The following is a 45,781-nucleotide window of genomic DNA, read 5'->3' as shown; positions in this document are numbered from 1 at the left end:
TCCTCGTTGCGGCGGGGGGCGGTCGCGCCTGAATGTAGGGCCCCGGCGCCGCCCGGGGCGGTTCCTTCCCCCCCCCCGGGGCGGCCCCCCCGGCCCCCCCGGCGCCGGCCCCCCCTCCCGTGCCCCTCAACCCATCCGCGCCGCCGCCACCTCCCGCAACGCCCCACCACCCGCAGGCATGACAACGGCGCCTTTGGGGGCGTACGCACCCCAAAGGCGCCCTTGGGAAAGTCGGTGGAGCTGGTGGAGCTTCGAGCCGCTCAGCCGGAGCCTGGAGCCGGTCAGCTCTGCTTCCTGGACTTGTCGAGAGCCATCACCAGGCCCGCGATCACCAGGAAGAGGACCAGCGGCGCCGCGACAAAGAGGCCCAGCGTCTCGATCACGCTCAGACCCGGGCCCGGGTCTGAGCCGTCGTCACGGATAGCGGCGAGCGCGGGCGACGACATGAGCAGCATCATCAGCGTCGTACCGGCCGCGACGGCGCCGGCGCGCAAAGCGTTCTTCTTGTCCACGGTGCCAACGTAGCGAACGGCTATCCCGGCCGCGCGTCCGGGGGTGCCGTACGGGGCCCGAAGACCCCCATCAGCGCATGCAGGCGGGGCGAGGCGGCCAGCGCCTCCAGGGTGACCGGGCGGCCTTCGGCGTCCGCGACCGGCAGGCGCCAGTTGGGGTACTGGTCCCAGGTGCCCGGGAGGTTCTGCGGGCGGCGGTCGCCCACCGCGTCCGGCAGCCAGACGCCGACCATGCGGGCGGGCGTACCCAGCAGAAAGCGGTAGGCCGCGCGGATCTGGCCCTCCTCGTCGCCCCTGCCCTCGGGCAGCAGGCCGAGGCCGGTGAGCAGGCCGAGCCACTCGGCGACGTCCGCCGCGTCCTGCGTACGCTCCTGCTCAAGGGGGCGGGTGAGCAGGCCGAGGCGGTGCCGCAGCGCCACATGCTCGCCGGTCAGGCGGGCCGCGGTGGACGGGAGATCGTGCGTGGTCGCGGTGGCCACGCAGCCCTCACGCCAGCGCTCGGGCGGCAGCGGGCGGCCCGTGCCTGCCCAGTCGCGCTCGAACCAGAGCACGGAGGTGCCCAGCACCCCCCTGCGACTCAGGGCCTCGCGCACACCCGGTTCGACCGTGCCGAGGTCCTCCCCTATGACGACCGTGCCCGCACGGTGGGCCTCCAGGGCGAGGACGGCGAGCATCGCCTCCGCGTCGTACCGCACGTACGTGCCCTCGGTGGGCGGGCTGCCCTCCGGGACCCACCAGAGGCGGAACAAGCCCATGACATGGTCAATTCGCAGCGCGCCCGCGTGCCGGAGGAGGCCGCGGAGCAGTCCGCGGTACGGGGCGTAACCGGACGCGGCCAGCACGTCCGGCCGCCACGGGGGCAGGCCCCAGTCCTGGCCGCGAGCGTTGAAGGCGTCCGGGGGCGCGCCGACCGACATCCCGGCGGCGAACGTCTCCCGCTGCGCCCAGGCGTCCGCGCCGCCGGGGTGCACGCCGACGGCCAGGTCATGGACGATGCCCACGTCCATGCCCGCCTCGTGCGCCGCCTGTCCGGCGGCGGCCAGCTGCCGGTCGGTGAGCCAGGCGAGCCGCCCGTGGAAGTCGACCCGTTCCATCAGCTCGCGCCGGGCCCGCGCGGTCTCGGGCGAGCGCGGGTCCTGCAGTGCGGCGGGCCAGGAGTGCCACTCGGGGCCGTGCACCTCGGCGAGGGCGCACCAGGTGGCGTGGTCCTCCAGGGCCTGCCCCTGCTCAGCCAGGAAGTCGCAGTACACGGCGCGGCGGCCGGGCCCCAGCGGGATACGGTGCACGATCTCCAGAGCCGCGCGCTTCAGCGCCCACACGGCGTCCCGGTCGATCAACGCGCCCTTCTCCAGCACGGATTCACGCAGCCGCGCGGCCTCGTCACGGAGCTCGTCGAGCCGCTGCCGGTCGCGGGCGCCGACGTACGCGTACTCGGGGATGTCCTCGATCCGCAGATGGACGGGATCGGGGAACCGCCGCGAGGACGGCCGGTACGGCGAGGGATCGGTGGGCGCCGGCCCGGGCACAGCCGCGTGCAACGGGTTGACCTGCACAAACCCGGCCCCGAGCGCCCGCCCCGACCAGGTGGCGAGCTCAGCCAGATCACCGAGGTCGCCCATGCCCCAGGACCGGGCGGAGAGCAGGGAGTAGAGCTGCACGAGAAAGCCGAACGAACGCCGGTCTGGCTGCGGCACGCGGGCGGGCGCGACGATGAGGGTGGAGCGCTCGACGCGCTCGTCGGGGGCGTGAGCGTACAACTGATGCACACCGAGGGGCAGTTGCGACCAGACGCGGGGCTCGTCGGCGGCAGGTGTCGCGTCGGCCGTGGTGCTCGGCTCCGCCGCGCCCCGCAGGGCAGCGCCGGCGGGAGGTGTCGGGTCGGCCGGAGGCGCCGCGTCGGCGGGATGCCCCGCGTCGGGCGGAGGCCCCGCGCCGACCGTGCTGCTCGGCTCCGCCCAGCCCTGCGGGACAGCGTCGGCCGGAGGCGGGCTGGTCCACTCGACCGCCCCGCCCCCTTCCGTCTCGACCCGCACACTCGTGCCCACGGGGAGCGCCGTCAGAGCAGGTGGGAGCGGATCCCCGCCCTCACGCCACAGCACCACCGTCGGCGGCAGCAGGCGGGCCGACGCCGCGGACTCGGCGTGGTTCAAGGCGTCGCGTAACGCCGCGGGCGTCGACGCGTCGACGTCCAGTGCGGCGAGGACCGCGACGACCGTGGTGTCGGGGACCGGGACCGTGACGCCCTCCGAGGGCGCGTAGGCGGTGGCGACTCCGTGCAGCGCGGCGAGCCGGGCAAGGCCCATTCAGACTCCTCGGGACTCCGTGCCGCCGGCCGTGCCGGGCGCGGTCGGCTCACTGGTGAGGGGAGCGATGTCGGCGAGGGGCGGCTCGCTGGTCAGGGGGGCGGCGTCGGCGAGCGGGGGTTCACTGGTCAGCGGGCCGGGGCCCGGGACCTGTTTGGACAGGGCGGAGAGCAGCAGATGTGCGGATGCGGCCATGGGGGGTCACTCCAAGCTGACGGTAGTGGGACACAGACGCCCTACCCAGCGGGCGCGACGGCAGACGTACACGATCAGTCAACGTGTTCCGCGTCACATTCCGTTCCGCGCATTCCCTCCCTTACTCAGCAGTTGACTCACATCGAGTGAAACCACCCATCGCATCAGGCAAAAGGGGCGCAACGGCCATGCGCATTGACACCCTCAGTGTGGTGGTGGTGGGCTCGAAACCGACCGGAACGGCAGGGAAGAACGAGGGGAGACGGGCGTGCGGCTCGCGCGCAGGAGGCGCACCGCGACAGCCGTCGCGGTCGCTGTCCTCGGAGGCCTGCTCGGCGGCGCGCACGGGGCGGTCGCGGCACCCGAAGACCCCGCCTCCCCATCCAGCACCGCCAAGGACCCCGAGGGCGAGGCGGCACTGCCGTCGGTGTGGCCGCGCCCGCAGACGATGCGGGCGGCCGGCCCCGCCGTGCCGCTCGGCGACGAGGTCACCGTGGTCGCGGACCGGGCCGCCGATCCGTACTCCGTGGAGCGGCTGAAGAAGCTGCTGCACGAGTCCGGCGTACGGACCGTGCACACAGAACTGCCCGGTCGCGGCCCCGTCCTGCGCATCGGCGGCACCGGCGCGCAGAACGCGCTGCGCGCCCTGCGCGCGCCCGAACGCGCCGACCTGCCCTCCGGCGGCTACCGGATCGCGGTCGGCCAGGTCCAGGGCCGTGACACGGTCGCGCTCGACGGCGTCGGCGAGGACGGGCTGTTCCACGGCGTCCAGACGCTGCGTCAACTGATCACCGACCGGAAGGCCGTCGCCGGGACGGGCCAGAAGACCGTCGCCGGGACGGACACGAAGACCGTCGCGGGAGTTCTCGTACGCGACTGGCCGGGCACGGCCGTACGCGGCCTGACGGAAGGCTTCTACGGACAGCCGTGGAGCCATCAACAGCGTCTGGCGCAGCTGGACTTCATGGGCCGTACCAAGCAGAACCGCTATCTTTACGCGCCCGGCGACGACTCCTTCCGGCAGGCTCGCTGGCGCGACCCGTACCCCGCGGCGCAGCGCGCCGAGTTCCGCGAGCTGGCCGAGCGCGCCCGGCGGAACCACGTCACACTCGCCTGGGCCGTCGCGCCCGCGCAGGAGATGTGCCTGGCCAAGAACGGCGACGTCAAAGCGCTGACGCGCAAGATCGACGCGATGTGGGCACTGGGTGTGCGCGCCTTCCAGCTTCAGTTCCAGGACGTCAGCTACAGCGAGTGGCACTGCGACAAGGACGCGGACGCCTTCGGCTCCGGCCCGGAGGCGGCGGCCAGGGCGCAGGCGCGGGTCGCGGGCGCGGTGGCCCGGCATCTGGCGGACCGGTATCCGGGGGCGGAGCCACTGTCGCTGATGCCGACGGAGTTCTACCAGGACGGCACCACCGACTACCGGCGGGCGCTGGCGAGCGAGCTGGACAGCCGGGTCCAGGTGGCGTGGACGGGCGTGGGCGTGGTGCCGCGCACGATCACCGGGCGCGAACTGGCCGGCGCGCGGGACGTGTTCAGGCACCCGCTGGTCACCATGGACAACTACCCCGTCAACGACTACGCACAGGACAGGATGTTCCTCGGCCCCTACACGGGCCGCGAGCCTGCCGTGGCAACAGGTTCGGCCGCCCTGCTCGCCAACGCCATGGAGCAGGCGTCCGCCTCCCGCATCCCGCTGTTCACGGCGGCCGACTACGCATGGAACCCGAAGAACTACCGCCCCCAGGAGTCCTGGCAGGCCGCGATAAACGACCTCGCGGGCGGCGACGCGTCGACCCGTGAGGCGCTGCGCGCGCTGGCCGGCAACCATGCCTCCTCGATCCTCAGCCCCGCCGAGTCCGGCTATCTCCAGCCGCTGCTGAAGGACTTCTGGTGGTCGCGTACGACGGCCGACGTGGCGGCCAGGGACCGGGCCGCGGCCTCACTGCGCGCCGCGTTCAGCGTGATGCGCGAAGCCCCGCAGCGACTGAAGGCGACCGCCGACGGCCGTCTGGACGACGAAGTACGGCCGTGGCTGGGGCAGTTGGCGCGGTACGGCCGGGCCGGCGAGCTGTCCGTCGACATGCTGCAGGCGCAGGCCCGCGGCGACGGCGAGACGGCCTGGCGGGCCTCGCTGGACCTGGAGCCGCTGCGCAAGGAGCTCGGGGCGAGCCGGGCGACGGTCGGCAAGGGCGTGCTGAACCCGTTCCTGGACCGGGCGGCCAAGGAGTCGGCGGCCTGGACGGGCGCGGACCGCGTCAAGGACACGGCGGGCAACGACACGGTGCGGCTGGACCGGCCGAGGCCGGTGGCGGCAGTGACCGTGATGTCGGAGCCCCCGCGCGGGGCGGCGGTCTCCGGGGCCGCGAGCAGGACCCCGAGCGGGGCCGCGAGCGGGACCCCGGGCACAGGTGCGAGCGGGACCCCCGGCAGGGGCGCGACCCCGGGCGGTGGCTCGGGCTCCGGCGGCCGCCTTGAGGCGCACGTCCCGGGCGAGGGCTGGCGCTCGCTCGGCCCCCTCTCGGCGAGCGGCTGGACCCACACCGACGCCAAGGGCCTGCGGGTGGACGCGGTGCGGATCGCGTCGGACGGGGACGAGCCCGTCGCCGTACGGTCCGTGGTGCCCTGGTTCGCCGACGAGCCGGCGGCCGGCCTCGATCTCGTACAGGGCGAGACGGACGCCGAGATCGGCGGCGGTCCGCAGCGGGCGGGCATCCATCTGACCCCGCGCCGCCCCGCCGAGGTGCGTGGCGCGCTCACCGCGAAGGCCCCGGCGGGCATCAAGGTGTCGGTGCCGAAGGAGACGACGCTGCCGCGTGGGCTGCGTACGACTGTGCCGGTCGAGGTCACCGTCCCGGCGGGCACGCCGGCCGGGGAGTACCGGGTGCCGCTGTCCTTCGCGGGCCAGGAGCGCACGCTCACGGTGCGTGCCTATCCGCGCACCGCGGGCCCCGACCTCGCACGCACCGCGGGCTCCGTCGCCTCCTCGTCCGGCGACGAGACGGCCGACTTCCCGGCAGCCTCGGCGATCGACGACGACCCGAAGACCCGCTGGTCCTCGCCCGCCGAGGACGGCGCCTGGTGGCAGCTGGAGCTGAAGCGGCCGGCCCGGGTCGGCCAGGTGGTGCTGCACTGGCAGGACGCGTACGCGACGAAGTACCGCGTGCAGGTCTCCGCGGACGGCCGCGTCTGGCGCACGGCCGCCACGGTGAGCGGCAGGGGCGGGCGCGAGGCGGTCCGCATGGACAGCCGCGACACCCGCTTCATCCGCGTCCAGGGCGAGGCGCGCGCCACCCAGTACGGGTACTCGCTCTGGTCGGTGGAGGCATACGCCGTCGCGGAGTGAGCGCGAGTGAGCACGGGGCGGCGCGAGAGACGACGAAGGCCCGGATCCTAGGCGGAAATGCCGTCGATCCGGGCCATCGCGTCATCCGCGCCGTACGGCTGCAAGTAAGGCAGCCAGCGCGGGTCCCTATGCCCGGTCCCGATGATGCGCCACGCGAGCCCGCTCGGCGGGGCCGGCTGATGGCGCAGCCGCCACCCCAGCTCCCGCAGATGCCGGTCCGCCTTGACGTGATTGCAGCGGCGGCAGGCCGCCACCACGTTGTCCCAGACGTGCTGTCCGCCGCGACTGCGCGGAATGACATGGTCGACGCTGGTTGCGACGCCACCGCAGTACATACAGCGCCCGCCGTCGCGGGCGAAGAGTGCTTTGCGGGTGAGAGGAACAGGCCCCCGGTAGGGGACCCGCACGAACCGTTTCAGCCGTACGACGCTGGGGGCGGCGATGACACGGGTCGCGCTGTGCATGAAGGCGCCGGATTCCTCGAGGCAGAGAGCCTTGTTCTCCAGGACGAGGATGAGCGCGCGGCGGAGCGGTACGACGCCGAGGGGCTCGTACGACGCATTGAGGACCAGGACGTGCGGCACGGTGGATGCCTCCTTGTACGCCGGCGGCGCGTGGCTCGCGCCGGGACGATCTGCTCTCAGTCTCTCCTCATGCCAGGTCCGAGCGCCACCACGTGCGGGTAACGGGCTCGAGGTGTTTTCGACCACATGCCTTCGACGTGCCTCGACATGCCTTCGACGAGGTTCATCCCCAGGTGAGCCTCGTCTCTCCCTCGAACAGCGCCACGGAACACACCGGATGCCCCGTTAGGGTGGTTGGTCTGCTACCGCAATGCCTGGAGGTTCCCCTCGTGTCCTGGTCCGTCCTACTGGCCGCCGATCCGTCACCCGAGCCCGTCTCGCTCGGCGAGGCCGCCAAGCAGGCCGGCGACGCAGCGGGCTGGGTGGAGCAGAACTGGTCCACCTGGCTGAACACCGGTCTGCGCATCGCGCTGATCCTGGTGGTCGCGCTGGTGCTGCGCATGCTCCTCCGCCGCGCCCTGACCAAGCTGATAGAGCGGATGAACCGCTCCGCCCAGGCCGTGGAAGGCACGGCGCTCGGCGGTCTGCTGGTCAACGTCGAGAGACGGCGGCAGCGCTCCGAGGCCATCGGATCCGTACTCCGCTCGGTCTCTTCCTTTGTGATTCTCGGCACTGCGGGCCTGATGATCCTCGGCGCTTTCAAGATCGACCTGGCCCCGCTGCTCGCCTCGGCGGGTGTCGCGGGCGTCGCCATCGGTTTCGGCGCGCGGAATCTCGTGACGGACTTCCTCTCGGGCGTCTTCATGATCATGGAGGACCAGTACGGCGTCGGCGACAGCGTGGACGCGGGCGTCGCCTCCGGCGAGGTGATCGAGGTGGGCCTGCGTGTGACGAAGCTGCGCGGCGACAACGGCGAGATCTGGTACGTACGCAACGGCGAGATCAAGCGCATCGGCAACCTCAGCCAGGGGTGGGCGACGGCGACGGTCGACGTCATGGTCCGCTCCTCGGAGGACCTGGACCACGTCCGCTCGGTGATCGGCGAGGTCGCGGACGACCTGGCGAAGTCCGACCCGTGGAACGAGCAGCTGTGGGGCCCGGTCGAGGTGCTGGGCCTGAACGAGGTGCTGCTGGACTCGATGACGGTCCGGGTCGCGGCGAAGACGATGCCGGGCAAGGCGCTGGGTGTGGAGCGGGAACTGCGCTGGCGCATCAAGCAGGCCTTCGACGCGGCCGGCATCCGCATCGTGGGCGGCCTGCCGCCGGCGATCGAGGAGGCGTCGGCGCTCGACCCGACGGCGGGGATGGCGGCACCGTCGGCGTATGCGTCAGCGACGTCGCCACAGTCACTGGCGGCGACGCCGATCGCGCCGCCTGCGAACCTGGCGAAGTAGCGGTACGTGTACGAAATGGGCGGGGATCCTCCTACGGGAGGACCCCCGCCCATTTCCATGGCATCGCAGCGCCGTCGGCGCCCGAACGAAGCCCGGAAACAATCGGAACCGTCTACCCGCGCAAGGACAGCCGCTGGGAAGCCGCCGGGTACGCGCTGGCCCCCGGCAACACACGCAAGCGCGTCCACGTCTACGGCACCACCCGCAAGGAAGCCCTGGCCAAGCTGACCGAGAAGATCGCCAACAGCAATCGGGGCCTCCCCATCCCGTCCTCCGCGATGCCGGGCTTCGCCGTAGTACGTGTGCTGGGCGACCCCGTTTTACCTGTGTTTTCGCAGGTCAGCGCCGGTCTATGGGTCCACGGAAGTCCGCTGGCGTCCGCCGTTGGCGGGTCCGGTTGCCGTCAGCGTTGCCGTCAGGCAACTACTGCCGGGAGAGTCCAGCCGGGTCGATCTCAACAGGGAACGGGGTGTCCAGGTGGGTTGTCGCACCTGCGAGGGCCGTCGTCCGCTCCACGTACCGGCCGCCTTCCAGTTCATAGACGACAAGCATCGGGGCCGGGTCGAACTCGAGTCGCCAGAAGTGCGGGATGGCTGCCTCGGCGTAGAGCATCGGCTTGAACTTGCAGTCCACGGTGCGGTTGCCGGGGGAGACCAGTTCGACCACGAGCTGCACGCCCTCGGCGTTGACGCTGACGCCGTCCTCGGCGGTCGCGCCGGCGTCGGTCACCACCAGGTCGGGCACCACCAGGCCCGACGGCAGGATGACGTTGATGGCCTCCAGCACCTCGACCGGTGCCTTGGCGGCCTGGGCCGCCACGTGCAGGATCATCGCCAGCCGGAGCGAGGCCCGCTGGTGGCGGATGCCGGGTGCGGGGGACGTTACGAGGGACTCCCCCACCAGCTCGTAGCGGGTGGTGCGGTCTTCGGGCAGGGCCAGGACGTCGGCGACGGTCCAGGGGCCGGTGTGGTCGATGGCAACGCTCATTCCCTTTCACCTCCTCGTCCGACCGGCAGTCTCGGTGTGACCTCGACAGGCGGTACGTGGCCAGCATACGGGCGCTACCACCTGCTGACACCGGGTTTCGCCTCCATGAGCGAGTCATCGAACGAATGTGCCGTGCAGTCGTCCGCCAAGCGGCGTCGGCGTGTGCTCGCGCATGGTTGACCTGGGCTGCCGAGTGCTGGCGCGTCGGGGGATTCCTGCGGTCTCCGGGCCGTTTCGGGGTGCTGGTTTTGCCGGCCAGGGCCCGGGGTCGGGTAAGCGGGGCGGCGCCGTAGCGGCCGGGCCCGCGCACTGGCCGCGCGCGGGTCCGCGTCAGCGGGCCCGCCTTGACCAGCTCGGTGGCCTTGAAACCGCATAGAAATTATCGACGCAACGCTCACCACGGCAGACCTCTGACTAGCCAGAACGCAGCCCTTCGGCCGGTGGCCGTACTGGCGGTAGAGCTTGCCGGGACGGTCTTGCCGAGATCAGTCGCGGGTGCTCCTGGTCGCGCTGCGCTTCCTGGCCCTGCGCGGCGTGCCCAAGGCGGAGTTGAAGGCCGGTACCCGGCTGCTGCACCTGTGCGGGCTGCTCACCCTCGCCCTGAATACCGCCGAGCCACTGCTGGCCGGACGCTACGGACAACCTTGCCTGGACACCGTCGCCCCGCTCCTCCTGCTGGGCTGGGGCCACGTCGGCCCCGCCTTCCTCGCCCAGTTCCACACCCTCACCCGCCCCACCGCGCACCTGGAGGCCACCACCACTGTCCCTGCCGCCGAGTCGGTGCCCCTGGCCCCCGAATCGGTCCCAGACCGCGCGCCCACCCCTTTGCCTGCTCCGGTCATGGCCGCCTCCGTGATCGACGCAATCGAATCCACACCCGCCCCGGCCGCCCCGTCGGTCACCGCCAGCAAGGCGACCATGGCCTCCTCGCGCCCGGCTCTGCCGACCGCCCTGCACGATGCGGCCCGGCGCATCGCGGACACCCACCACGCCGAGCACGGAACACCGATCAGCGCCGCCCAGCTGGGAACCCGCATGGGCGTCGCCCTGCCGGTAGCCACCGCCGCACTCGCTCAGCTCTGAGCCCCGCGCCCCGCTGGCCGAATCACCCTCGCTGAAACCCACGCCCGCCAACGGGCCTGGTTCGTCATGCCCCGAGCAGCACCAACACGCCTTCCGGACTGGCTGGTTGCTGCTCGGGGCCACCACCCCGACAGAAGGGACACGCCCCGAATGGTCACCCCGGACCTGCGCCACGTGGCAAGCCCCGCCGTGCGAGACCTGCTCCACCTGGTCAACCACCCCGACTTCGACCGCGCACAACAGCAGATCGAACACCTCGGCGGCTGCACCGAACCCGTACGCCTGACCGGCCGCACCGCCACCGTCGACACCGCGACGGGTGAGGTGCTGCGCTCCTACACCTCCTCCGCCGAGCCCACGGGCAGCCTGCTCACCACGTGCGGCAACCGCCGCTCCTCCACCGGTTGTCCCAGCGCTGGCACCCCGGCCCGCAGCCAGTTCGCCGGTCCCCTGCGCCCCAGAAATCAGGCCTGCGCCAGGATTCAGTAGCTGCGGTGCCGCACCGATGTACAGCCGGAGCTTGCCCGGCGTGCCGTTCGGGTCGGCCGGGTCCATTTGGGCCGCGTCAAAGACAGCGGTCACGTCTGCGGGGATGTTGAACCCGGTTTCGTCCAGGACATCGTCCGCCGGGACTTCCACCCGCGCTGTCACGTTGCCCGTGCCGTCCACCGCCGCGCGTTACGGACCGTGGACGTCAGGTTCTCGTCGCTCTCCGCCGCGTTGTCATGGAACTCGACCCAGCTGTCCGGCTGTTCGGGAGTGCAGTTGGTGCCGCGCCCGGCTGAGATGTTGCGGTCTCCCATCTTGTCCAGATGCGCGGGCCCCGGCCAGCTGCTGCCCTCGGAGATGTTGTTGGTGCGCCACAGGTCCACTTCGTGCGCGGTGCAGGAGAACGACCAGGTCTCATGAGCGCGGAAGACCGCGTCAACCACGTACTTGCCGGACAGATTGGTCGGTGCGAACTCGAAGTACATGCGGTTCGTGTAGTCCGTACCGCAGAACCACGGGCCGAGACGGTTGCAGTTGCCAACGCCGTGGTCGCCGTCGAAGTCCCAGAACCGGTCGCCATCCGACGAGAGCACCGTGCGCTCTTGCAGTGCCAGCCCCATCGGCGGGTCGATGTAGACGGGGTAGACCGTCTGCTCGCCTCGCAGCAGACCCAGATCCGGCTCGACCGCGACTGAGGCGCCGTCCACCTGCACGGGCAGCTCCGCGGTGGAGTCACCTGCGCCCGGTCGGTTGGGGTCCTCCGGCTCGGGCTCCTCGGCCGCGCTACCCCAGGGACTCCCCAGACCCGTCACAAAGAAGCCGATCAAGTGAAGATCGGCCGGGGCAGCTTAAGCGCGGTTACATGCCCCTGACAGTCAAAATCCGCCACGGACTTACGACCAAGCAAGAGCCTGACCCCCCATAGACCGCCTCAGACCGGCAGCAATCCAGCCAGGACCCCCCCGCTGCAGCCGGGCGCCCCACGCCCTCCAGAGGTAACGCTTTGGTTGCCTCCCCGGCGGTGACCATTGACGCCCGCCCGACGTGCGCCTTACCTTTCTCCCATCACAATAGGAAACTTTCCTAACAGTCCAGCAGCGGACCAGCCGGGGAAGTAGGCAGCCGAAGGCAGGTGCATCCGTCGTGGCCGGATCCAGCGGAACCACACCCGGAACCCCACGCGTCCTGCGCGCCATGAACGACCGGGCCGCGCTCGACCTGCTGCTCGAACACGGCCCGCTCTCCCGGACGAAAATAGGGAAGCTCACCGGCCTCTCCAAGCCCACCGCATCCCAGTTGCTCGCCCGGCTCGAGGCCGCCGGCCTCGTCGTCGCGACCGGTACCACCGAGGGGCGGCCCGGGCCCAATGCCCAGCTGTACGCCGTCAACGCGCGGGCCGCCCTCGCCGCCGGGCTCGATATGACCCCGCAGCGCATCCGCGCCGCCGTCGCCGACATCACCGGCGCCACCGTCGGCGAGTTCGAGCTGCAGACCCCGGGGCGGCGCGCCGAGAGCGTCGTACGGCAGGTCACCGAGGCGCTCGACGGGGCGGTGAAGGCCGCCGGGGCCACCCGCTCCGACGTGCACCGTCTGGTCATCGGCACGCCCGGCGCCTTCGACCCCTCCACCGGGCGGCTGCGGTACGCGTCGCATCTCCCCGGCTGGCACTCCCCCACCCTCCTCGACGAGCTGGCCGCCGTACTGCCGATGCCCGTCGAGTACGAGAACGACGTCAACCTGGCCGCAGTCGCCGAGCAGCGCCTCGGCGCCGCGCGCGGGCATGAGAACTTCGTCCTGCTGTGGAACGAGGAAGGCCTCGGCGCCGCCCTCGTCATCGGTGGCCGGCTGCACCGGGGCCTCACCGGCGGCGCCGGCGAGGTCGGCTTTCTGCCGGTACCCGGCACCCCCCTGGTGCGCCAGGTGACCAAGGCGAACAGCGGCGGCTTCCAGGAACTGGCCGGTGCCCAGGCGCTGCCGCGCCTGGCGCGCGGGCTCGGGATCGAGGGCGTCGGGCACGGCCCGCACGCCAAGGTCGCCACCGCGCTGGTCTCCCGGGCGGCCGGCGCCGAGTCGGGTCCGTACCGTGAACTGCTCGACGCGTATGCGACGGGGCTTGCGACCGGTCTGGCCTCCATGGTCGCCGTGCTCGACCCCGAGCTCGTCGTCCTGTCCGGCGATGTGATCACCGCCGGCGGGGAGCCGCTGCGCGAACGCGTGCAGGCGGAGCTCACCGAACTCGCAGCGTCAAGGCCGCGCCTTGTGCTCGGTTCCATACGCGAACACCCGGTCCTGCGCGGGGCGTTGGAGAGCGCCCTGGTCACCACGCGGGACGAGATCTTCGACACCTCCCGCTGAGAGACCGCTGAGAGACCGCAGAGAGCCGCAGAGAGCCGCAGAGAGCCGCAGAGAGACCCGCGCATCCCCCGCCACCTCGACCCGTCACAGGGAGACCCCGCCATGCCCACACGCGGGCGCCAAGCACCCCTTCCACACCGGGCAGGTCACCATGCAGCTGGATGGTGGCGGCTCGGCATGGCCAAGGACGCGGGCGTGAAGTTCGAGATCGGCACCGCGCCGCTGCCCGTCGCCGACGACCAGGCCGCCGACTACGGCAAGGGCTACCTCTCCGGCACGATCATGGGCATCGCCGCCGTCGCGCTCTTCCAGTTCTTCTACGCCCGGAACGACTACTTCGGCCCGCAGATCTACGCATCGGAGAACCCGGCAGGGTGGACTCTGAGCTACGGCCTGGAGTCGTTCAGGGGCGCGCACCACACGGACTGGAATCTGACCATTGCCGCGACCGTCCTGGTCATGGCCCCCGTGATCCTCGTCTTCTTCTTCGCCCATAAGGCATTCGTCGAGGGCGTCACACTGACCGGAGTGAAGGGCTGATGCACATATGAAGCTCGCAGTCGTGGGCGGCGGATCCACCTACACCCCTGAGTTGATCGACGGCTTCGCGCGGCTGAGGGACACCCTCCCGATCAGTGAGCTGGTGCTCATCGACCCCGCGGCAGACCGCCTCGAGCTGGTCGGCGGCCTGGCGCGGCGGATCTTGGCCAAGCAGGGTCACGACGGGAAGATCGTCACCACCTCCGACGTGGACGCGGGCGTCGCGGACGCCGACGCGGTGCTGCTGCAGCTGCGCGTGGGCGGGCAGGCGGCCCGGAACCAGGACGAGACCTGGCCACTGGAGTGCGGCTGTGTCGGGCAGGAGACGACGGGCGCGGGCGGGCTCGCCAAGGCGCTGCGGACCGTCCCGGTCGTTCTCGACATCGCCGAGCGGGTGCGGCGTACCAACCCTGATGCCTGGATCATCGACTTCACCAACCCGGTGGGCATCGTGACTCGGGCGCTGTTGCAGGCCGGGCACAAGGCCGTCGGGCTGTGCAATGTCGCCATCGGCCTCCAGCGCAAGTTCGCGAAGCTCCTCGAAGTAGCCCCGCACGACGTCCACTTGAACCATGTCGGCCTCAACCACCTGACGTGGGAGACGGGTGTGCGGCTCGGCGGGCCCGACGGCGTGGATCTGCTGCCGAAGCTGCTGGCCGAGCACGGCGACACGATCGCCGACGATCTGCGGCTGCCGCGCCAGGTGCTGGACCGGCTCGGTGTCGTCCCCTCTTACTACCTGCGCTACTTCTACGCGCACGACGACGTCGTACGCGAGCTGAGGACCAAGCCGTCGCGGGCCGCCGAGGTCGCGGAAATGGAGAAGCAGCTGCTCGAGATGTACGGCGACCCGGCGCTCGACACCAAGCCCGAGCTGCTCGCCAAGCGCGGCGGCGCCTTCTACTCCGAGGCGGCCGTGGGCCTCGCTGCCTCGCTGCTGGGCGCGGGCGGCAGCTCGGTGCAGGTGGTGAACACGTACAACAAGGGCACGCTGTCCTTCCTGCCGGACGACGCCGTGATCGAGGTGCAGGCGCGCGTCGACGGCAGCGGCACCACGCCGCTCGCCGTGCCCGAACTCGACCCGCTGTACGCGGGGTTGATCGCCAATGTCACGGCGTACGAGGACCTGGCGCTGGAGGCCGCCCTGCGCGGCGGACGTGACCGCGTCTTCAAGGCGCTGCTGTCGCATCCGCTGATCGGCCAGTACGAGTACGCCGAGGCACTCACCGACAAGCTGATCGCGCACAACCGGGAGCACCTCGCGTGGGCATGACCGCACGTGGCGTCCTGGCCATCGACGCCGGCAACAGCAAGACCGACGTCGCGGTGGTCGCGGCCGACGGGACCGTCCTGGGCAAGGCCCGCGGCGGGGGGTTCCAGCCGCCGGCGGTCGGCATCGAGGCGGCTGTCGACGCCCTGGGCCGTACGGTCGCGGCCGCCGCGACCGCGGCCGGTGTCACCGAGCCGTTCGTCGCGCATGTCTCGGCCTGTCTGGCCAACGCCGATCTCCCGGTCGAGGAGCGGGAGTTGGAGGCCGCGGTGCAGGCGCGCGGCTGGGGGCTCACGACCGAGGTGCGCAACGACACGTTCGCCATCCTGCGGGCGGGCGTGGATGAGCCACGAGGTGTCGCGGTGGTGTGCGGCGCGGGCATCAACTGCGTCGGCATGCTGCCGGACGGCCGTACCGCGCGCTTCCCCGCGATCGGCCGGATCTCCGGCGACTGGGGCGGTGGCGCGCAGCTCGCGGAGGAGGCGCTGTGGTTCGCGGCGCGGGCGGAGGACGGCCGCGGCGAGCCGACGGCCCTGGTCCGTACCCTGCCCGCGCACTTCGGCCTGGACTCCATGTACGCCCTGATCGAGGCGCTGCACCTGGGGCGGATCCCCGCGGTGCGCAAGCACGAGCTGACGCCGGTCCTCTTCGCCACCAGCACGGAGGGCGATGGGGTCGCCCGCTCGGTGGTGCACCGGCTGGCCGAGGAGGTTGTCGCCCTGTCCACGGTGGCGCTGGCCCGACTGGATCTGCTCGACGAGGAGGCGCCGGTGCTGCTGGGCGGCAGCGTGCTCGCGGCCAGGCACCCGGAGCTGGACGAGCACATCGGCAAGCTGCTCGCGACCAAGGCGCCCAAGGCGGTGATCGAGGTGGTGACGGCACCGCCGGTGCTCGGCGCGGCCCTGCTGGGCATGGACCACATCGGGGCCCCGCCGGGGGCCCGCGCCAGGCTGCGCGCGCACTACGTGTAGCGCTTCGTCTCCAGTCGCCGGACGGGCTGACGTCACGGCCCGTCCGGCGACTGGCCGTGCCCAACATCCCTGCCAACCGGAACCGATCAAGGTGCTGAAGCGTATTCATGGTGGGGAGAATGGCGGGAGAGACGGGCCTGACGGATCCTGAACTGCCGTGACAGGGCAAGATCCAGTCAATCCTGCTGTGTATGTCAGTCACTGCGGCCATACTGCTGGTCGGGGGACGTCCCCCGACCCGCCGGGGAGCGGGCCGACGTCAGCGACCGAGGGGGAGGTCACGTGACATACCCGCCGACTGTGCGCACCGCGCCCCAATCGGCTCCGACGCATGCGCCCGCACAGCCGCCGGCCACGCCACCCGCCCACCGCGGCGCCTGGGCCGAGACCAAGGAGCGGCTGCGCACGGCGACGACGACCGAGCCAGGGCGGCTGCAGATCATCGGGGCCGTTCTGGCGGCGCTGGTGGTGGCGTTCGGCGCGGTGACGGCGTTCGAGATCTCCGACCGGGCATCCGCGGCCGACGACGTGGTGAGCCGGAGCCAGCCGCTGAGCGCGGACGCCGCGTCCATCTACCGCTCGCTGGCCGACGCGGACACGTCGGCCTCCAGTGGCTTCCTGGCCGGTGCCGAGGAGCCCCGCGCGGCCCGCGAGCGCTACCAGAACGACATCGCGCTCGCGTCCCGACTGCTGGTCAAGGCCGCGGCGAACACGGACAGTTCGAGCGAGTCGGGCCGCCAGATAGCCGCTCTCAACGAGCAGCTCCCCCGCTACACCGGCGTGATCGAGACGGCCCGTTCCTACAACAGGCAGGGCCTGCCCCTCGGCGGCGCGTATCTGCGGTTCGCGAACGAGCAGATGACCCGGGATCTGCTGCCCGCCGCCCAGAAGCTGTACGACGCGGAGACGGCCCGGCTCGACCGGGACGACAACAGCGCCCGCTTCTGGCCGGTCTTCTCGCTCGCCGTGGGCGTGGTCGCGCTGGCGGCCCTGGTGTGGGCGCAGCGCCGCAACTACCAGCGGACGAACAGGGTGTTCAACCACGGCCTGCTCGCCGCCACGGCGGCTGCCACCATCGCCCTGCTGTGGCTTGCCGTGGGACATACGGTGGCCCGCGCCGAGCTGAACGCCGCAGAGGTGCACGGCCAGATGTCACTCAAGGTGCTCAACGACGCGCGGATCAGCTCCCTGAAGGCGCGGGCGAATGAAAACCTGACGCTCGTCGCGCGGGGCGCGGTGCTCACCGACGACGGCAAGAGCGACAAGTACGAAACGGACTACACCACGGGCATGCAGAAGCTCGGCGACCGGCTGAGCGAGGCGCAAAAGCTCGCCGACGACAAGGAAGGCCTCGGCCCCGTCGAGGCCGCCGTCAAGAGCGTGTCCTTGTGGAAGGTCCGGCACACCAGCGCCAGCACCACCGACAAGGCCGGTGACTACGAAGGCGCGCTGGCCAAGGTCATCGGGCCCAAGGCATCCACCGGCCAGTCCTTCGACCAGGTGGACAAGGCGCTGGCGACGGCGCTCGCGCACGAGCAGCGCGAGTTCACCCGCGCCGCCGAGGACGGGCGCGGCGCGCTGACCGGGCTGCCGGTCGGCGCCGCGGCGCTGGCCGTGCTGGGTGCGGCGGGCGCCGTGCTCGGCATCAACCGCAGGCTTTCGGAGTACCGGTGAGAGGAGGAGCGATGACGGACCTCAAAGCCAGGTTCCGCGGCTGGGGCGGCGTCGCGGGAATGGCCACTGCCTGTGCGCTGACCGCCGCCGTCACGCTGCTGCCGCTGTCCCACGGAGGCGCGGACGCTCTCAGCTCCGGCTTGGACGGCCAGAGCGCCGCCTCGACCACGCCCGCCAAGGCCGACAGCTGTACCGAGCCGGAGCGCTCGCTGTCGCCGTCAGCGGCGAACGGACCGAACATCGGCGCGATCGTGGCGCGGGGCAAGCTGATCGTCGGCGTCGACCAGAACAGCTACCGCTGGGGCTACCGCAATCCGGCCACCGGCGGCCTCGAAGGCTTCGACATCGATCTCGCGCGGGCCATCGCCCAGGACATCCTCGGCAGTCCGGACGCCATCATCTTCCGTGCCATCCCGACCAACCAGCGCATACCCGCGCTCAACAACGGCACGGTGGACATCGTCGTCCGCACGATGACGATCAACTGCGCCCGGATCAAGCAGGTCGCCTTCTCCACCGCGTACTTCCAGGCGGGCCAGCAGGTCCTCGCCTCCAGGGGCTCGTCCATCACCGGATACGACAAGTCCCTCGCCGGGAAGAAGGTCTGCACGGCGGAGGGCTCGACAGCGCTCGACGCGCTGGAGAAGAACTCCTTCGGCGCCACATTCAAGGACGAGCACGACGGGCAGGCGGGAGACGAGGACGTGCTCACCGTGTCCAACCAGCTGGACTGCCTGGTGCGGCTCCAGCAGGGCCTCGTCGACGCGATCGTGACGGACAACGCCCTCGCGGCCGGCCAGGCGGCGCAGGACCCCGCGGTCGAGCTCAAGGGCGACAAGCCCTTCACCACCGAGTACTACGGCGTGGCCACCAAGCTCGGCAAGGACGACCTGGTGCGCCGGGTGAACAAGGTGCTCGACGAGTACCGAAGGAGCGCCTGGACGCAGGCGTACAACAAATGGCTGGTTTCCGATCTCCCCGGGATAGCCGGGCCGCCGGTCCCGAAGTACCGCACCGGCTGAGACAGCCGGCGCTGCACAAGCTGAACCGGCTGAACCGGCTGGACCGGCTGGACCGGCTGGACCGGCTGGACCGGCTGAACAACTAGTCCTGCAAGGAACACAGGAAGAGCAGAGAGGTGATCGATGGGCGAGGCGGGACCCTCCCCCAGCACCGCGGGGGGACCCCCAGGCCCGGTGATGGACCGGGACGAGGTGGACCGTGCGCTGGCGCGGCTCGGCGCGGAGCACGAGGCGATCGAGACCTCGCTCCTCGCCCTGCAGGACCATGCCGGCCGCAGACTCCTCGAAGGCGCCGAGCTGACGGGCGTCACCAAGGACCGCTGGGCCTCTGCCGAGCAGGCGATCACCCTGCTGTGGGGGTACTTCGACGCCTATACCGCCGCCCTGAACGACACCCGTGAGCTGCGCGCCAGGCGCCGCTGGTCGAGCCGCGAGGACCTGGTGCAGCTGACCGACCGGCTGCGCGGCCGCAGCGTCACGATCGCCAGCTCGGCCACCCACACCGCGCCCTCGATCACCGGACCCGCCAAGCTCTCCGAGCAGTTCACTCTCGCAGAGCTGGTCGCCCGGATGAACGAGCTGTACGCGAGCTCGCTGGACATGGTGGTGACGGCCGACTCGGTGTGGTCGGCGCTGCCCGCCCGGATAGATCTGCTCGCCGCCGAGCTGCAGCGCACCCGCTCGCTCGCGCACTCCGTTGGCGTACGGCCCGGGGAGCACCCGGCCGGCGACGAGCTGGAGTCGATCACCCATGAACTGTCCACTCTGCGCGCCCAGGTGATCTCCGACCCGCTCGCCTTCTGGCGGCCGGCGCTGGGCAGTTCGGCACCCGGCGGCGGCCGCCCCGACACCGAACGCTACGACCGTGCGGCGCGCGCCCTCGAAGACATACGCCGGGAGATCGAGGCGGTGCTCCGGGTTCGGCAGGACTCCGAGGAACGGCTGATCCGGCTGCGCGACGTGCTGTCGCGCGCCGACCGTACGCTGACCGAGGCGCGGTCTGCGCGGGGCGAGGTGCTGGCGAAGATCGCCGCCTCCGAGGTGCCCGCCGTCAGCGGCCCGCCGACCGCGCTGCAGGAGCGGCTCGCCACCGCCGCCGAGTACCGCAGGCACTCGCAGTGGCACCGGCTCTCGCCGCTGCTCGAATCCCTGGAGCGTGAGGCGGAGGACGAACTGCTGCGCGCCCGTGAGTCTTTGACGGCCGTCACCGCCCCGCTCGCGGTCCGCGCCGAGCTGCGCGGCCGTCTCGACGCGTACAAGGCGAAGGTGGCCCGGCACGGGATGGCGGAGGATCCGCTGCTGATCGAGCGGTACGACGCGGCCCGCCGGATGCTGTGGAGCGCGCCGTGCGATCTGCGCGTCGCCGGGCAGGCGGTGCTGCGTTATCAGCAGGCCGCCGCCGAAGTCCTTGTCCCGAGACGGCCGGGACCGTCCGGGCCCAGTGACCGCAGGGGGGATTCGTGAGCGAGAACAAGAACTGCCAGCGCCCCGGCTGTGAGGGCTCGTACGAGGACATGGGCGGCGGTGAGCTGTACTGCGGCACCTGCGGCCTCGCGCCCGTCGTCTCGTCCAACGGGATGGTGTCCTCGCAGCCCACCGGAATCACGGGCGGCGGCCGGGGCTCCGGCTCCGGGCGGAGCAGTTCGCGCTCGCGGCCCGGGAGCAGCACCTCGTCGCGCTCGTCGACGTCGCGCCGGTCCGTGTCCGGGCGGCTGTCGCGCTCACTGTCCGGGGGCAGCACCTCGTCCCGGTCGGTCTCGGTGCGCAGCTCCGGCAGCTCCACGGGCTCGTCAGGGCGCAACCGGCTGGGCGCGGGCCTGGTCTCCGTGCCGGACGTGCCGCGCCCCGAGCCGCGTACCGCGGTGATGGAGAACCCCGAGGTCCCCGAGCGCAAGCGGTTCTGCTCGCGCTCCGACTGCGGGGCGCCGGTGGGGCGTTCGCGCGGGGAGCGTCCCGGGCGTACGGAAGGGTTCTGCACCAAGTGCGGCCACCCGTACTCCTTCGTGCCCAAGCTCACCGGTGGCGACATCGTGCACGGGCAGTACGAAGTGGTGGGCTGCCTCGCCCACGGCGGCCTGGGCTGGGTCTATCTGGCGGTGGACCGCGCGGTCTCCGACCGGTGGGTGGTACTCAAGGGCCTGCTGGACACGGGCGACCAGGACGCGATGGCCGCGGCGATCTCGGAGCGCCGCTTCCTCGCGGAGATCGAGCACTCCAACATCGTGCGGATCTACAACTTCGTGGAGCATCTCGACCAGCGCACCGGCTCGCTCGACGGCTACATCGTCATGGAGTACGTCGGCGGCAAGTCGCTGAAGGAGATCGCCAACGAACGGCGCGACCCGGCGGGCAAGCGCGATCCGCTGCCGGTCGAGCAGGCGTGTGCGTACGGCATCGAGGCGCTGGAGGCGCTCGGGCACCTGCACAGCAGGAACCTGCTGTACTGCGACTTCAAGGTCGACAACGCCATCCAGCAGCAGGACCAGCTCAAGCTCATCGACATGGGCGCGGTCCGCAGGATGGACGACGACGAGTCCGCGATCTACGGCACGGTCGGTTACCAGGCCCCGGAGGTCGGCGAGGTAGGCCCTTCGGTCGCCTCCGACCTGTACACCGTCGCGCGCACGCTGGCCGTGCTGACCTTCGACTTCCAGGGCTACACCAATGTGTTCGTGGACTCCCTTCCGGACCCGGAGAACATCAAGGTCTTCCAGACGTACGAGTCCTTCTACCGGCTGCTGGTACGGGCGACGGACCCCGATCCGGCGCGGCGGTTCGCCTCGGCGCAGGAGATGGCGGAGCAGCTGACGGGGGTGCTCAGAGAGGTCGTCGCGATCCAGACGGGCCGCCCGCGGCCTGCGCTGTCGACGCTGTTCGGACCTGAACTGCGCGTCACGGACACGCAATTGTTCGCGGAGCTGACCGAGGACGTCTCACAGCTGGGCGCGCGGGCGGTTACGGCCCCGGGCCGCAGGCGCGGCAAGCCGGGGGCAGCAGTGACCGGCTCGGCCTCGGTGAGCGCCAAAGGCGCGGGAATCCCGGCCGGGGGCGGGGTCGTGGCGGCCGGCGTCCACACCTATGGCGCCGGAGGCGCCGGCTACGGGAGCGCCGGATACGGCAACGCGGGCGGCACGCCGGTACCGGGCGCCGGTCAATCGGGCGCCGGTTACCCGGGCGGGGCGCTGGTGCCGGGTGCGCGTGTGGGCGAGGGCGCGCACCAACTGGGTGCCGGCAACGCCGGATATGGGAACGCGGGATACGGGAACGCGGGCGGCGCGGCGGCCGGGATCGTGGGTGGCGCAGGCGCCCAGGGCCACGCGCTCGCACCCCACCTCGCGGCGCTCGACTCCCGGGCGACCTCGCTCGCCCTGCCCGTGCCGCGCGTCGACCCGGGCGACCCCAACGCCGGTTTCCTCGCCGGTCTGATGGCTTCCGCGCCCGCCGAGCTCATCGCCGCGCTGCACTCCGCGTCCGCGGCCTCCCCGGAGACCCGGCTGCGCGAGCTGCGCGCCCGCCTGGAGATGGGTGAACTGGACTCCGCCACCAGAGCTCTCGCCACCCTGGAGAGCCAGCACCCCGACGACTGGCGGGTCGTCTGGTACCGCGGTCTCACGTCGCTGGTGACCGGGGACAACGAGGTCTCGGCGCTCTCCTTCGACGCGATCTACGACGCGTTCCCCGGCGAGCCCGCGCCCAAGCTGGCGCTCGGCGTCTGCGCCGAGGTGCTCGGCCAGCTGGACAACGCCGCGGAGTACTACCGCCTGGTGTGGACGACCGACCCGAGCTATGTCAGCGCCGCGTTCGGCCTGGCCCGGGTGCAGCTCGCGGCGGCCGACCGGCCCGGCGCCGTACGGACGCTGGAGTCGGTGCCTGAGGCGTCGATCCACTACACGGCCGCACGGGTGGCTGCCGTACGGGCGAGGCTGCGGCGACGCGCCGGGCACGACCCGCTGTTCGACGACCTGTCGGCGGCCGCCGCGCAGGTGGAGGCACTGAAGGACTTCGGTCTGGACGCGGTGCGCCGCGCGCAGTTGTCCACAGAAGTACTCGGGACGGCCCTCGACTGGGTACTCTCCGGTAGTCCCGGAGCCCCGCCGTCCGGACAGAGGGTGCTGCTCGGCAGCGAACTGGACGAGCGCGGCCTGCGCTTCGGGCTGGAACGCTCCTACCGGGTGCTCGCCCGGCTCGCCCAGCGGGGCGAGGAGCGGATAGACCTGGTGGAGCGGGCGAACCGCTTCCGCCCCAGGACTTGGGTGTGATTGATGGCCTCGCAGATGCACCAGCCGGCCGCCGGGTCGACATGCCCAAGCTGCGCCGAGCCGCTGGAAACGGGTGACCTTTTCTGCGGTGCGTGCGGTTACGACCTTTCCGTCGTGCCCGCGCCACCGGACGACCACCCGACCATGGCTATCGGCACGTCCGTCGAGTGGCCGTCGGCCACCGGGACGGACAGCTCGGGCACGCCCGCGTCGGCGCATCTGCCCGAAGATCTGCCGGGCACGGACTCGGGCGGCGGCCTGCTGCCCGCCTCGGCCGTGCGCTACGACGACCCGCCCGCCTCACCCACGGCCCCGCCCAACGCCTCCTCCAGCGGCGACTTCGAGCTGCCCGCGCCCGAGGCGGGCGCCGTCGCCGCCGACCCACGCGCCGTGGACCCGATCACCACCCCCTCGTCCGGCACCAAACTCTGTGTGGCCTGCCGCGCCGGCCATGTCGACACCGACGGCTACTGCGAGAACTGCGGCCACGCCCAGCCCCGCGAGCGCGACCACATGGAGCAGGAGCTCGGCTCGGTCGCCGCCGTCAGCGACCGCGGACTGCGCCACCACCGCAACGAGGACTCGTTCGCGGTGTCGTCCACAGCCCTGCCCGACGGCTCGCCCGCCGTCGTCGCGATCGTCTGCGACGGGGTGTCGTCGGCGACCCGCCCCGACGAGGCCTCCGAGGCCGCCGCGAGCGCCGCCAATGAGCTGCTGCTCGAGACGCTGCCGCGCGGCACCCATCCCCAGCAGGCCATGCACGAGGCGATCGTCGCGGCCTCCGAGGCGGTGAACTCCCTTGCCAGGGAGCCCGGTCGGGGCGAGGCGATGGAGCACGACCCGCACCGCCACCAGAACGCGCCGGCCTGCACGATCGTCGGCGCCGTGGCAGCCGGCAGCCTGCTGGTCGTCGGCTGGGTCGGCGACAGCCGCGCCTACTGGGTGCCGGACGACCGCAGCGGCCCGCCCGCCCGGCTCACCGAGGACGACTCCTGGGCCGCCCAGATGGTGGCGGCCGGCCTGATGAGCGAGGCGGAGGCGTACGCCGACGAGCGCGCCCACGCCATCACGGGCTGGCTCGGGGCCGATGCATACGAACTGGAGCCGCACACCGCCTCGTTCAAGCCGGACCGTTCCGGCGTGGTCGTGGTCTGCACGGATGGCCTGTGGAACTACGCGGAGGCCGCAGAGGACATGGCCCAGGCAATCCCGGTCGATGCGGCGGGCCGCCCGCTGCACAGCGCGCAGGTTCTGGTCGGCCACGCACTCGACGGCGGGGGCCACGACAACGTAACAGTGGCCGTACTGCCGTTCGCCGTACCCCACCAAGGGGCAGGATCGGCCTACAACAGGGCTTGAGCCCCCTTATGTCCGCCGAGCTGCCGCTTGTCGTCGCTTGTCACCGCCTGTCGCTGCTTGCGGACCTTCTTGTCATTTCTCTGCCCAAGTGGAGCCTCAAGGAGCCGATCAGATGGCCAATTTCTCCAAGTCACAGGTGCCGCAATTCTCCGTCGAGGTGTATCAGAACGAATATCTGCCGGAGGGCGGCCGCGAGGTGAACGCGATCGTCACCGTCACCTCCACCGGAGGCGGCACCAGCGGCGGGGCTCCGCTCGCGGGCGCTTCGCGCTCCCCCGCGTACATACCGGGACAGGAGCCCAGCGCCGCCGTGGTGATCATGGTCGACTGTTCCGGCTCGATGGACTATCCGCCGACAAAGATGCGCAACGCCCGTGATGCCACGGCCGCCGCCATCGACACGCTGCGCGACGGCGTCGCCTTCGCAGTGGTCGCGGGCACGCATCTGGCGAGCGAGGTCTATCCGGGCGGCGGCCGGCTCGCGGTCGCCGATCCGCGGACCCGCGGCCAGGCCAAGGAGGCGCTGCGGCGGCTCACCGCGGGCGGCGGCACCGCGATCGGCACCTGGCTCCGTCTCGCCGACCGGCTGCTCGCAAGCACCGATGTCGGCATCCGGCACGGCATCCTGCTCACCGACGGCCGTAACGAGCACGAGTCGCCGGAAGATCTGCGGGCCGCCCTCGAAGCCGGTGCGGGCCGCTTCACCTGCGACGCCCGCGGCGTCGGCACCGATTGGGAGGTCAAGGAGGTCACCGGCATCGCCTCCGCGCTGCTCGGCACGGCGGACATCGTCGCGAATCCGGCCGAGCTGGCCGCGGACTTCACCAGCATGATGGAGAACGCGATGGGCAAGGAGGTCGCGGACGTGGCGCTGCGGCTGTGGACACCCGTCGGCGTCGAGATCAAGTTCGTCAAGCAAGTGGCTCCGACGGTTGAGGAGTTGACCGGACGGCGTACGGAAGCGGGCCCGCGGGCCGGCGACTATCCGACCGGCTCCTGGGGCGACGAGTCCCGCGACTACCACGTGTGCGTGCAGGTCCCGGAGGCCGGGATTGGCCAGGAGATGCTGGCGGCCCGGGTCTCGCTGATCATTCCGGCCGCGGACGGCGGGGCTTCGCAGGTGCTGTCGCAAGGTCTCGTACGGGCGGTGTGGACGGACGACATGGTGGCGTCCACCTCGATCAACCCGCAGGTCGCGCACTACACAGGCCAGGCTGAACTGGCACAAGTCATCCAACAGGGTCTCGATGCCCGCAAGTCGGGGGATTACGACGGCGCGACCGCCAAGCTCGGCCGTGCGGTGCAGCTCGCGGCGGACTCCGGGAACGAGGACACCGCGAAACTGCTTTCGAAGGTGGTGGACGTCGTCGATGCCGCGACAGGTACTGTGCGACTGAAGGCGAAGGTCGCGGAGGCCGACGAGATGACCCTCGAAACGCGCTCCACCAAGACGGTTCGTGTGAAGAAGTAGCCGGTACAAACGCCGACAGACACACCGAAGTTATACGGCCCTCGGGCCGGACGAGGAGAGGAGGAAGCGCCGACATGCCGACCTGCCCGAACGGACACCAGTCGGGTTCCGACGACTGGTGCGAGGTCTGTGGCCACCGCATGGCCGGTCCTGGCGCTCCCGCGGGTGCCTTTCCGCCGCCTCCCCCGCCGGCCTACGGCTACCCGGGCCCCGGCGACCCGAACGCGACCGCCCAGGCCGAGCTCTGCCCGCAGTGCCGCACCCCGCGCGAGGCCATGGCCCCGTTCTGCGAGGAGTGCCGGTACAACTTCCTCACGCACACGGCGACGTCGTACACCCCGGTGGCCCCGTCCCAGCAGCAGCCGTCCGGGCTGAACCTCCCGCCGGGCTTCCAGTCGCAGCCGGCGCCCCCGCCGCCGCCTCCTCCTGTCCCGCAGCAGCACCCTCCGTACGACTACCAGGGCTCGCGGCCCTCGCAGATGAACCGGTCGGCCGAGCCGCTGACGAACGACCCGTCGGCGCAGCAGCAGCCGCCGCAGGCGTTCCAGCAGCAGGGGCCGCCGCCCCCGCCGTCCTTCCAGCAGCCGCAGCCGGGCCCGCACGCGCCGCCCCCGCCGTCCTTCCAGCAGTCGGCGCCGCCCGCGCCGCGGCAGCCCCAGCAGACGGGCGGCGGGGACGACTGGATGCTGCCCCCGCCCTCGCCGGCGCCGCAGCAGCCGCATGCCTCCCAGCCGCCGCAGCCGCCGCAGGGGTTCCAGCAGCAGATGCCGCAGCAGTACGCCCAGCAGTCCGGACCGCAGCCTGGCCCGCAGCAGGGGCAGCCGGGTCAGGCCCAGGGTCGGCCGGGCCCCCAGCAGCCGCCCCAGTACCAGACCCAGGCCCCGGCGGGCTGGACGGCCGTCATAGGGCCCGACCGTGAGTATTTCCTCGCGATGATGCAGCGCAGCGGCCCCGACGCCAGCGGCCTCAACCTGCCCGCGTACTCCCCCGAGCAGCACCTCCCGCTCGCCGGCAACCAGGTCACGATCGGCCGCCGCCGGCACTCCACCGGCGAGTCCCCCGACATCGACCTGTCCGTCCCGCCGGAGGACCCGGGCGTCTCGCACCAGCACGCGGTGCTGGTTCAGCAGCCCGATGGCTCCTGGGCCGTTGTCGACCAGAACTCCACCAACGGCACCACGCTCAACGGCGCCGATGAGCCGATCCAGCCCTATGTCCCGATCCCGCTGAACGACGGCGACCGGGTCCACGTCGGCGCCTGGACGACCATCACCCTCCGCCGCGGCTAGCTCCGCCGGCCGAGCCCGTAGAACAGTCAGCGGGACGCACGCCCGAGGGGCCAGGCGTACGGCCCCTCGGGGTCGTCCAGCCAGGCCCACTGGTGCTGCCCGCTGACCGTGACCCCGAACCGGTCCCGCTGCGGGCGCCGCTCCCGCTCCCACAGCGAGAGCGCCTCGTGCGGATCGAGGCTGCCCGCGGTCAGCGTCAGCAGGAAGCGGAAGAGATCGTTCTCGACCGCGCGCCTCGGCAGCCCGCCGGCGTGCCCCTCCCGGGCGAGCCCGCCGCCGCGCAGCGGCACGAAGTACGCGGACGTCCGCAGGAAGTGCCCCTCCGCGGTCCGGCCGTGGCTGTCGTCGCGCACCCGCAGCGCGATGAGCCCGGTGGAGAGCGGGGCCAGGATCCGCGCACCCGGCCGGCACTGCGGCAGCCAGTCGAACGGCACGGACGCCAGCGTGCAGGTCGCGATGATGCGGTCGAAGGGCGCACGCTGCGGGAATCCGCGCGCCCCGTCGCCGGTCATCACAGCCGGGTGGTGGCCCGCGGCCGCCAGATGCGTACGCGCGGACTCGGTGATCTCCGGGTCCACGTCGACGGTCGTCACCAGCTCGTCGCCGAGCCGGTGCGCGAGCAGCGCCGCGTTGTAGCCGGTGCCCGCGCCGATCTCGAGGACGGTGTGCCCGTCCCGTACCTCCAGCTCCTCGAGCATCCTGGCCATCAGCGAGGGCTGGCTGCTGGAGGAGATCAGTTCGCCGTCGCGCACCCGGGTGGCGAGCGGCTCGTCCGTGTAGGCGCCTCCCAGCCACTGGTCCCGCCGCACGGGGTCGGGGTCCTCGCACCACAGACGCTCGTACGCGCCGCCCCGGCCCACGAAGTAGTACGGCACGAACAGATGCCGCGGCACCTCCTCGAACGCCGCCCGCCAGGCCGGATCGGTCAGCCCGCCCTCGGCCACGATCGCCCGCACCAGCGACCGCCGCGCCTCGGCGGCCGGCTCTGCATACTGCTCCAGGTCCACACCCACCATGCATCCACTGTCCTGCGGCGCCGCGCCTGAGGCGAGCACCCGATCGTGGGTAGTCCTAGGCCCTCGGTCCTCGGCCGGTGAGTCTGAGACGATGGTGGGGTGAATGAGATTCCGCGCGGCACGCTTCAGGAGCAGACCTTCTACGAACAGGTCGGCGGCGAGGAAACCTTCCGGCGCCTCGTCCACCGCTTCTACCAGGGGGTCGCTGCGGATCCGCTGCTGCGGCCGATGTACCCGGAGGAGGACCTGGGTCCGGCCGAGGAGCGGTTCACGCTGTTCCTGATCCAGTACTGGGGCGGGCCCCGCACCTACAGCGACAACCGCGGCCACCCGCGGCTGCGGATGCGGCACGCGCCGTTCACCGTCGACCGGGCCGCGCACGACGCCTGGCTGAAGCACATGCGTACCGCCGTCGACGAGCTGGGCCTGTCGGAGGAGCACGAGCGGACGCTCTGGAACTACCTCACCTATGCCGCGGCATCCATGGTGAACACTCCGGAGTGAACACCGCGGACTGACAGCATCGGGACCTACGCGATCTGCTCGGTCACCCACGCGTGGAACGCTCCGATGTGGTGCTCGCTGGGCACCAGCACCCCGCCCGCCCGGTAGGCGCGCGAGTCCATCGCCGGCTGAGTGCGTTCACAGGCGTCGAAGTCCTGCACATTGACCCGGTGGAACAGTTCCACGGAGCGCGAGATGTCCGCCCCGGATTCGACGACCTCGGGCGCGTACAGCCAGTCGCACTCGACGACCGTACGGTCGTGGCTCATCGGGAACATCCGGTGCACGATCACATGGTCGGGGACGAGGTTGATGAACACCTGCGGCTTGACGGTCACCGCGTAGTAGCGCCGGTCCTGGTCGTCGGCGATCCCGGGCAGCCGACCGAAGCCCGCGCCACCGTCCACGGTGAAGCCTTGCGCGCCCTCGGCGAAGACCGCGCCGTGGCCGACGTAGTACTGGGCCGCGTAGCCGCGCGCGAACTCCGGGAGTACGTACGTCAGTTCGGGATGGATCGTGGCGCAGTGGTAGCACTCCATGAAGTTCTCGACGATCAGCTTCCAGTTGGCTTTGACTTCGTAGCGCACGCGCTTGCCCAGGGCGAGCCCTTCGGTGCGGTAGCGCTCGATCGCTGCGGTGTCGCCGAGCCGCTCGACGGCCGCGCCCATGACCGTCGCCTCGAAGGACGGCGGTTCGTCGGCCAGGCACACCCAGGCATAACCGAGCCATTCGCGCAGGGCGACGGTGCGCAGACCGTACGCGGTGCGGTCGATGTCCGGCATCTTCGCCAGATTGGGCGCGGCGACGAGTGCGCCGTCCAGGTCGTAGCTCCAGGCGTGGTAGGGACAGCGCAGCGTACGCCGCACCTCGCCCGCCTCCTCGGTGCACAGCCGCGCCCCGCGGTGCCGGCAGACATTGAGGAAGGCCCGCAGCTCACCGGACCGGTTACGGGTGATCACGACGTTCTCCCGGCCGATCTGGACCGTGCGGTACGCGCCGGGCCCGGCCAGATCCCCGGAGCGCACCGCGCAGAACCAGAGAGACTCGAAGATCCTCTCCTGCTCCCGCGCGAAGATCCCCGGGTCGGTGTAGTGGTGCCCCGGCAGGGTGGCGATCAGGCTCGACGGGAGCGCCTCGGTCGGCGGGGGCGGCGTGGTCGTCGACGAAAGCGGCGTGGTCGTCATGGCGGCCTCCATCAGGCGGGCGCGGTCGCGATGCGACCGGGGTCGAAGAGCTCGATGGGGTGGTGCGTGGTGCCGTCGAGCGCGAGGTCGGCGAGGATTTCGCCGACCACGGGCACGAACTTGAAGCCGTGCCCGGAGAATCCGCAGGCGACGGTGACGGCGGCGGCGTGTGCCGGGTGCCGGGCGATGACGAAGTGTTCGTCTGGAGTGGTGGAGTACATGCAGGTGGCGGCCGTGATGAAGGCGCCGGGGAGGGTCGGGATGCGTGATCCCAACTGCTCGGCCATGGCGCGTACTTCATGGTCGTGCACGGTTCGGTCGATGGTCTCCGGGGTACAGACGGTCCCCTTGCGGAAGAAGGCGACCTTGGCGCCGCCGTCGGGTCCGTCGATGGCGGGGAAGCCGTAGATCTGGACGCCCGCCGCGTCCTCCCAGATGTAGATGGGGTGCCGCTCGGGTACGTACGGTCCGGTGCCGCCCTCGGGCTGGAACCAGTACATGATCTGCCGCTCGATGGTGAACGGCACATTGAGGTCGGTGAGCAGCTGCGGGGCCCACGCGCCGGGGCAGATGACGAGGTGGCCGGCCGTGTAGGTGTTCTCGGCGGTGTGGACGCGGACCCCGTCACGGTACGGCTCCCAGTGCGTCACCGGTTCCTCGAAGTGCAGGTCAGCGCCGTGCCGGGTGGCGAGCTGGAGGTGGGCGGCGACGGTGATCTCGGGCCGCAGCAGCCCGGCCCGCGCCTCGTAGAGCGCGACTTCGTCGTCGGCGGGGGTGAGGGTCGGGTAGCGGCGGCGCAGCTCCTTCGCGTCGAGCATCTCGTGCGGCAGACCCCACTGCTCGGCGGAGCGCAGCGAGCCGGAGACGGTACGGGACTCGGGCCGCCCGACCATCACCCCGCCGCACAGTGTGGCGACATCGCGCCCGGTCTCCCGCTCCAGCTGCTCGTACAGCTCGTAGGCGCGCAGCAGCAGCGGTACGTAGGCGGGGTCCTCGAAGTACGACTGGCGGGTGATGCGCGAACCGCCGTGGCTGGAGCCGCGGCTGTGCGCCGGGCCGAACTTCTCCAGGCCCAGCACACGCACGCCGCGGGCGGCGAGATGGGCTGCGGCAGCACTGCCCATGCCGCCGAGGCCGAGGACGATCACGTCGTATGCGGGTGCCATGGCTATCCCTTCCGCGTGGGGTGGCTACTTGCGGATGCGGGTCATCTTGGGGTCGAACAGGGGCTCTTCGGCGACGGTGGCGGCGACCTTCTCGCCGAAGTACTCGACATGGACGGCGGTCCCGGTCTCCAGCGTCGGCAGCCAGGCGTACGCGATGCAACGGCCGATCGTGTAGCCGTAGCCGGCGCTGGTGACATAGCCGGCCGGGACGCCGTCGACGTAAACCGGCTCCTTGCCGAGGAGGACGGCGGCAGGGTCGTCGAGGGTGAGACAGGTGAGGCGGCGCCGTGCCCGCTCGGGATCGAGTGCGTCGCGCCCGGTGAAATCCCCCTTGTCCAGCCGTACGGCGAAGCCGAGCCCGGCCTCGTACGGACTGTCCTCGGCGGTCATGTCCTGGCCCCAGGCCCGGTAGCCCTTCTCCAGGCGCAGGGAGTTGAAGGCGCTGCGGCCCGCCGCGATCCCCCCGAGCGGCTGTCCGGCCGCCCAGAGCGTGTCCCAGAGCCTGAGCCCCATGTCGGCGGAGGTGTACAGCTCCCAGCCCAGCTCGCCGACGTAGCTGAGGCGCAGCGCGGTGACGGGGACATGGCCGATGTAGGTCTGGCGGGCCTTGAAGTAGCCGAAGGCACGGTGCGAGAAGTCGTCGCGGGTCAGCGGCTGGACGAGCTCGCGGGCGAGCGGTCCCCAGACTCCGATGCAGCACGTGCCGGAGGTGATGTCGCGTATCTGCACGGCGGCGGGGGCGTGCCGCAGCAGCCAGTCCAGGTCGGCGGGCGAGTTGGCGCCCACCTGGAAGCGCTCGTCGCCGAGCCTGGCGACGCTCAGGTCGGACCGTATGCCGCCCGACTCGTCGAGGAGCAGGGTGTACGTCACCGAACCGACAGGCTTCGCCAACTGGTTGGTGGTCATCCGCTGCAGAAAGTCGAGGGCGCCGGGGCCGGTGACTTCGAGCCGCCTGAGCGGGGTCATGTCGTAGAGCGCGACCTTCTCGCGGGTGGCTTTGGCCTCGGCGGCGGCGATCGGCGACCAGTACCGCGCGGACCAGTCGTCCCGGGCCAAAGGCTCTTCTACGAGCGCGGAGTTGGCCTCGTACCAGTGGGGCCGCTCCCAGCCCCCGCCCTCCAGGAAGTACGCGCCGAGCTCCTGCTGGCGCCCGTGGAAGGGGCTGGTGCGCAGCGGGCGCGGCTGCTCAAGCGGCTGGAGGGGGTGGATGACGTCGTACACCTCGACGAAGCTCTGCGCGCTGCGCTCGGCGACGTACGCGGGCGAGCGCTGCGCCTCCTCGAAGCGGGCGATGTCGCACTCGTGGATGTCGGTGGCCGGCCGCCCGTCGGTCATCCACTCGGCGACGGCTTTGGCGACTCCGGCGGAGTGGGTGACCCAGACGGCCTCGGCGAGCCAGAAGCCGCGCAGCTCACGGGATTCGCCGAGGACCGGCATGCCGTCCGGGGTGAAGGAGAAGACGCCGTTGAAGCCCTCGGCGATCACGCTGCCGGCGAGTGCCGGGAGGAGTTCGGTCGCGTCGTCCCAGCTGGGCGCGAAGTCGGCGGGCGTGAAGGCGAGGGAGGACGGCATGACGGGCGCGTCCTCGTAGGCGGGGACGGTGAACGGGTCGACCGGCATGGGCCGGTGTGCGTACGACCCGATGCCGATGCGGTCGCCGTGCTGCCGGAAGTACAGATCGCAGTCCTGGTACCGCAGGATCGGCAGAGCGTCGGGCAGCTGCCGCACGGCCCCTGTTCTGGCGTACTGATGGGCGAGCGGCAGCAGCGGTACGTCGACCCCGGCCATGGCCCCGATCACCGGCCCCCAGAACCCCGCCGCCGATACGACGCGCTCGGCGGGGAAGCTCCCCCGGCCGGTGACGACGGCGGTGACCCGCCCGCCGTCGCGCTCGATTCCGGTGACGGTGTGCCGGTCCAGAAACCGGGCGCCGCGAGCCTCGGCGCGCTCCATCTGGACACCCGCGGCGTCCACGGCCCGGGCGAGCCCGTCGTCCGGCGTGTAGAGCCCGCCGAGGACCTTCCCCTCCTCGAGCAGCGGCCACAGCTCCTTGCACCGGCTCGGGTTGAGCACCTCGGCCCGCACACCCCAGGAGGCGGCGAGTCCGGCCTTGCGGTGCAGATCCGCCAACCGGGCGCGGGTGGTGGCGACTTCGAGCCCGCCGACCGCATCGAAGGCGCCGAGGGTGGTGAACTTCTCGACGGTGTAGGCGGCGAAGGAGGTCATCGTCCGGGACGGATTGGTCTGGAAGACGAGCCCGGGCGCATGCGACGTGGAGCCCCCGGGCGCGGGCAGGGGACCTTGCTCCAGCACGGTGACGTCGGTCCAGCCTCGTGCGGTGAGCTCGTCGGCGAGGGAGCATCCGACGATGCCGGCTCCGATGATGACGACGGGTGTGGGGACGGATGCGCCGACGGGTGTACGGGCCATACCTCAACCCCCAGCTGTTGCGCTGTGCACGATGGGTTGCGCCATAAGAGACATAGTGGGAACGCCGTACGGTCACCGTCAAGGGCCCAGGGGCAACGCACGGGGTGTTTCCCGACCCGTAACACAGCCCGGCGGCGGGAAGGACAAATAGACCCCTGCCGGAAACAAGCGAGGGGTCGGGGGGCGTGGTGCCCGGGGGGCCGGGCACAAAGAGGCTCGGACGGCCGGGCTCAGGCCGCCCGGGGGCGGGCGTAAGGGCTCGGACGTCCGGGCTCAGGCCGCCCGGGGGCCGGGCACAAAGAGGCTCGGACGGCCGGGCTCAGGCCACCGCGGGCGCAAGCCGTCGCCCGCCGGGCATCCGGGCGGCTCAGGCCACCGCGGGGACAAGCCGTCGCCCGCTCAGGCGTCCGCCGCAGGCCCGCTCCCCCACGCCGCCCCGCTCAGGCGTCCGCCACAGGCGCGCACACCCACATCGCCCCGCTCATGCGTCCGGGCTCAGGCGTCCGGACTCAGGCCGTCGCCCGCTCGGGCGCACCGCAGGCGCGCCCCCACGCGTACGCCGCCCCGCTCAGCCCCCGTACCCCATGCGGTTCGAGAGCTCCTCCGCCACCGCCATCGTCCGCTTGGCCAGTTTCGGCAGCAGCTCCTCGCCCAGCCGGTACGCCGGGCCCGACGCGCTCAGCGCCCCGATCACCGCCCCGTCGTGCCCGTACACCGGTGCCGCCACCGCGTTCAGGCCGATCTCGAGCTCCTCCACCGCCACGGCGTACCCCTGCTCGGCCGCCACTGTGAGCTGCGTGCCCAGCTCTGTGGGCGAGGTGACCGTACGCTCCGTGAACCGTTCGAGCTCGCCACCGAGCACCCGGTCCCTGGCCGGCGCCGGGGCGTGTGCGAGCAGGATCTTGCCGCTGGACGTGGCGTGCAGCGGGGTGCGGCGGCCCAGCCAGTTGTAGGTGGTCACCGACGCGACCCCCCGCGCCTGGGCGACATTGACCGCGGCGTCGTCGTCGAGGATCGCGATGTTGACGGTCTCGCCGACCTCGTCAGCAAGTTCGCGGCAGAGTGGCGTGCCCTCCTGCGAGATGTCGAGCCGAACGGCGGCCGCGCCCGCGAGCCGCAGCATTCCGGGCCCCAGGCAGTACTTTCCGCGGTCCTTGGACTGGGTGACGAGACCCCGGTTCTCCAGCGCCCCGAGCAGCCGGAACGCGGTCGATTTGTGCACACCCAGCTCGTCGGCGATCTCCGTGACGCCCGCCTCGCCATGCCGCGCGAGGCTCTCGAGCACGCTCACGGCGCGGTCCACCGACTGCACGGCACTGGACTTGTCCGTCATCCGTCGTACCCCCGTATTGCTTTACGGACTGCGCGTTTCCTCGCGATACGCGTTGCGCGTTTTGCGTGTTGCGTATCGCGCTACACGATGCACCATGTGCCGCGCCTGCCCATTCGGGCGAAGGTTAACCGGGTCAGCCGGGCCTGGTGGGGGTGACGCTCAGTCCGCCGAGGCCGTTCGTCCGTACGGCGATCGACCCGAAAGGCGTACGCAGCCTGAGCCACGCGCCCGTGGACAGCAGCGCGACCGGGACTCCGGGCCGCAGAAAGCCGAGCGACTGGGCGGCGTGCACGGCACGCAGCGGCAGCCTGGTTCCGCCGACGGTGCGCGACCAGATCTCGCGCCCGATCCGGTCCCGCTCGGCACGCGTACGCTGCTCGGCGGGCAACTGCTCGTCGCGGGTACGGAATTCAGCCACGGCCGCAGCCACCGCGCCCCGCATCGCGGTCACTTCGGGCAGCCCGGGCAGTTCCCGCCAGCCGCCCCGCGGCGGCAGCACGCCGGCCCAGGGCGGCCCCGTGCCGGCGGCGGGCACGGTGAACTCCACCCCGCCAAGGGACTCCAGCAGCTCACCGGCGGAGACGGTGACATCCAGCTCGACCCGGTCATCGAGCCGTGCCGTACGGATCGCGAGCACCTCGAAGGAGGGCGGACGCCCGAAAACGGCGAGCGCGCCACCGCCGGCCTGAAGCCGGACGGCGGCGGCGCGGTCGTAATGGATCAGCCGGGCGAGGAAGGCTGCGAGATCTTCAGCCTCCCCCGCGTCGGCGAAGTGCAGACTCTGCACGGGTACGCTCATGCCGCGAGAGCACCCTCGGCGGCGTCGTCGAGGTAGTCCAGGAGGAAGGCCTTCTCCTCCGCGCTGATCCGGCGCGGACGCGCCGCGCTCAGGTCGTACGGCACGACGATGGTCGAGGCCCGCACATACACCTGCGAGGGCCCTTCCGCGTCCTTGACCTCGTACGCGATGGTCAGCGACGCCGCGCCAATCTTCGTCACCCACGACTCGATGATCACCGGCTCGTGCCGGTGGACCAGCGGCCACTTGTAGTCGATCTCGTGCCGGGCCACGACGGACCCACCTGAGAACGACGGGGAACCGTCCCCCGGCGCCAGCCGGAACATGAAGTCAATGCGCGCCTCTTCCAGGTACCGCAGGAAGACGACGTTGTTGACATGCCCGAAGGCGTCCATGTCCGACCAGCGAAGGGGGCAGCGGTAGATGTGCCGGGCCATGTGTGAACCTCAGCCCCGGGTCAGCTTCTTGTATGTGGCGCGGTGCGGACGGGCGGCGTCCGGGCCGAGCCGCTCGACCTTGTTCTTTTCGTACGACTCGAAGTTGCCCTCGAACCAGAACCACTTGGACTCGCCCTCGTACGCCAGGATGTGCGTGGCGACGCGGTCGAGGAACCACCGGTCGTGGGAGACGACCACGGCCGCACCGGGGAACTCGAGCAGGGCGTTCTCCAGGGAGGAGAGCGTCTCGACGTCGAGGTCGTTGGTGGGCTCGTCGAGGAGCAGCAGGTTGCCGCCCTGCTTCAGGGTCAGCGCCAGGTTGAGGCGGTTGCGCTCACCGCCGGACAGTACGCCGGCCTGCTTCTGCTGGTCCGGGCCCTTGAAGCCGAACGCCGAGACATAGGCGCGGGACGGCATCTCGACCTGGCCGACATTGATGTAGTCGAGCTCGTCGGAGACGACGGCCCACAGCGACTTCTTGGGGTCGATGTTGGCGCGGCTCTGGTCGACGTAACTGATCTTGACGGTCTCGCCCACCCTGATCACACCGGAGTCGGGCTCCTCCAGGCCCTGGATCATCTTGAACAGCGTGGTCTTGCCCGCGCCGTTCGGACCGATGACGCCGACGATGCCGTTGCGCGGCAGCGTGAAGCTCAGGTCGTCGATGAGCACCTTGTCGCCGAAGGCCTTGGAGAGCTTCTCGACCTCGACGACGACACTGCCGAGCCGCGGGCCCGGCGGGATCTGGATCTCCTCGAAGTCCAGCTTCCGCATCTTGTCGGCCTCGGCCGCCATCTCCTCGTAACGGGCCAGACGGGCCTTGGACTTGGCCTGCCGGCCCTTCGCGTTGGAGCGGACCCACTCGAGCTCTTCCTTGAGCCGCTTGGCGCGCTTGGCGTCCTTCTGGCCCTCGACCTTGAGACGCGTCTGCTTGGTCTCGAGGTACGTGGAGTAGTTGCCCTCGTAGCCGATCGCGCGGCCGCGGTCGAGCTCCAGGATCCAGCCCGCGACATTGTCGAGGAAGTACCGGTCGTGGGTGATGGCGACGACGGTGCCGGCGTACTTGGCGAGGTGCGCCTCCAGCCATTGCACGGACTCGGCGTCCAGGTGGTTGGTGGGCTCGTCGAGGAGCAGCAGGTCGGGGGCTTCGAGCAGCAGCTTGCACAGGGCGACGCGGCGCTTCTCACCACCGGAGAGGTTGGTGACGGGCCAGTCGCCGGGCGGGCAGCCGAGCGCGTCCATGGCCTGCTCGAGCTGGGCGTCCAGGTCCCAGGCGTTGGAGTGGTCGAGATCCTCCTGGAGCTTGCCCATCTCTTCCATCAGGGCGTCGGTGTACTCGGTCGCCATCTGCTCGGCGATCTCGTTGAACCGGTCGAGCTTGCCCTTGACCTCGGCGACGCCGAGCTGGACGTTCTCCAGCACGGTCTTCGACTCGTCCAGCGGCGGCTCCTGCAGCAGGATGCCGACGGTGTAGCCGGGCGAGAGGAAGGCGTCGCCGTTGGAGGGCTGCTCCAGACCGGCCATGATCTTCAGCACGGTGGACTTACCGGCGCCGTTGGGGCCGACCACACCGATCTTCGCACCGGGCAGGAAGCTCAGCGTCACGTCATCGAGGATGACCTTGTCGCCGTGCGCCTTGCGCGTCTTGCGCATCGTGTAGATGTACTCAGCCAAGAGAAACCGTCCGGCAAGAAGTGGGTGGGCAGATACACCCCATCTTGCCTGACGGCCAGCCCTGGGTGCTAACCCGTATGGGCGGGGGTCTGTGAGCTGGGGCTTCGCTGTGGGCGGTTGTAGCTCGACTGTCACTGTCGGTTGTCGTCGGTCGGCATCGGGCGCCCTCGCACGGCCCAGGGACGGCCCAGGAATCAGCCGACTCGCCTCCGACGCGGGCGAGCTGGACGTGATGCCAGGCGATCACTCAAGCGGCTGGGGAGCGACCGGGAGCTGTTCCTTGTGGATCCAGGCGAAGGTGCGGTCAGGTTCGAGGTGAGCTTGTCCCCAGTGGATGGCATGGATGCCGCTCTCGACGTCGGCCGTGAAGAACACGCAGACAAGCTCCGTCGTGGCGCCCAGCTCCTCGAACGTCTCGTGCAGCTGGAGGTACTCCTCCGTGGTCAGGCCGTCGTCCAGATCGAATATCGCTTCCCGCTGCTCAGGCCCATGCGCCCGCAACATCCGGTGCCGTGTAGGGGAAGCCTTGGCAGGCAATCGAGCGCGATCGAGGGGCCTCGGCTTGTCTGCGTACTTGAAGGGGAAGAGTGCGTATTCGTTGATCACCGCGTACTCGTACCCAAGCACTTCTCGTACCGGCTCGCCCAGCTCGCGCGCAGTGTCGGCCAGGTTCTCGCGCACGGCCTCCGCAAGAGTGGCGCCGTAGGGACTTCGCTTCTTCAGCCCGGCTGCGAGGTGCGTGGCGTGAGCCTTCGCGTGTGCCTTGGCCAATTGCACCGGAACCGCCGCAGCAAGCCTGCCGGCCTGCTGCCCGAACCGCTCGATTGCCCATCCCGATGGCTCTGCCGGACCGCCACCCCACACGGACATGCTGTGCCCCCTCCCCCTGGTCAACCCGCCTCTCAAATGTGTGACACGAGCAGGAAGGACTCACAAGGGAGCGATCCGGCCACAGGGGAGCGAATAAGGCACCGCAGCGAGGCGGCGAGCAGGTCAGGTGACATCCGCCTTGTAAGGGCGGGTGTGATCGGGAGCGAGGGAGCCCAGGTCATTCCGGCCGTAGCAGCAGCACAGGCGTACGGCGCATCAGGACTGCGGAGTGACGTCATTGACCGTGGTTGACCGCACGTAGCTCTAGCCGGATCGGTCAGTGACGGTCATACCGGCCGCTACGAGGCCCCGGAGGGACGGTAGCGGACCGGGGCGGTTGCTGGGGTTGCGGTACTTCGCTGCTGTACAGCACCGGCGCTCGGGGCTGTCGGCCGTCCCGCTTAAGCTGCGCCCATGTGGAAGGAAGCTGCTGCTGGAGCCTTGCCCGACGTCGAGTTCCGGGCACCCGTTGACGCGACGGCGCTAGCTGAGGCGGAGCGGCGTCTTGGCCGAAGCCTGCCATCGCAGCTGACTGCACTGCTCATGGAGACCGACGGGATAGTCGACGAGTACGGGACTGACGTCGTTTGGTCCCTGGATCGGATTGTGGAGCAGAACCTGCTGTTCTGGTCCCCCGATACGTTCCCGGGCCTGTACATGCCCTTCGATCCGTTGCTGTTCTTCGGCGACAACGGCGGGGGCGACCAGTTTGCCTTCGTGCTCACGACCGAGCGCCCGAACATCTTCGTCTGGGACCACGAGAATGACAGTCGCCTGTGGGCTGCACGCGAGATGGAGGACTACCTGCACCGTTCCCTCGCGGGCGATGGTGACTGGTACCGGTAGAAGGACGGCCGGCCTCTGTGTCCCTAGTTTGGAAGATCCCGTATGCGGATTGCCCCTGACCTGGCAAGACGCTGACCTGCCCGTGAGTAGAGCCTTGGCCGCTGTTGCCCGTGGTTCCCCCTGGCGTGCCACTCGAACGGGCACGCCAGGGGCACGCCGATCGTTCGGCTCAGAATCGGGTCAGCAGCAGGGCGGCCGCGCCAGTCAGGGCCGCGATCAAGCTGGCCACAGCCGAGATGATGGAGGCCCAACCTAACGCGCTGGAGCTTGCGTTGCTGGCACGCGCCGCTGTACGGTTCCCGGGTATCGGTTTCGTATTGCCATGGCAATACGATTCGCGAGGGTGGTGCTCTTGTTCAGGCAAGTCAGTACCTCCTAGGTAGCGATCGATTGACCCGTACGGCGCGTCTGCCAGGACTTTCCGCCATACGGGTCTTCGGCGTGCCGCAAACCATATCAGGCTTGCAGCGTCAACCCGCCAGCGTTCAGCGCTACTTGTGGTGGCTGGCGAGCATCTCTGTCTTAGCCACAGACCGTAGCAGTGGGTGGACTCGGCTCGTGGCTGGCGAACTTCAGATCTACCTACTTCCGGCTACCTGGCGGCTGAACCGCCTCGCGTGTTGCGCGGGGATGAAAAGTCGTGGCGGTTACTTGCCCTCTGAACTGCGGTGACTTGATGCTCGTGCCCGACGGAACGGCTGCGTGCTCGGTGGCGTCCGGAACGCGTCGGAACGCATGGGAATGGATCTGAATGGATGTAACTAGAGCCCACTCGCCCGCAGGCGTTGCGGAGTTGGCCGAAACATACCCATAGAGGTTGGCGTAGCGGCTTTGGGCGGGAGCTGCCATGGGGCGAGAGATCATGGCCCCTTACGCTGGCCGCGAATCGGGCTGGCTCCTCGCCTGCCCGCAATTGCCCGATCGGGGCCATGATCTTGGAGGCTCGCCCCATGGTGGCTGCCTAAAGCCGTGGAGCCGACCGGCACCAGCCACAGCGGGCTACCGTCTCGTGTATCTGGTGTGCTCGCTCTAGCCGCGCGGCCGGCGGAGCCGGGGCCCGGAGCGGGGCGGAGACAGGAGCGTCGGGGCCCGGCGCTGGAGCCGGGGCCGCGCGCGGCGAGCGGAGCGAGCCGCCTTGATGAAGTAGAGAAACTTGTATCGCGCCTCTCCCGTACGGCTGATGGCCTTACAGGCTCCAGGAACTCAGCTTGGCCAGTGCCTCGGCGCGTGCTTCGATCACTGCCATCCGGGCCGCACGTTCGTCCTCTTGGGCATGGGCGGACTGCTGGGTGCTTTGTCCGGGCCACTTCCGGTACAGGAGACCGCACTCTTCGGTGAACCACCCGGTGCTCACTGCGCTGAGGGCGAGCAGGAGGCCGGTGTCTTCGGATGCGGGAAGCGCCATCCATCCCCCAAGCGCGGTCACGAGATCGCGGCGCGCGCACAACGTTGCGGGGTGGACCTGCGCCCGGTAGCCGTGGCTGCGCCAGTGGTCCAGTACTGCACCAGGCTTGATCGGCCCTTCGGGAGGATCGCTGTCGAACCCGACTGTGGTCCCGTCCGGAAGGAGGTCCAGCACGCGTGCCGTGGTCCATGCGACGTCGGCGTGCGTCGTCAGGGCCGTGATGTCCCGCGCAAGGGCGCCGGGCGTCAGCATGTCGTCTGCGTCCAGAACCTTCACGAACTCGCCCTCGGCACGCGCGAGTGCGATGGTGCGAGCCATGCCGGCCCTTCCATGGCGGCCTTGGGCAAAGCTGATGCGGTCGTCCTTGGGGACGTGAGGCCGAACTTCGTCGGTCTCGCCGTCCTCTTGGATGAGCCACTGCCATGCCCAATCGTCCGGCAAGTCCTGGGTGCGCAGGGACTCGTACGCATCTTGCAGGTAGTGGGCGCTGGGTCCGTGCACGGGCGTGATGACCGAGACGATTCGGGTCATGGTTACCACCTCTCCAGCGGCGTAGTGCAGGTGACCTTGTAGCGATCGCCGGGGAGCACTACGTCTGCGACTTCCACAACCCGGCCGGTGATGTCGTAGCAAGTCTTGCGGACTTCCATGACGGACACACCAGGGCCGATACCCAGCTCTTCCGACTCCTCGATGGTCGGGGGCCTGGCCGTGATCGTCTCCTCGATGCGGTCCAGCTCAATGCCGACGGTGTGTAGCTGGTTCTGCGTGCCCCCCGGCCAGGGTTCTGCCGTCTCATCCAGAAGGTCGGGGTTCTTCGCGACCAGTTCATACGGGAGGTACGAGCGAGCGATGTTCAGGGGCTCGCCCTCCTCTTGGGACCTTGTGCGATACGTGCGTTCGAGCACGGCAGTGCCAGGATCAAGGCCGAGCGCCTGGGCAAGGTCGTCTGAGGCCTCGATGCGCCGATACTCGGCGTGGAAGGCGAGCTGGTGGATCCCGAGACCGGTGTCGTGTTCCGTCGCGCCGGTCTGCCCGCGCACGTCGAGGCTCGCGCGTGCCCGATCCTTCTCCCACTGATGCCTGAGGTTGCTCCGCTCCGCACGTTGCCGCGGTTGGCGGACGAAGTTGCCCCGTCCGTGACGCTTCTCGATCAACCCCTCGGCTTCGAGTGCACTCAACGCCTGCCGGAGGGTCGGAAGGCTGACCTTGTACTCCGCCGCCAGCACGGTTTCGGCGGTGAGCCGATCGCCAGCCGCTAGCTCTCCGCCAGCGATCTTGCGGCGCAAATCATCCGAAACCTTCTCGTACCGCTTAGCCATCTCGTCCCTCCGGGTGTCTCCAACAGCTTAAGTCCTCATGAGGTGTTGACAACCCACCGATCGGCGCCGCATAGTCCTAGTAACTCCTAAAGAGGAGTTGAGGACATGATCTCTCGAAACAGAGGTGGCCCAATGCGCCAGATCCCCGTCGACACCTCCACCGCCGCCGTGATGGTGGCCCAGCCTCCGCAGCCCAAGGTGAAGGACCGCCGTACCGGTGAGCGTGCGATGGACGCCGAGACCGGTGCCGCGCTGTCGACCGTGGACGTGATGTTCGCGGCGAACGGCGAGGTGGAGATCCTGACCGTGACCGTGCCGGAGACCGGCATGTCCGGTGACCTGGTCATGGGCACGCCGGTTGCACTCACCGGTCTGATTGCCCGGCCGTGGGAGAACGAGTTCAACGGTCAGCGCCGTCACGGCATCGCCTTCCGTGCGGTCGCGGTCACCTCGCTCGCCGCCGGTTCCGCGAAGGCGGCCTGATCATGACCCGGTCCGCTCTCGGCCTGCTGGCCGTCGTCGGGTTGGCGCTGCTGCTCAAGTGGCGCCGTCCGGCCTGGTACTGGCTCGGCTTCGGCATCGGCCTCGCGGTGCTGCGAGTGCTGGTCCGGTACGCCTCGGTCATGGATGCCTGCGGGCTCACCGTCCCGCCGTCCCGGTTACGGCTGGCATGGGCTCGCATCGCCCACAGGCCGGTCCCTGGCCCTCGGCCTCCGCGCATCCTGAGCGTTCGTCCGACCCGTACGGGGCTGGTGCTGCGGCTGGGGCTTCGACCCGGTCAGGACGCCTTCGACTTCGCCGCTACCACCGACCGGCTGCGGCACTCGTTCACCATGCAGGGCGTCACCTCCCGTGAGGTCCGATCCGGTGTGGTCGAGCTCCGGATGACCGGCTATGACGTGCTCAAGCGGGTGCAGATGCCTGCCAAGGTCGATACGTCCCCAATGCGGGTGGCGGTCGCCCTGCGGGAGGACGGTGCCGTGCACTACCGCGACTACCGGAGCACCCCGCACGCCCTCACCCTCGGTGCCACGAAGTCAGGAAAGTCCGTCTACCAGCGCAACCTGGTGGCCGAACTCGCTGCTCAGGACGTCGCCTTGGTCGGCATCGACTGCAAACAGGGTGTGGAGCTGTTCCCGCTTGCCCGCCGCTTCTCCGCCCTTGCGGACAACCCCGACACCGCCGCCGAACTCCTCGATGCGCTCGTGACGCACATGGAGGGCGTCTACCAGCTGATCCGCGCCGAGCAGCGCATCACCGCTGATGTGCCAGACGCCGAGGTCGCTGCCGACATCTGGGATCTGCCTGACCACCTTCGCCCGGTCCCGATCGTCCTGCTCGTTGACGAGGTCGCGGAGCTCGCGCTGTTCGCGAGCAAGGAGGAGGAGAAGCGCCGGGATCGGATCATCACCGCGCTCGCTCGTCTCGCCCAGCTCGGCCGGGCTGCCGGCATCTATCTGGAGATCTGCGGGCAGCGCTTCGGCTCCGAACTCGGCAAGGGCATCACGATGCTCCGTGCGCAGCTCACCGGCCGCACCGCGCACCGCGTCAACGACGAAACCTCCGCCAACATGGCCTTCGGTGACATCGCCCCCGATGCCGTCCTGGCCGCCGTCTCCATCCCGACCGAGACGCCCGGCCTTGCCGTCACCGGGGACTCGTCCGGCGGTTGGGCTCGTATCCGCACCCCGCACACGACGATGCGACAGGCCGTGAACGCCTGCAACCGGCACGCCCACCGCACCCCTGACGTGCCCGCGCTCGCCGCCTTCCGGCCCGCGCTGCCGCCCACGGTCTCGCTGGTCAAGATCCCGGCCCCGGCTGAGGCACCCGTCTCCGTCTGATCCCCCCCGCACCCCGGTCGGCGCGACCGCTTCGCGCCACGTCCCTACCCCCGCCATGCCTCACACCAGAGAGGACACACCACGTCATGGCCACCGCAACCCGCAAGCCGCGAGCGAAGAAGTGCCCGGACTGCAAGGGCGTTGGCGAGATCGCCGAGACGGTCCGCGTCGGCTCCGCCCGCAAGCTCCGCGAGACCCGCGACCGACAGGCCGCGCTCTGCCTGACCTGCTTCGGCACCGGCCACGCGCCGACCGACTGACACCGCAAAGGAGGTGGAGACATGACCCGCTCGCTCCGCATCGACGCCGTCCTCGTGCAGGCCGTGATCGCCGGGGCCCTGTCCTTCGCCCACCTGCACGACCTTGCCGCCGCGGCTGGACAGACCGGGTGGAAGGCGTGGGCCTACCCGGTCAGTGTCGACCTGCTCCTCGTCGCCGCCTGGCGACGGCTGCGCAACGACGGACCGTCCCGGCTGGCCTGGTGCTGGTTCCTGATCGCCCTGGTCGCCTCGCTCGGCGCGAACGTCGCCACCGCCGGATTCCTCGACCTGGCCCACCCTCCCGCCTGGCTCCGCTTCGGCATCGCCGGATGGCCCGCGCTCGCCTTCCTCGGCGGCACGCTCCTCGCCCACTCCCCGGCCGCGCCCGACCAGAAGTCGGAACCGGTGGACGTCGTGCCGGCCAAATCGGAGCCCGAACCAGAGCCGGACGCCGTCGAGACCTCGGAGCCTGCCCCGGCCCTGCCCGCGCCTGCGCCACCCGCACCGGCTGCTATTCCGGCCCCGGCCCCGCTGGTCGCTCACGCCCGCAAGCTCGCCGACGCCCACCGCGCAGCCACCGGCAACCCCATCGACACCGACACCCTGCGCGCCCGCCTCGGCGTCCCCGCCCCGATGGCTGAGGCCATCGCCGCCCAACTCGTTTAGCGGAGGTTCCTCATGTCCAGCCTCACCGCCGCCTCGATCAGCTTCCACCTGACCGAGAAGCCGTTCGCCCTCTGCCACGACTACGGCACGGAGCGCGCTCCGATCCTCGCCGTGCAGGACGTCCACGCCGCGCTGACGCTCTGCGCCCGCGACTGCCTTCCCCCGGCCGAACAGCGCCAGTTCGCCCGTGAGCTCCTGGCCGCCGTCACCGCTTACGCCGCCGCCGTCGAGAAGTACACCGCCCCGCTCACCTGACAGATAAGGACAACACGCCATGCCTGCCCGCGACTTCTTCCACTCCGTGATGAGCGTCGGCCCCGTCCAGGTCGGCACCCACCGTGACCGGAACGGCCGAACCAAGCACGCCGCCGTCTGCGCCGCCGACCGCTGCGGCTGGTCCTCGGACTACACCAGCCGCGCCGCCGCCACCCTCGCAGCCCGCACCCACCGCTGCCGCATCGCCTGACAGGAGAGCACCCGATGAACGTCCAACTGCCCCTGATCCTCGTCATCGCCATCTTCGGCTACTTCGGCATCCGCCTCATGCGCCCGCCGACCTGGCTGATCGTCGTGCTCCTCCTCGGCGGCTTCCTCCTCGCCGACACCTTCCTTGCCCCCGCCATCGAGTCCGGCACCCGCACGGGCGTCGACGTCGTCAACGGCACCCAGAAGTAACCGAAAGGAGAACCCGCATGCTCCGCCCGCGCATCCCCACCATGCCGACACCCACCGGCATCGTCACCCCGCTGGTCACACAGGCCCCGACCCACGTCGAGCAGCAGCACCCGGCACCGGCCTGCACCTGCCACCACACCCCGCCCGCGGCCCCCGCTCTCGTGCCCGCTCCGGCTCGGCCCGCCGCTCAGCTCACGCCCGGCACGCTCCTCGCCCTCGTCGCCGGTGGCGCCGGAGTCGTGCTCGTCGTCGGCGCGGTCCTGGTCTCCATGCTCCTCGCGGTCGCCGTCACCGCCGCCTCGGTCGC

General features: G+C 70.7%; 40 protein-coding genes and 4 pseudogenes. 27 read left to right on the top strand and 17 right to left on the bottom strand.

The annotated features are described in order from the left end of the window. Nucleotides 1–281: 281 nt before the first annotated feature. Genes ACWDO5_RS19150 through ACWDO5_RS19140 form a run of 3 tightly spaced genes read right to left on the bottom strand, consistent with a single transcriptional unit; the run spans nucleotide 282 to nucleotide 3,010 of the window. Nucleotides 282–512, bottom strand: coding sequence for a hypothetical protein (locus tag ACWDO5_RS19150; RefSeq protein ID WP_450531505.1), 231 nt, complete (start codon nucleotides 510–512; stop codon nucleotides 282–284). 20 nt (nucleotides 513–532) lie between these two features. After that, complete coding sequence (malQ, locus tag ACWDO5_RS19145) at nucleotides 533–2,815, bottom strand: 4-alpha-glucanotransferase (protein ID WP_450531504.1); 2,283 nt, start codon at nucleotides 2,813–2,815, stop codon at nucleotides 533–535. Continuing rightward, complete coding sequence (locus ACWDO5_RS19140) at nucleotides 2,816–3,010, bottom strand: hypothetical protein (RefSeq protein WP_450531503.1); 195 nt, start codon at nucleotides 3,008–3,010, stop codon at nucleotides 2,816–2,818. It lies immediately after the preceding gene. 268 nt (nucleotides 3,011–3,278) lie between these two features. Here ACWDO5_RS19140 and ACWDO5_RS19135 point away from each other — a divergent pair, with 268 nt between their 5' ends. Further along, a complete protein-coding gene (locus ACWDO5_RS19135; RefSeq protein WP_450531502.1) occupies nucleotides 3,279–6,356 on the top strand; it encodes a beta-N-acetylglucosaminidase domain-containing protein in 3,078 nt (1,025 codons plus the stop codon). A gap of 47 nt (nucleotides 6,357–6,403) precedes the next feature. Here the strand turns inward: ACWDO5_RS19135 and ACWDO5_RS19130 are convergent, their stop codons facing one another. Continuing rightward, nucleotides 6,404–6,940, bottom strand: coding sequence for an HNH endonuclease (locus ACWDO5_RS19130; RefSeq protein WP_356226193.1), 537 nt, complete (start codon nucleotides 6,938–6,940; stop codon nucleotides 6,404–6,406). Nucleotides 6,941–7,209: 269 nt separating this feature from the next. Here ACWDO5_RS19130 and ACWDO5_RS19125 point away from each other — a divergent pair, with 269 nt between their 5' ends. Next, nucleotides 7,210–8,274: a mechanosensitive ion channel family protein gene (locus tag ACWDO5_RS19125; protein WP_450531501.1), complete on the top strand. Its 1,065-nt coding sequence runs from the start codon at nucleotides 7,210–7,212 to the stop codon at nucleotides 8,272–8,274. 62 nt (nucleotides 8,275–8,336) lie between these two features. Next, a pseudogene (locus ACWDO5_RS19120) lies at nucleotides 8,337–8,549 on the top strand (site-specific integrase); the annotation flags it as partial. A 148-nt stretch (nucleotides 8,550–8,697) separates the two neighbouring features. Here ACWDO5_RS19120 and ACWDO5_RS19115 read toward each other — a convergent pair. After that, nucleotides 8,698–9,261: a Uma2 family endonuclease gene (locus ACWDO5_RS19115; RefSeq protein WP_450531500.1), complete on the bottom strand. Its 564-nt coding sequence runs from the start codon at nucleotides 9,259–9,261 to the stop codon at nucleotides 8,698–8,700. 495 nt (nucleotides 9,262–9,756) lie between these two features. On the opposite strand from ACWDO5_RS19115, the gene ACWDO5_RS19110 reads away from it, so the two are divergent. Next, complete coding sequence (locus tag ACWDO5_RS19110) at nucleotides 9,757–10,344, top strand: DUF2637 domain-containing protein (protein ID WP_450531499.1); 588 nt, start codon at nucleotides 9,757–9,759, stop codon at nucleotides 10,342–10,344. Nucleotides 10,345–10,494: 150 nt separating this feature from the next. Further along, nucleotides 10,495–10,758 (top strand): annotated as a pseudogene (locus ACWDO5_RS19105) (replication initiator); the annotation flags it as partial. Between the two features lie 233 nt (nucleotides 10,759–10,991). Here the strand turns inward: ACWDO5_RS19105 and ACWDO5_RS19100 are convergent. Beyond that, a complete protein-coding gene (locus tag ACWDO5_RS19100) occupies nucleotides 10,992–11,660 on the bottom strand; it encodes a hypothetical protein (protein ID WP_450531498.1) in 669 nt (222 codons plus the stop codon). A gap of 316 nt (nucleotides 11,661–11,976) precedes the next feature. Here ACWDO5_RS19100 and ACWDO5_RS19095 point away from each other — a divergent pair, with 316 nt between their 5' ends. The 12 genes and pseudogenes from ACWDO5_RS19095 (at nucleotide 11,977) to ACWDO5_RS19040 (ending at nucleotide 27,043) form a co-directional block, all read left to right on the top strand. Next, nucleotides 11,977–13,188 (top strand): ROK family transcriptional regulator, encoded by a 1,212-nt coding sequence (locus tag ACWDO5_RS19095; protein WP_450531497.1) that lies wholly within the window; start codon nucleotides 11,977–11,979, stop codon nucleotides 13,186–13,188. Nucleotides 13,189–13,303: 115 nt separating this feature from the next. After that, nucleotides 13,304–13,482, top strand: a pseudogene (locus ACWDO5_RS19090) (ABC transporter substrate-binding protein); the annotation flags it as partial. Beyond that, nucleotides 13,474–13,728, top strand: a pseudogene (locus ACWDO5_RS19085) (carbohydrate ABC transporter permease); the annotation flags it as partial. The pseudogenes ACWDO5_RS19090 and ACWDO5_RS19085, both read left to right, overlap by 9 nt. A gap of 7 nt (nucleotides 13,729–13,735) precedes the next feature. Continuing rightward, on the top strand, nucleotides 13,736–15,001 hold the full coding sequence (locus ACWDO5_RS19080; RefSeq protein WP_450531496.1) for a 6-phospho-beta-glucosidase: 1,266 nt from the start codon (nucleotides 13,736–13,738) through the stop codon (nucleotides 14,999–15,001). Next, nucleotides 14,998–15,969 carry an N-acetylglucosamine kinase gene (locus ACWDO5_RS19075; protein ID WP_450531495.1) on the top strand — a complete coding sequence of 324 codons (972 nt, stop codon included), beginning with the start codon at nucleotides 14,998–15,000 and terminating at the stop codon, nucleotides 15,967–15,969. Before ACWDO5_RS19080 ends, ACWDO5_RS19075 begins: the two co-directional genes overlap by 4 nt. Nucleotides 15,970–16,251: 282 nt before the next feature. Next, a complete protein-coding gene (locus ACWDO5_RS19070) occupies nucleotides 16,252–17,643 on the top strand; it encodes a hypothetical protein (RefSeq protein WP_450531494.1) in 1,392 nt (463 codons plus the stop codon). A gap of 11 nt (nucleotides 17,644–17,654) precedes the next feature. Beyond that, a complete protein-coding gene (locus ACWDO5_RS19065) occupies nucleotides 17,655–18,665 on the top strand; it encodes a glutamate ABC transporter substrate-binding protein (RefSeq protein ID WP_450531493.1) in 1,011 nt (336 codons plus the stop codon). A 123-nt stretch (nucleotides 18,666–18,788) separates the two neighbouring features. Further along, complete coding sequence (locus ACWDO5_RS19060; protein ID WP_450531492.1) at nucleotides 18,789–20,129, top strand: hypothetical protein; 1,341 nt, start codon at nucleotides 18,789–18,791, stop codon at nucleotides 20,127–20,129. 50 nt (nucleotides 20,130–20,179) lie between these two features. After that, nucleotides 20,180–22,924 (top strand): tetratricopeptide repeat protein, encoded by a 2,745-nt coding sequence (locus ACWDO5_RS19055; protein WP_450531506.1) that lies wholly within the window; start codon nucleotides 20,180–20,182, stop codon nucleotides 22,922–22,924. A 3-nt stretch (nucleotides 22,925–22,927) separates the two neighbouring features. Continuing rightward, the gene (locus ACWDO5_RS19050) at nucleotides 22,928–24,283 is read left to right on the top strand and encodes a PP2C family serine/threonine-protein phosphatase (protein WP_450531491.1); all 1,356 of its coding nucleotides are present in this window, start codon (nucleotides 22,928–22,930) and stop codon (nucleotides 24,281–24,283) included. A 112-nt stretch (nucleotides 24,284–24,395) separates the two neighbouring features. Beyond that, nucleotides 24,396–25,754 (top strand): vWA domain-containing protein, encoded by a 1,359-nt coding sequence (locus ACWDO5_RS19045; protein ID WP_450531490.1) that lies wholly within the window; start codon nucleotides 24,396–24,398, stop codon nucleotides 25,752–25,754. Nucleotides 25,755–25,828: 74 nt separating this feature from the next. Then, entirely contained in the window at nucleotides 25,829–27,043 is a 1,215-nt protein-coding gene (locus ACWDO5_RS19040; protein ID WP_450531489.1) for an FHA domain-containing protein, read from the top strand. A 26-nt stretch (nucleotides 27,044–27,069) separates the two neighbouring features. Here the strand turns inward: ACWDO5_RS19040 and ACWDO5_RS19035 are convergent, their stop codons facing one another. Beyond that, complete coding sequence (locus ACWDO5_RS19035; protein ID WP_450531488.1) at nucleotides 27,070–28,059, bottom strand: methyltransferase domain-containing protein; 990 nt, start codon at nucleotides 28,057–28,059, stop codon at nucleotides 27,070–27,072. Nucleotides 28,060–28,158: 99 nt separating this feature from the next. Between ACWDO5_RS19035 and ACWDO5_RS19030 the strand changes: the two genes are divergently transcribed. Next, nucleotides 28,159–28,563 (top strand): globin, encoded by a 405-nt coding sequence (locus ACWDO5_RS19030; RefSeq protein WP_450531487.1) that lies wholly within the window; start codon nucleotides 28,159–28,161, stop codon nucleotides 28,561–28,563. 26 nt (nucleotides 28,564–28,589) lie between these two features. Here ACWDO5_RS19030 and ACWDO5_RS19025 read toward each other — a convergent pair whose 3' ends face one another. From ACWDO5_RS19025 to ACWDO5_RS18990, 8 genes are all read right to left on the bottom strand, one after another. After that, nucleotides 28,590–29,747, bottom strand: coding sequence for an aromatic ring-hydroxylating oxygenase subunit alpha (locus tag ACWDO5_RS19025; protein ID WP_450531486.1), 1,158 nt, complete (start codon nucleotides 29,745–29,747; stop codon nucleotides 28,590–28,592). A gap of 11 nt (nucleotides 29,748–29,758) precedes the next feature. After that, a complete protein-coding gene (gene solA, locus ACWDO5_RS19020; protein WP_450531485.1) occupies nucleotides 29,759–30,913 on the bottom strand; it encodes an N-methyl-L-tryptophan oxidase in 1,155 nt (384 codons plus the stop codon). Between the two features lie 24 nt (nucleotides 30,914–30,937). Next, nucleotides 30,938–33,343: a GcvT family protein gene (locus ACWDO5_RS19015; RefSeq protein WP_450531484.1), complete on the bottom strand. Its 2,406-nt coding sequence runs from the start codon at nucleotides 33,341–33,343 to the stop codon at nucleotides 30,938–30,940. A gap of 568 nt (nucleotides 33,344–33,911) precedes the next feature. Then, complete coding sequence (locus ACWDO5_RS19010; RefSeq protein ID WP_450531483.1) at nucleotides 33,912–34,676, bottom strand: IclR family transcriptional regulator; 765 nt, start codon at nucleotides 34,674–34,676, stop codon at nucleotides 33,912–33,914. A 133-nt stretch (nucleotides 34,677–34,809) separates the two neighbouring features. Continuing rightward, on the bottom strand, nucleotides 34,810–35,475 hold the full coding sequence (locus ACWDO5_RS19005; protein ID WP_450531482.1) for a hypothetical protein: 666 nt from the start codon (nucleotides 35,473–35,475) through the stop codon (nucleotides 34,810–34,812). After that, the gene (locus ACWDO5_RS19000; RefSeq protein ID WP_450531481.1) at nucleotides 35,472–35,912 is read right to left on the bottom strand and encodes an acyl-CoA thioesterase; all 441 of its coding nucleotides are present in this window, start codon (nucleotides 35,910–35,912) and stop codon (nucleotides 35,472–35,474) included. The genes ACWDO5_RS19005 and ACWDO5_RS19000 overlap by 4 nt, the downstream gene beginning before the upstream one ends. 9 nt (nucleotides 35,913–35,921) lie before the next feature. Then, complete coding sequence (gene ettA / locus ACWDO5_RS18995; protein ID WP_450531480.1) at nucleotides 35,922–37,586, bottom strand: energy-dependent translational throttle protein EttA; 1,665 nt, start codon at nucleotides 37,584–37,586, stop codon at nucleotides 35,922–35,924. Between the two features lie 243 nt (nucleotides 37,587–37,829). Further along, nucleotides 37,830–38,456, bottom strand: coding sequence for a hypothetical protein (locus tag ACWDO5_RS18990; RefSeq protein WP_450531479.1), 627 nt, complete (start codon nucleotides 38,454–38,456; stop codon nucleotides 37,830–37,832). A 414-nt stretch (nucleotides 38,457–38,870) separates the two neighbouring features. Between ACWDO5_RS18990 and ACWDO5_RS18985 the strand changes: the two genes are divergently transcribed. After that, nucleotides 38,871–39,302 carry an SMI1/KNR4 family protein gene (locus ACWDO5_RS18985; RefSeq protein WP_450531478.1) on the top strand — a complete coding sequence of 144 codons (432 nt, stop codon included), beginning with the start codon at nucleotides 38,871–38,873 and terminating at the stop codon, nucleotides 39,300–39,302. 1,186 nt (nucleotides 39,303–40,488) lie between these two features. On the opposite strand, the gene ACWDO5_RS18980 is transcribed toward ACWDO5_RS18985, so the two are convergent. Continuing rightward, entirely contained in the window at nucleotides 40,489–41,238 is a 750-nt protein-coding gene (locus ACWDO5_RS18980; protein ID WP_450531477.1) for a glycosyltransferase family 2 protein, read from the bottom strand. 2 nt (nucleotides 41,239–41,240) lie between these two features. Beyond that, entirely contained in the window at nucleotides 41,241–42,029 is a 789-nt protein-coding gene (locus tag ACWDO5_RS18975) for a GntR family transcriptional regulator (RefSeq protein WP_450531476.1), read from the bottom strand. 132 nt (nucleotides 42,030–42,161) lie between these two features. Between ACWDO5_RS18975 and ACWDO5_RS18970 the strand changes: the two genes are divergently transcribed. The 8 genes from ACWDO5_RS18970 to ACWDO5_RS18935 all read left to right on the top strand — a co-directional run. Further along, nucleotides 42,162–42,512: an SCO3933 family regulatory protein gene (locus ACWDO5_RS18970; RefSeq protein WP_450531475.1), complete on the top strand. Its 351-nt coding sequence runs from the start codon at nucleotides 42,162–42,164 to the stop codon at nucleotides 42,510–42,512. 2 nt (nucleotides 42,513–42,514) lie between these two features. Beyond that, complete coding sequence (locus ACWDO5_RS18965; RefSeq protein WP_450531474.1) at nucleotides 42,515–43,873, top strand: FtsK/SpoIIIE domain-containing protein; 1,359 nt, start codon at nucleotides 42,515–42,517, stop codon at nucleotides 43,871–43,873. An 86-nt stretch (nucleotides 43,874–43,959) separates the two neighbouring features. Continuing rightward, nucleotides 43,960–44,133 (top strand): hypothetical protein, encoded by a 174-nt coding sequence (locus tag ACWDO5_RS18960; protein WP_450531473.1) that lies wholly within the window; start codon nucleotides 43,960–43,962, stop codon nucleotides 44,131–44,133. Between the two features lie 21 nt (nucleotides 44,134–44,154). Continuing rightward, on the top strand, nucleotides 44,155–44,799 hold the full coding sequence (locus ACWDO5_RS18955) for a DUF2637 domain-containing protein (RefSeq protein WP_450531472.1): 645 nt from the start codon (nucleotides 44,155–44,157) through the stop codon (nucleotides 44,797–44,799). 12 nt (nucleotides 44,800–44,811) lie between these two features. Further along, nucleotides 44,812–45,054 carry a hypothetical protein gene (locus ACWDO5_RS18950; protein ID WP_450531471.1) on the top strand — a complete coding sequence of 81 codons (243 nt, stop codon included), beginning with the start codon at nucleotides 44,812–44,814 and terminating at the stop codon, nucleotides 45,052–45,054. A gap of 19 nt (nucleotides 45,055–45,073) precedes the next feature. Beyond that, nucleotides 45,074–45,265, top strand: a complete 192-nt coding sequence (locus ACWDO5_RS18945; RefSeq protein WP_450531470.1) for a mobile element transfer protein — start codon at nucleotides 45,074–45,076, stop codon at nucleotides 45,263–45,265. A 14-nt stretch (nucleotides 45,266–45,279) separates the two neighbouring features. Further along, complete coding sequence (locus ACWDO5_RS18940) at nucleotides 45,280–45,474, top strand: hypothetical protein (protein ID WP_450531469.1); 195 nt, start codon at nucleotides 45,280–45,282, stop codon at nucleotides 45,472–45,474. Between the two features lie 17 nt (nucleotides 45,475–45,491). Further along, nucleotides 45,492–45,781, top strand: a 290-nt coding sequence (locus ACWDO5_RS18935) for a SpdD-like protein (RefSeq protein WP_450531468.1), incomplete at its 3' end; no start/stop codon positions are given.

This window comes from Streptomyces sp. NPDC000880 (assembly GCF_053599675.1).
This window is presented reverse-complemented; position numbering and strand designations above follow the sequence as displayed.

Bases quoted from the DNA above. Each gene is read 5' to 3' on its own strand.
- ACWDO5_RS19025 (WP_450531486.1), bottom strand. From the start codon at position 29,747: ATGACGACCACGCCGCTTTCGTCGACGACCACGCCGCCCCCGCCGACC.
- ACWDO5_RS19015 (WP_450531484.1), bottom strand. From the start codon at position 33,343: ATGGCCCGTACACCCGTCGGCGCATCCGTCCCCACACCCGTCGTCATC.
- ACWDO5_RS18985 (WP_450531478.1), top strand. From the start codon at position 38,871: ATGTGGAAGGAAGCTGCTGCTGGAGCCTTGCCCGACGTCGAGTTCCGG.
- solA (WP_450531485.1), bottom strand. From the start codon at position 30,913: ATGGCACCCGCATACGACGTGATCGTCCTCGGCCTCGGCGGCATGGGC.
- ACWDO5_RS18945 (WP_450531470.1), top strand. From the start codon at position 45,074: ATGCCTGCCCGCGACTTCTTCCACTCCGTGATGAGCGTCGGCCCCGTC.
- malQ (WP_450531504.1), bottom strand. From the start codon at position 2,815: ATGGGCCTTGCCCGGCTCGCCGCGCTGCACGGAGTCGCCACCGCCTAC.
- ACWDO5_RS19080 (WP_450531496.1), top strand. From the start codon at position 13,736: ATGAAGCTCGCAGTCGTGGGCGGCGGATCCACCTACACCCCTGAGTTG.
- ACWDO5_RS19065 (WP_450531493.1), top strand. From the start codon at position 17,655: ATGACGGACCTCAAAGCCAGGTTCCGCGGCTGGGGCGGCGTCGCGGGA.
- ACWDO5_RS19055 (WP_450531506.1), top strand. From the start codon at position 20,180: ATGGGCGGCGGTGAGCTGTACTGCGGCACCTGCGGCCTCGCGCCCGTC.
- ACWDO5_RS18990 (WP_450531479.1), bottom strand. From the start codon at position 38,456: ATGTCCGTGTGGGGTGGCGGTCCGGCAGAGCCATCGGGATGGGCAATC.
- ACWDO5_RS19040 (WP_450531489.1), top strand. From the start codon at position 25,829: ATGCCGACCTGCCCGAACGGACACCAGTCGGGTTCCGACGACTGGTGC.
- ACWDO5_RS19060 (WP_450531492.1), top strand. From the start codon at position 18,789: ATGGGCGAGGCGGGACCCTCCCCCAGCACCGCGGGGGGACCCCCAGGC.
- ACWDO5_RS19075 (WP_450531495.1), top strand. From the start codon at position 14,998: ATGACCGCACGTGGCGTCCTGGCCATCGACGCCGGCAACAGCAAGACC.
- ACWDO5_RS19050 (WP_450531491.1), top strand. From the start codon at position 22,928: ATGGCCTCGCAGATGCACCAGCCGGCCGCCGGGTCGACATGCCCAAGC.
- ACWDO5_RS19010 (WP_450531483.1), bottom strand. From the start codon at position 34,676: ATGACGGACAAGTCCAGTGCCGTGCAGTCGGTGGACCGCGCCGTGAGC.
- ACWDO5_RS18940 (WP_450531469.1), top strand. From the start codon at position 45,280: ATGAACGTCCAACTGCCCCTGATCCTCGTCATCGCCATCTTCGGCTAC.
- ACWDO5_RS19005 (WP_450531482.1), bottom strand. From the start codon at position 35,475: ATGAGCGTACCCGTGCAGAGTCTGCACTTCGCCGACGCGGGGGAGGCT.
- ACWDO5_RS18965 (WP_450531474.1), top strand. From the start codon at position 42,515: ATGACCCGGTCCGCTCTCGGCCTGCTGGCCGTCGTCGGGTTGGCGCTG.
- ACWDO5_RS18975 (WP_450531476.1), bottom strand. From the start codon at position 42,029: ATGGCTAAGCGGTACGAGAAGGTTTCGGATGATTTGCGCCGCAAGATC.
- ACWDO5_RS18970 (WP_450531475.1), top strand. From the start codon at position 42,162: ATGCGCCAGATCCCCGTCGACACCTCCACCGCCGCCGTGATGGTGGCC.
- ACWDO5_RS18960 (WP_450531473.1), top strand. From the start codon at position 43,960: ATGGCCACCGCAACCCGCAAGCCGCGAGCGAAGAAGTGCCCGGACTGC.
- ACWDO5_RS18955 (WP_450531472.1), top strand. From the start codon at position 44,155: ATGACCCGCTCGCTCCGCATCGACGCCGTCCTCGTGCAGGCCGTGATC.
- ACWDO5_RS19140 (WP_450531503.1), bottom strand. From the start codon at position 3,010: ATGGCCGCATCCGCACATCTGCTGCTCTCCGCCCTGTCCAAACAGGTC.
- ACWDO5_RS19115 (WP_450531500.1), bottom strand. From the start codon at position 9,261: ATGAGCGTTGCCATCGACCACACCGGCCCCTGGACCGTCGCCGACGTC.
- ACWDO5_RS19045 (WP_450531490.1), top strand. From the start codon at position 24,396: ATGGCCAATTTCTCCAAGTCACAGGTGCCGCAATTCTCCGTCGAGGTG.
- ACWDO5_RS19000 (WP_450531481.1), bottom strand. From the start codon at position 35,912: ATGGCCCGGCACATCTACCGCTGCCCCCTTCGCTGGTCGGACATGGAC.
- ACWDO5_RS18980 (WP_450531477.1), bottom strand. From the start codon at position 41,238: ATGACCCGAATCGTCTCGGTCATCACGCCCGTGCACGGACCCAGCGCC.
- ACWDO5_RS19035 (WP_450531488.1), bottom strand. From the start codon at position 28,059: ATGGTGGGTGTGGACCTGGAGCAGTATGCAGAGCCGGCCGCCGAGGCG.
- ACWDO5_RS18950 (WP_450531471.1), top strand. From the start codon at position 44,812: ATGTCCAGCCTCACCGCCGCCTCGATCAGCTTCCACCTGACCGAGAAG.